The organism is Streptomyces sp. NBC_00358, from assembly GCF_036099295.1.
Lineage (GTDB): Bacteria > Actinomycetota > Actinomycetes > Streptomycetales > Streptomycetaceae > Streptomyces.
In genome coordinates, this window is the sequence record NZ_CP107976.1 from 2,990,731 (window position 1) to 3,047,829 (window position 57,099).

Here is a 57,099-nt window from a genome sequence, read left to right on the forward strand (position 1 = left end):
GTCGCGCAGTCCGCCGCGCGCTTCCTTGAGGTCCGGTTCGAGGAGGTACTGGAGTTCGCCCTGACGTTCGGCGCGCTCCGCGCACAGCTCCTGCAGTTCGGGCAGCCGCTTCGGGGCCTGGTTGCGCCAGTCGGCGAGGACGGCCGTGCGCAGTCCGGCGGTGAGGCCGAGATCGCCCGCGAGGTGGCGGGCGTCGAGGAGGCCGAGCTGGACCTTGAGGTCGTCGGCGGCGGTCTTGCGGGCCTCGGCCGGCGTACGGACCGAATGGTCGAGGTCGAGGCCCAGGTCCCAGACGGGGTACCAGATGCGGTCGGCGAGGGAGGCGACGGCGCCGGAGTCCCCGCCGTCGTGCAGGAGGAGCAGGTCGAGGTCGCTGCGGGGGGAGAGCTCGCCGCGGCCGTAGCCGCCGACGGCGACGAGGGAGACCCCGCGCATGCCCCCGGATCCGGCGGTGAACAGGCCGGTCAGCCAGTCGTCCGTCAGTTCGGCGAGGGCGGCACGGCGCGGCGGCCCGGACCGCGCCCCCTCCTGGAGGAGGCGCAGCCGGGCCGCCGCATAGCCGCTGGGTCCCGAGTCCTCTGCTTCCACTCGTGTGTCCGTACTCGTCACCCAGCGACTCCTGTCTTCCTTCTTGCGGGCCGGTCCGGTCAGAGCGCGTCCGGGCCGCGCTCGCCGGTCCGGACCCGGACGGCCGTATCGACCGGGATGGACCACACCTTGCCGTCACCGATCTTGCCGGTACGGGCCGCCTTCACGACGACGTCGATGAGCTGTTCGGCGTCGTCGTCCTCGACCAGCACCTCGATGCGGATCTTGGGGACCAGGTCGACGGTGTACTCGGCACCGCGGTAGACCTCGGTGTGTCCCCGCTGCCGACCGTAGCCGCTCGCTTCGGTGACCGTCAGTCCGTGAACCCCGAAGGCCTGCAGGGCCTCCTTGATCTCGTCGAGCCGGTGAGGCTTCACGACGGCGGTGATGAGCTTCATGCGTCCACCTTCTTGGCATCCGTGTCGGCCGGGGCGGGCGCGGCGGTCCGGGCGGTGCCGCCGCCGGCACCGCTGAAGTCGTATGCGGTCTCGGCGTGCTCGGCCTGGTCGATGCCGGCGATCTCCTCGTCCTCGGTGACCCGCATACCCATGGTCTTGTCGATGAGGAAGGCGAGGATGGCGGAGACGACCAGGGAGTAGCCGAGGACGGCGAAGACGCCGGCGCACTGCTTCCAGAACTGGGTCATGCCGCCGCCGTAGAAGAGACCCTCGACGGTGGACTGGCCCTTGCCGCTGGCGAAGAGGCCGATCAGCAGGGAGCCGATGACACCGCCCACGAGGTGGACCCCGACGACGTCCAGGGAGTCGTCGTAGCCGAACCGGTACTTCAGGCCCACGGCCATGGCGCACAGGACACCGGCGATGGCGCCGACCGCGATGGCGCCGAGCGGCGACACCGCGCCGCCGGACGGGGTGATGGCGACCAGACCGGCGACCGCGCCGGAGGCGGCGCCCAGCGTGGTGAACGCGCCGTGCCGGATCTTCTCGTAGAGGAGCCAGGCCAGCATGGCGGCCGCGGTGGCGACCTGCGTGTTGACGAACATCAGGCCGCCGACGCCGTCGTCGTTGCCGAGCCACGAGCCGGCGTTGAATCCGAACCAGCCGAACCACAGCAGACCGGAGCCGAGCATCACCAGCGGAAGGCTGTGCGGGCGCATCGGGTCCTTCTTGAACCCGACGCGCTTGCCGATGACCAGGATCACGCCGAGCGCCGCGGCACCCGCGTTGATGTGGACCGCCGTACCACCGGCGAAGTCGATCACGCCCAGGTCGAAGGCCCAGCCGCCCGTGCCCCACACCCAGTGGGCGACGGGGAAGTAGACGAGCGTGGCCCACAGCGTGATGAACAGCGACCAGGCCGTGAACTTCACGCGGTCCGCGAGCGCACCGCTTATGAGGGCGGGCGTGATGATCGCGAACATCATCTGGAAGACCATGAAGACGAACACCGGGATGGTGTAGCCGGGCCAGAGCTGCGTCAGGCCGATGTTGCTGAGGCCGACCCAGTCCGAGGTCCAGCCGATGAACGATCCCCTGTCGGTGCCGAAGGCAAGGGAGAAGCCGTAGAGCACCCACAGGATGGTGATGATCCCCATGCTGATGAAGCTCATCATCAGCATGTTGAGGGTGCTCTTGACGCGGACCATGCCTCCGTAGAAGAAGGCGAGGCCGGGCGTCATGATGAGCACCAGGGCGGAACAGATGAGCATGAACCCTGTGTTGGCAGAAGACAGTTTGGGTGCCTCTGCGGCAAGGGTGATGGCTGGTGCCATCGGCGTCTCCTCGTCGTTGGTACGGCCCCGTGCGGGCGAAGCCTGAGTGGTCGTGAGGGGTGGGCCGGTTATGCGCCATGAGATTGACGCAGCGCCGTTTCCGTGGAAGCCCCTCGATGTTTCGCACCAGTGACGAAGGCGCTCTGCGTGTTACGCATTCATGAACTGCCGGATTGCGGTCGAACCGATCGTTATCGTGACGCAATCTCCGGCAAGGGTCCTCGTGCCGTCCTCGGCGTGAGGGGCTGTGACCGGCGGGCGGGTCGTCCCCGCGGTGACCAGCCATGTCCGCGGGAGCGGGGCCGGCCGGGGCGGCACACAGCGGAACCGGCCACGGTCGGCCGTCCGATGACCTGGCATGGGGGAGCCGAGTCGGGCAGTTCGGGACGGCCGGCCGCGGCCGGGGTACTGGGCGGGGCCGCCTGCGCGGCCAGGGGTCAGACCGCCTCCGCGGTCTCGGGCAGGTCGACTGCCAGCTGGTCGGTGAGGTCGATGACCTCGGCGAGGTCTCCGAACTCGCGGACCGCCGTGTCGACCGTCTTTCGGATACGAGTGTTGACGCGCTCCGAGCGCACCTTCTTGCCGATCCTCAGGGCTTCCTTGGCCAGGACCGCACTCTGCTCGGGCTCGCGCTGCAGAAGGTGCACGGTGGCCATGCCGATGAGGTTGAGTGCGTACGAACGCTGGTGCTCGGAGTCCTTGCCGAAACGGTCGACGGCCTGCTGCATCAGGGGTTCGGCCATGGAGGCGTACGTGGGGCTGCGTCCGGCGACATAGGCGAGGTCGCGATAGGAGTGCGAGTTCTCGCCGTACAGCTCGGCCTTGGAGAAGAAGCGGATCCAGTCGGGGTCCGGGTCGTCCCACTCGTGCACGTCGGCGAAGGTGTCCTCGGCCATCCGGACGGCCCGCTTGCACTTTCCGGGCTGGCCCATGTTGGCGTAGGCGCGGGCCTCCATCGCATACAGCATCGACTGGGTGCGCGGGCTCGCGCAGTCGCGGCTGCCGTACTGCGCGAGATGGATCAGTTCCAGCGCGTCCTCGGGCCGCCCGAGGTGAATCATCTGGCGGCTCATGCTGGAGAGGATGTACGAGCCGAGCGGTTTGTCGCCCGCCTCCTTCGAGGCGTGCAGGGCGAGCACGAAGTACTTCTGGGCGGTGGGCTGGAGGCCCACGTCGTAGCTCATCCAGCCCGCGAGCTCGGCCAGTTCGGCGGCGACCTTGAAGAGACGCCTGCCGGTGGCGGCGGGCTGCGGCTCCTGAAGAAGGTCCGTCACCTCGTGCAACTGGCCGACGACCGCCTTGCGGCGCAGTCCGCCGCCGCACTGGGCGTCCCACTGACGGAACATCACGGTGGTGGACTCCAGGAGGTCCAGCTCCGGTTGGGAGAGCCGGCCGCCGCGGCGGGTCGAGGCCGGCGGTTCGGCTTCCTCGTACGACGCCATGGGCGTGGGGACGAGCCAGCGCTGCATGGGCTCGATGAGGGCCGGGCCCGCGGAGAGCGCCAGCGAGCTGCCGAGGAAGCCGCGCCGCGCCAGCATCAGGTCGCTGCGCGAGTACTCGCTGATCAGCGCGACCGTCTGGGGGCCCGTCCACGGCAGGTCGATGCCCGACACGGAGGGTGCCTGGTGGGCCGCGCGCAGACCCAGGTCCTCCACCGCGACGACACAGCCGAAACGCTCGGAGAACAGCTCGGAGAGGATCCGCGGGATCGGCTCGCGCGGGTTCTCGCCGTCCAGCCAGCGGCGTACCCGCGAGGTGTCCGTGGAGATGTGGTTGGCCCCCAACTGGCGGGCCCGGCGGTTCACTTGGCGCGCGAGCTCGCCCTTCGACCAGCCGCTGCGCACGAACCACGAGCCGAGCATGTCGTTGGGGCGCTTGTCAGCGTTCGTCCCGCCTCCGCCGTTGCCGCCCACTGGAACGCCCCCACTCCCCGAGACCACTTGTCGCCGCTCTGCGCCAAGCCCTATCAGAATGCCCGTAATACGGCCGCGCGTCCGGCAGTTCTCACCCTTCGAACGGGAAGCCGGCTTGCCTTTGGCATACCCACGAGTACACAGAACCCCAGGGCTCGTGCACACAAAGTAATCCTACGATCACGCGTCCAGCCATGGCGATCCGCGAAACGCCACCATTCGCCACCCCTTCGAATGAACTCCCGCCGCCCTGCTCGCGATTCACTTGACACAGAACGACCAAGGGTGGGCAGAGAGGTGCACGCCAGGGCGCACAGAGCGGCGCGCACCACCCCGCACACCACAAGGCGCCGCCTGGATCGCGCGATATCGGGCAGCCAGGAACAGAGGGTGACAATCCGGTTCCGTCACGTAACCACCTGCGCATCGGACCCGTTGGAGGGGGCATGGGCTTCACGATCGGCAGTAGTCGGGCGATGCGCGACATCCGGACCGGCGCTCGACGCCGCGGCCGCTCGTCGGAGGGCACCGCCGTCGCCGCGTTCACCGGACTGTGGGGATGGGACGTGGTCCCGGGCGCCCGGGCCGCCGCGGGAGTGTGCTCGTGCGGCAGGGCCGACTGCGCGGCGCCGGGTGCGCATCCCCTGAGCTTCGCCCCGACCATCCCGGCGGGCGCGACGCTGAGCGAGGCGACCGGCATCTGGTCCGAGTTCCCCGGTGCGGCGGTGATGCTGCCGGTCGGCCGGGCGTTCGACGTGATCGAGGTGGCCGAGCCGGCGGGGCGCCGCGCGCTCGTCCGCCTGGAGCGGATGGGCCTCCCCCTCGGCCCGGTCACGGCCACCGCGGACGGCCGCGCGCAGTTCTTCGTCTCCCCCGGCTCCGCCGCCGAACTCCCCGAGCTGCTCTACCGGATGGGCTGGGACGACGCCGCCCTCGACCTGCACGGCCTGGGTCCGGGTACGTACATCACCGCCCCGCCCTCCGACCGCGCGGGGCTCGGCCCGGTCCGCTGGCTGCGCTCCCCCGCCCTCGACTCGGCCACGAAGCCGCCCCCGGCCCGCCTGCTGCTGGGCACGCTCGCCTACGTGGCACACCGTTCGCGGGCCTGAGCCTGCCGGACGGGCCGTCCCCGTCCCGCCCGGCCGGGCGGGGAGCAGGCACCCCCGGGGCCGCCGACCGCGAGAGCCGCACAGGACGAAGCGCCCGCCCCCGACAGTGTCGTGGGACGGGCGCTTCATCGGGCACCTACGCGTCGGCGTGGGTGGTCACTCTCCGATAAGGGCGTCGACGAACGCCTCCGGCTCGAACGGCGCCAGGTCGTCCGCGCCCTCGCCGAGCCCCACCAGCTTGACCGGGACACCCAGCTCGCGCTGCACCGCGATGACGATGCCGCCCTTCGCCGTGCCGTCGAGCTTGGTCAGCACGATGCCGGTGACCTCCACGACCTCGGCGAACACGCGCGCCTGGACCAGACCGTTCTGGCCGGTGGTCGCGTCGAGGACGAGCAGCACCTCGTCGAGCGGCGCGTGCTTCTCGACGACGCGCTTGACCTTGCCGAGCTCGTCCATGAGACCGGTCTTGGTGTGGAGCCGGCCGGCGGTGTCGATGAGGACGACGTCCGCGCCCTCCGCGATGCCCTCCTTGACCGCGTCGAAGGCGATCGAGGCGGGGTCGCCGCCCTCGGGGCCGCGGACGGTACGGGCGCCCACACGCTCGCCCCAGGTCTGGAGCTGGTCGGCGGCGGCGGCGCGGAAGGTGTCGGCCGCACCCAGCACGACGTTCTTGCCGTCGGCGACGAGCACGCGCGCGAGCTTGCCGGTGGTGGTGGTCTTACCGGTGCCGTTGACGCCGACGACCATCACGATGCCCGGGGTGTCGAGGTTCGAGTCGGTCTTGACCGTGCGGTCGAACTCCGGGACGAGGAGCGTGAGCAACTCCTCGCGCAGCAGGCCGCGCAGCTCGTCCGGCGTCCGGGTGCCGAGCACCTTCACCCGCTCGCGCAGCCGCTCGACCAGCTCCTGGGTCGGCTGCACACCGACGTCGGCGACGAGCAGCGTGTCCTCGATCTCCTCCCAGGTCTCCTCGTCGAGGTGCTCGCGCGAGAGCAGCGTGAGCAGCCCCTTGCCGAGCGCGTTCTGCGAGCGGGAGAGCCGGGTGCGCAGGCGCACCAGGCGGCCGGCGGTCGGTTCCGGGATCTCGATCTCGGGGACGACCGGGGGTTCCTCGACGACGACCGGCGGGGCGGCCGACCGGTCGGGGAGATCCACCTCCTCGATCGTGCGGCGTGGTTCGTCGCGCGGCGTCTCGGCCTCGTCGCCGACGTGCGGTTCGGCCGGAGGGGCGGTGATGTCGGGGGCGGCGGGGGGCGGCGGGGGCAGCTGCTTCCGCTTGCGACTGCCGACGACGAGCCCACCGAGCGCGCCGATCACCACCACGGCGATGACTACAGCAAGGATGATGGTTTCCATAACAAGCCCAGTATCAGTCATCCCTCGCGTGGGAGGGTTTTTCCCCCGCGCAGGGGATCTCTTGTCGTTTTGTACGAACACCTGGGGCGCTGAAACAGGTCCTCGCGCCGCTCCGAGGGACGCCCGGTCCGCGCCGGTGGCACGGGCCGCACCCACCGTCCTCCCGGGGCCGCCGATCCCGCCGCCACCCCGGCTCGGCTCCGGCCCGACTCCGGCGTCCGCCGCTATGGCAACCTGACGTACCGTCAGCTACCGTCCCCCTCCACACACGAAGGGGGGCTCCCCATGCCCGTGACGGTCGTGCGCTTCAACCTCGTCGAACCCGGCGCCACCCCCGCCTCGCTCAGCGCCCGCTACCGGGCGGCCGTCGAGATGGCCACGTACGCCGACGACCGCGGGATCACCACGGTGCAGACCGAGGAGCACCACGGCGTCGCCAACAACTGGCTGCCCTCGCCGTTCGCGTTCGCGGGCGCGGTCTTCGGGGCGACCCGGAACCTCGCGGTCACCGTCTCGGCGGTCATCGGCCCGCTGCACGACCCGCTGCGTCTCGCCGAGGACATCGCCGTGCTCGACCTGCTCAGCGGCGGACGCCTGGTGACCGTGGCCGGCATCGGCTACCGGCCCGAGGAGTACGCGCTGTTCGACGTCGACTGGAAACGGCGCGGAAAGCTCCAGGACGAGCTCCTGGAGACGGTGCTGAAGGCGTGGACCGGCGAGGAGTTCACCTATCGGGGCCGCACGGTACGGGTCACCCCCCGTCCGTTCTCCGATCCGCACCCGCTGCTGCTGGTGGGCGGTTCCTCCCGGGCCGCGGCCCGGCGCGCCGCCCGGCTGGGGCTGCCGTTCTTCCCGAGCGCGCACCTGCCCGAGCTGGAGGCCTACTACAAGGAGCGGCTCATCGAGTACGGCACCGAGGGCTGGACCATGATGCCCGGCGCCGAGACACCGCTGCTGCACATCGCCGAGGACCCGGACCGGGCCTGGGCCGAGTACGGCTCCCACTTCCTGCACGAGGCACGGACGTACGCCTCCTGGCAGTCCGGTGACATCCGCTCGGCGGTGAAATCGGCGGCCACGACGGTCGAGGAGCTGCGCGCCGAGGGCGTGTACCGCATCCTGACGCCCGACCAGTGCGTGGCTCTGGGCCTCGACAGCCTGGTCCTGCATCCGCTGTCCGGCGGGATGCCCGTGGACGAGGGCTGGCGGAGTCTGCAGCTGTTCTGCGAAAGCGTGCTGCCCCGGCTCGGTTGACCTGACGGTCCGAGCCGGGGCAGCACGCCCTCTTCACGAGTACGAGGAGAGGGGCAGCGGGGACTTGGCCCTTCTCCTCGAGTTCGGGGGTGCCACCGGGGCTCGCGAGGAGCCGCCGGTGGCGTGGGCGGCTAGCCCATCTCCTCCAGGGTCTTGCCCTTCGTCTCCTTGACGAACTTGAGCACGAAGGGAATGGAGAGCACGGCGAAGCACGTGTAGATCACGTACGTGCCGGACAGGTTCCAGTCGGCCAGCGACGGGAAGCTCGCGGTGATGGCCCAGTTGGCGATCCACTGCGCGGAGGCGGCGACACCGAGCGCCGCGGCGCGGATGTGGTTCGGGAACATCTCGCCCAGGAAGACCCAGACCACGACGCCCCAGGAGAGGGCGAAGAAGAGGACGAAGACGTGGGCGGCGATCAGGGCGACCCAGCCCTGGGTGGCCGGCAGCTTGCCGTCGACCAGGTCGTAGGAGAAGGCCCACGCCTCCAGGCCGAGACCGATGGCCATACCCACCGAGCCGATGAGGGCGAGCGGCTTACGCCCGATGCGGTCCACGAAGATCATGGCGATCACGGTGCCGATGATGTTGATGATCGACGTGGTGAACGAGTAGAAGAACGAGTCCGTCGGGTCGACGCCGACCGACTGCCACAGCGTCGCGGAGTAGTAGAACGCGATGTTGATGCCGACGAACTGCTGGAAGACGGAGAGGCCGATACCGACCCAGACGATGGGCAGGAAGAGGAAGCCTCCGCCGCCGAGCAGGTCCTTGAAGGTCGACTTGTGCTCGCGCTTCATGGCGAGCTCGATCTCGGCGACACGGGCGTCCAGGTCGATCTTGTCGCCCTCGACCTCCTTGAGCACCTCACGGGCACGGTCCCGGCGGCCGACCTCTAGCAGGAAGCGCGGCGACTCGGGGATGACGAAGGAGAGCAGACCGTAGAGGACGGCCGGGATGACCATGACGCCGAGCATGACCTGCCAGGCTTCCAGGCCCATGACCTCGCCCCGCTGCTCGCCGCCGGCGGCGTTCAGGATGGCGTAGTTGACGAGCTGCGAGATGGCGATGCCGACGACGATCGCGGCCTGCTGGAACGAGCCGAGCCGCCCGCGGTACGCGGCCGGGGAGACCTCGGCGATGTAGGCCGGGCCGATGACGGAGGCCATGCCGATGGCGAATCCCCCGACGATGCGCCAGAAGGCGAGGTCCCACAGCGCGAAGGGCAGCGCCGAGCCGATGGCGCTGATGGTGAAGAGCGACGCGGAGATCTGCATGCAGCGGATGCGTCCGATGCGGTCGGCCATGCGGCCGGCGGTCGCGGCACCGATGGCACAGCCGATCAGCGCGATGGCGATGACCTGGGCCAGGGCCGCGGAGCCGATGTCGTAGCGGCTGCGGATGGCCTCGACGGCGCCGTTGATCACGGCACTGTCGTAACCGAACAGGAAGCCGCCCATCGCGGCCGCCGCCGCGATGAAGATGACATGCCCGAGATGTTCGGGGTGAGCCGACCTGGCTTCTGACATAGGTGCCTGCGATGCGCTGGTCACGTACAACTCCTCGGGCCACCGGCCTCGCTGCCGGGGGTGGGGGGCGAAACCCTTCGCTGGTGGTACCAGTGGCGCACAGGATCACGCGGGCCACCACCTGAAGGTAAAAGCAACGTCGGAGAGACTATGCCTTCAAGTTTCGAAGTCAAACTTGATGAGATGTGAACTTCTGCGGTTGATGTGAGGTATCAGTGTTCAATACTTGAACATCACGTGCCCGAACAGCTCAACCAACCTCACGCTGCGCACCCGGGCGCGCCCTCGTTCGGCCGCGTCGAAACGGTGGAATCCGCAGGGTGTTGGTCTGCTCGTGGCCGACCGTGCCGACGATCGGACCCGTGCGAAAGTCCGGCTCGGGCGCCGGCCGCGCGAGCCGTCGCGACCCGCGGGTCCTGAGCGGAGCGCCCGCGTGTGACACGCGGAACACGGCGGACGCCGCCGGGACACGGCCACCGGTGCAGTCCGGCCGGGGGCAACGCCCGCCCCCGCCTCGTCCCGCCGTGTTCGCGTTGCCGGTACCGGCCCCGGGAGCGAGGATCCGGTCATGCCGCCCACGACGGTCGTCAACCTCAAGGGTCACCGCGACGATCCCGCGTACGCCGATGTGGTGTACGTCGGCCGCGCCATGCACCGGGGCGGCTGGCACCTGGCCGGCTCCCCGCTGGCGAGCCCGTTCCGTCCGGGCCGCGACGGCACCCGGGACGAGGTCGTCGAGATGTACCGCGCCCATCTGCTGGCGCGTCCGGAGCTGCTGGCCCGGCTCCCCGCCCTGCGCGGCCACCGGCTCGGCTGCTGGTGCGTCCCCGAGCGCTGCCACGCCGAGGTGCTCGCCGAACTGGCCGACGAGGGTGTGGGCGAGGACCTCCCCGAGCCGGACGGGCCGTAGTCGGACCCGCGGCGTCGGCCCGGCGCGGGGCACGGACCCGGGAGGCGGGCCCTCGGGCGTCAGCGCAGTCGCTGGCTGATGACCTTCGAGACGCCGTCGCCCTGCATGGAGACGCCGTACAGCGCGTCGGCGACCTCCATCGTGCGCTTCTGGTGCGTGATCACGATCAGCTGGGAAGCCTCCTGAAGCTCCTGCATGATCCTGATCAGCCGCTGGAGGTTGGTGTCGTCGAGCGCCGCCTCGACCTCGTCCATCACGTAGAACGGGCTGGGGCGCGCCTTGAAGATCGACACGAGCAGCGCGACGGCGGTCAGCGACCGCTCGCCGCCCGAGAGGAGGCTGAGCCGCTTGACCTTCTTGCCGGGCGGCCTGGCCTCCACGTCGACCCCCGTGGTGAGCATGTTGTCCGGGTCGGTCAGGATGAGCCGCCCGTCCCCGCCCGGGAACAGCCGGCTGAAGACGCCCTCGAACTCCCGGGCGGTGTCCCGGTACGCCTCGGTGAAGACCTGCTCGACCCGCTCGTCGACCTCCTTGATCACCTGGAGGAGATCGGCGCGCGTCTTCTTGAGGTCCTCCAGCTGCTCACTGAGGAACTTGTGGCGCTCCTCCAGCGCGGCGAACTCCTCCAGGGCGAGCGGATTGACCTTGCCGAGCTGCTGGTACGCCCGTTCCGCCGACTTGAGCCGCTTCTCCTGCTCGGCACGGTGGAACTGCCGCGGCCGGTTGCGCGGATGCTCCGGGTCCTCGGGCAGTTCCTCGCCCTCGGCGGGCAGCGACGGCGGTACAAGTTGATCGGGGCCGTAGTCCGCGACGAGCCCCTCCGGCTCGACGCCGAGCTCGTCCAGCGCCTTCGCCTCCAACTGCTCCATGCGCATCCGCTTCTCCGCGCCGAGCACCTCGCCCCGGTGCACCGAGTCGGTGAGCTTGTCGAGCTCCGCCTTGAGGTCGCGGCCCTGGCTCCGCGCGGAGACGAGCTCGCGCTCACGGTGGGCCTTGGCGCTGTCGGCGGCGGTGCGCTCCTCCTCGGCCCGGCCCAGCGAGACCTCGACGTGCGCGAGCAGTTGTCGCGCACCGGAGGCGACGGCCCCCGCCACGGCCGCCTCGTGACGCAGCCGCGCCCGGCGCTGTTCGGCACGCGTGCGTGCCTCACGTTCGGCGCGGGCCGCCCGGTCGAGCGAGTCGGCCCGCCCGGCGAGTCCCTTGACCCGCTCCTCGTGCGTACGCACCTGGAGCCGGGCCTCCATCTCGGTCTGCCGCGCGTTGGCGCCGTCGGCGGCGAGCCGGTCGCGTACCGAGGTGTCGGGTTCCTCCTCGACGGGCATCTCCTCGGCCACGGCGAGCCGTTCGGCCAGTTCCTCGGCCTCCTCCACGGCCCGGTCGAGCGACTCCTGCGCGCGGGCGGCGGCCGCGGTGCTGCGCTCCGCCTCGCCCGCGGCGCCGCGGGCCTGCCCGGCCAGCCGTCCGAGCTGCTGCGCGACCGACGACTTCTCCCGCTCGGCGGCCCGTCGCCGCTCCCCCAACTCCTCGACGAGCGCGGCCCGTTCCCCTCGCAGCTCGGTCGCCAGACCCTGTGCCTCGGCCAACTCATCGCAGTGGACGGCCAGTTCCTCCAGCTCGGCGGCCGCCTCGTCAACGGAGGCCTGCACTTCGAGGAGGCTGGGCGCCCCGGCGGACCCGCCGTGCGCGAAGTGCGCCGCGAGCAGGTCGCCCTCGGCGGTCACGGCGGTGAGTCCGGGCCGCGCGTAGACCAGGTCCTCGGCCTCTTCGAGGGTTCCGACGACGACGATCCCGCGCAGCAACCGTCGTACGGCGGGCATCAGTTCGGCAGGTCCCCGGACGAGCTCGGCGGCGTACGGCGGCCCGTCGCCCCGCTCCCCGTCCTCCTGGTCCTGGTCCTGGTCCTGGTCCTGGTTCCCGCCCCTGCCCCCGTCCCGGTCCCGGTCGTGAAGGGGTACGTCCGTGGAGGCGCCGCCCGCCCGTCCGGCGTCGGCGCGGGAGTCCTCGGGTGCTCCGGCGAGCAGCAGTGCCGCGCGGCCCGCGTCCTGCTTGCGCAGCAGACGGATGGCCTCGGCCGCCGAGGCGGGTGTGGTGACCGCGACGGCGTCCGCGGCCGCGCCGAACGCGGCGGCCAGCGCAACCTCGAAGCCGGGGGTGACCGACAGCAGTCCGGCGGCGGGACCGAGGACACCGGTGAGCCGGTCGGTGGCGCCGAGCAGCGCTCCCGTGCCGTCCTTGCGCCGCAGGCCGAGGGCCAGCGCCTCGCGGCGGGCCTGGGTGGCGGCCCGCTTGCGTTCGGCCGCGGTGGTCGCCTCGCGGGCCGCGCTCAGCGCGGCCTCCGCGTCGGCCAGGGCGCGCCTGGCCGCCTCGTGCTGTCCCGTGAGGTCGGCGTCGCCCGCGTCGAGGCTGTCGACCTCGGCCTTCAGCTCCTCGTACTCCTCCTGAGCGGTGACCGCGCGTTCCTGGGCCTCGTCGCGGGCGGCGGCGAGCCGGTCGATCTCGGCCTGCGCGGAGGCGGCGCGTGAACGGGCGGCGTTGACCTGGCCGCCCAGGCGGGCGAGGCCCTCGCGACGGTCGGCGATGGCGCGGGCCACGTCCTTGAGGCGGCGCTCCTCGACGGTGAGTTCGCGCTCCAGTTCGGCGCGGTGCGCGACGGTGTCCTCCAGGGCCCGCTCGGCCGCCTCCAGGGCGGCTTCGAGTTCGGCCTCCTGCTCACGGACGCGGGCGGCCTCGCGCTCCATGTCCTCGGGGTCGCGTCCGCGCCGTTCCTCGGCGGGCACGGAGGTGGCGCTCTTGACGCGCGCGTCGGCCAGCGAGATGGTGCCGCGCACCCGCTCGGCGAGCTGGGAGAGTTCGTACCAGGTCTGCTGGGCGCGCTGGAGGCGCGGTGTCAGCTGCCGTACCTCGTCCTCCAGCAGGGCCTCCCGCTGGAGCGCCTTCTTCAGCTCGGCCTCGGCGGAGTCCTTGCGCTGCTTGAGCGCGGCCTCGTCGGCGATCTCGGACTGGAGCGCGCCCCGCAGCCGTACGAGGTCGTCGGCGAGGAGACGCAGCCGGGCGTCGCGCAGGTCGGCCTGGATGACGGCGGCGCGGCGTGCCACGGCGGCCTGCCGGCCGAGGGGCTTCAACTGGCGCCGCAGCTCGTCCGTGAGGTCCTGGACACGGGCCATGTTCGCCTTCATGGCGTCCAGTTTCCGCAGCGCCTTCTCCTTGCGCTTGCGGTGCTTGAGGACGCCCGCCGCCTCCTCGATGAAGGCCCGGCGGCCCATGGGGTCGGCGTGCAGGACGGAGTCGAGCTGGCCCTGTCCGACGATGACGTGCATCTCGCGGCCGATACCGGAGTCGGACAACAGCTCCTGGATGTCGAGCAGTCGGCAGGTGTCGCCGTTGATCTGGTACTCGCTGCCGCCGTTGCGGAACATGATCCGCGTGATGGTGACCTCGGCGTACTCGATGGGCAGCGCACCGTCGGAGTTGTCGATGGTGAGCGAGACCTCGGCACGGCCGAGCGGCGGGCGCCCGGTGGTGCCGGCGAAGATGACGTCCTCCATCTTGCCGCCGCGCAGCGACTTGGCCCCCTGCTCACCCATGACCCAGCTGAGCGCGTCCACGACGTTGGACTTGCCCGAGCCGTTGGGGCCCACGACACAGGTGATGCCCGGCTCGAACCGCAGGGTGGTCGCGGAGGCGAACGACTTGAACCCGCGCAGGGTCAGGGCCTTGAGGTGCACGCCGCTGGACTCTACCTTTCGGGCGGGTCTCACTCCATGAACGCGCGGTTTCACCCATGAACGCGCAGGGCACACCAGACGTTGAAGAGGGGGAAGAGTGTCCGGGGGAAAGAAAGAAGGGACGCCTGAGGGCGTCCCTTGCAAATCTGACAACTTAGCGGTTGATCAGGGCTGCCCAACCACTGCTGTCGTGGTGCGGTGCAGTGATCAGGTGAGCGCAGGCTCCGCCTGGGGTACGTCGATGCTCTCGAGAAGCGAGTCGTGAGAAGCGGCAGCCGCGAGCGCGTCGTTCTCGGCCTGAATCCGTACAAGCTCGGATTCGAGGTCCTGGACGCGCTGCTGGAGCCGTCGCATCTCGGCAATGAGTCGCGGATCGGAACCGCCGACGTAACCGAGAAGCGCCTTTGCCATGATGGATGGTCCTCCACACTGAGTGACCGACCGAAGCGGTGTGGGTCGTGAGGGAATCGCACCCGCGATGCTTGACACTGCTGATGTCCTGCTGCCGTTCCACATGCCAAACAGCTAGGGTGCGCGGGGCTTTCAGCGTCTCACCAAAAAGTTTGACGGTCAACACGATCACGCCCCGTATCGGCGGGCAACCCACTGTCGCGCGGCTTTTGAAACGGCGGCGCGGCGACTCCTGCGGGGCCCTCGGGGCGTCGAGATCATCGTTACCTCGGGAGCCTGCCACTTCGAGCCGTTCTTGGCAACCACCAGGCCCTTTCCGCTACTGAGGGGTGCCGGAGGCATACGCCGTGGCGTCGTCGCGGGGCATCGCGGCCGTCATCGTCAGCGGATGGCGAAGCCGTCGTAGATCCCCCGGGGCGTGTCCCAGATCTCAGTGACTCCGTCCACCCGGCCGGGCGTGTCGTCGCCCTGGAGCCAGTCGAGCAGGCTCTGGCAGCCGGCCCGGGGACCCTCCGCGACCACCTGGACGCGTCCGTCGTCGAGATTGAGAGCAAAACCACTCAGCGCGCCGATCTCCAGCGCCCTGGCCCGTGTAAACCAGCGGAAACCCACACCTTGGACCCGTCCGCGCACCCAGACGACGAGCCGTACGACCTCGTTCATGGCTGCACGCTAACCGGACAATGTCTCGTGGAGCACATCCTCCCCTCGCGCCATGGGGTACCGTCCCGACCCAATGAGTCTCATTAGAAACTCACTCTTTCGGGTGAGGTTCAGGTGAGGATCGCTGACTCAAGATCGAGGAAGGCCCAAGAGATGGGACGCCACCGACGCTCCGACGCCGGCCGCGCCGCCACAGGGCGCGCCACCGGAGTCACAGATACGAGCGGTACCCACGCGGACAGCTACGGCCCGGAGAACCTGTACGGCTACGCGGCCGTCGCCGATCTCCCGTCCGCCGCCGCCAACCGCTCGCACCGCAAGCGGAAGGGTCCGAGCCCGGTCAAGACGGGGCTGCTCGGCGTCTCGGCGGCCGTGGCCCTCGGCACCGTGGCTGTCGCCGCCGGTGTCGTGCCCGGCGCCGACAACTACGCGCTCGGCGGTGGCAGCAACAACTCCGACAGCGTCCAGGCCGCGAGCTCCCCGTCCAGCATCGACACCCAGCAGGGCGGCACCTCGGGCAGCGCGGACTCCCGTGACGCCGGTTCGTCGACGAGCCGCGGCGCCCAGCGCGCCGCGACGCCCTCGGCCGCTCCGACCACCACGGCGCCGTCGGCCGCTCCGACCACGAAGCAGCCTTCGAAGCCGAAGAAGCCGACCGCCGAGCCCACGGAGCAGCCGACGGCGCCCGCGGCTCCGGAGCCGTCCCAGACCGCCACGAAGGCGCCGATCACCACGTCCCCGGTCGACGTGTCGGCGAACACGGCCGCCGAGGCCGAGGTGCTCAAGCTCGTCAACGACGAGCGGGCGAAGGTCGGTTGCAGCCCGGTGGCCGCGAACAGCGCCCTGTCGGACCTGGCCCAGACCTTCAGCGAGGACATGGCGGCGCGGGACTTCTTCGACCACACCGACCCGAGCGGACTCACCCCCTGGGACCGTGCGGCGAAGGCCGGGATAACCAGCCTCGGCGGCGAGAACATAGCCCGCGGCCAGGCCGACGCCGCCGCCGTCATGGACGCCTGGATGAACAGCCCCGGCCACAAGGCCAACATACTGAACTGCGACTTCAAGACCCTCGGTGTCGGAGTCCACTTCGGCACGGGCGGCCCTTGGTGGACGCAGGACTTCGGCTACTGAGCCAACCGCAGAACGCGTGGCCGGCCCGCTCGGGGGGTCGGCCATGACAGTACGTACCTCCCGTCCGTCCGGCCTACCGTGGCTCCCGGGGCCGGACGTCGCGCGCTAGTGACCTGCGGCGAGGGAGTGGAACTTGAGCGCTCCGATCCCCAGGACCATGAGCTGTACGGCGCCGGGGATGCGCCATCCGGAGGCGAGCAGACCGGCGCCCGTGACCACGGCGCCGGTGGCCAGGCACCAGGTTGTCCGCCACGCGAAGACCGACGCCGCGGGTGCGACACCGCCTCCCTCGGACCATCCCGTGATCCCGTGGACGAACAGCAGTCCCCAGACGACCACCACGCCGCCGACGAGCAGCGCCACGCCCATCACGGCCTGCCGTCCGGTCGACGGCTCCCTCCCGCGCGCCATACCCACCACATTCCGTCCGCGGCCGCCGGTCCGTCGACCGCTCACGGCCCAGCATGGCGATCCGGCGGCCGCCGCACATGAGCACCCGTACTCATGGAGCCGAGCCGCCGAGCGCGGCGGACGGGGGCTATCCAGAAGTTAGCGCCGCCCCCTGGACGGCGCTGTGGCTGCGTATGCTGTGGGTATGGAATCGTCCGCGAGGGCCATGGCGTGTGCCGAGAGTGACGTGCGCTCCGAGTGCGCCGACGGCGGGGACCTCGCGTACAACGTGTTCGCTCGCGGCTGCCCCTCCCGGGGCACGCTGGAGCACGTCACCGGACGCTGGGGCTCGCTCACGCTGGGAGCGCTGCACGACGGCACGTTCCGGTTCAACGAACTGCGCCGCCGGGTCGACGGCGTCAGCGAGAAGATGCTCTCCCAGACCCTGCACGCGCTGGAGCGCGACGGTCTGGTGCACCGCGACGCGCGGCCCACGAACCCGCCGCGCGTCGACTACACCCTCACGCCGCTGGGCCGCGAGGTCGCCGAGCGGCTGCTGACCCTCATCACCTTCGTCGAGGGCCGCATGGACGACGTCCTTGAGGCCCGGGGACGCTACGACGAGAGCCGCGGGGCGTAAGAGCGCCGGACCCCCGGGAGGCCCGGACCACCCGGGAGGCCCGGAGCGTCAGACTCCCGGGCGCGGGGCCCGCTGGCAGCGCGGGCAGAAGTAGCTGGAGCGGTTCATCCAGGCCCGCCGGCGCATCGGCGTCCCGCAGCGATGACAGGGTTCCCCCTCACGCCCGTACGCGTCGAGCGAGCGGTCGAAATAGCCCGACTCGCCGTTGACGTTGACGTACAGGCTGTCGAAGCTGGTGCCGCCGACGGCGAGGGCGTCGTTCATGACGTCGCGGACGTGGCCGAGGAGTTCGGCCGTGCGCGGCCGGGTCATGGTCGCCGTCGGGCGTTCGTAGTGCAGCTTGGAGCGCCAGAGCGCTTCGTCCGCGTAGATGTTCCCGACGCCGCTGATCAGCGACTGGTCGAGCAGGGCGCGTTTGATCGTCGTACGACGGGCCCGCAGCACCGTGGGGAACGCGGCGTCGTCGAAGAGCGGGTCGAGCGGGTCACGGGCGATGTGCGCGATGACGTCGGGAAGGCCGTCCGGGGTGTTCTCGTGCAGCGACAGCCCGCCGAACGTGCGCTGGTCGACGAAGCGGAGCTCGGTGCCCCTCTCGTCCTCGAAGCGGATGCGGATGCGCAGGTGCTTCTCCTCGGCGGCGTCCTCCGGCTGCACCAGGAGCTGACCGCTCATCCCGAGGTGCGCGAGCACGGAGTACGGGGAGTCGTCGAGCGGGAGCCACAGATACTTGCCGCGGCGCATCGCCGCACCGATCCGGTGTCCGGCGAGCGCCTTCGCGAAGCCGTCGGGCCCCGCCAGATGGCGCCGCACGGCCCGCGGATGCCGGACCTCGACCGATCTCACGACCCGCCCGGTGACCCAGCGCTCCAGGCCCCGCCGCACGACTTCGACCTCGGGCAACTCGGGCACGGGACTCCTCCGGAGGGCGGGCTGAGCGGATGATGCCGGAAGCGTACATCGCACTCGACGACCGCCGTCGGCGAGCGGTCCGGCCCCGTCCCCGGGCACCCCGCCCGCCCCGCCCCCGGGCACCCAGGTCGCTCCGTCCCGGCCCAGCGACCCTCCACCGCCCGGGAGTTGGGCCTGCGTGGCGAGAGTCCCGCGGAGTCGGCCGCGGGGGCAACGCGCGGACCCCGCCGCGGCGCGAGTGCGCTGCGGCGGGGTCCGGTACTGCGAGGTACTGCGGGTGCTGCGGTGCTTCAGCTGTCGAAGGATTCAGGCGGTGGCCGTGTCGGTCGTCGGCGTCGAGGAGGCGTCGGCGGTCTCCTCGATGTCCTGAGCCGCCTGCTGGGCGGCACGAGCCGCCTGTTCGGCGGCCTGGGCCGACTTCGCGCGTTCGGCCGCGGCGGAGTGGATGGCATTCCACGCGGACTCCGCGGCCTGCTGCTCCGCCTCCTTCTTGCTGCGGCCGGTGCCGGTGCCGTACGAGACGCCTCCGACGCGGGCGGCAGCAGTGAAGACCTTCTCGTGGTCCGGGCCGGTCTCGGAGACCAGGTACTCGGGAACTCCGAGCCCCTCGGTCGCCGTGAGTTCCTGGAGACTGGTCTTCCAGTCCAGGCCGGCACCAAGATTCGAGGACTTCTCGATCAGCGGATCGAAGAGCCGGTGGACGAGTTCGCCCGCGGCCTCCAGCCCCTGGTCGAGATAGACGGCGCCGATCACCGCTTCAAGGGTGTCGGCGAGAATGGACGCCTTGTCCCGGCCTCCCGTGCCTTCCTCGCCCCGGCCGAGCCGGATGAAGGAGCCGAGTTCGAGGCCGCGGCCCACTTCCGCCAGCGCACGAGAATTGACCACCGCGGCCCGCAACTTGGCCAGTTGGCCCTCGGGCAGGTCGGGGTGGGTGCGGTACAGCGTGTCCGTGACCACGAGGCCCAGTACGGAGTCCCCGAGGAACTCCAGACGCTCGTTGGTCGGCAGACCGCCGTTCTCGTACGCGTAGGAACGGTGGGTCAGCGCACGCACCAGAAGGGCGGACTCGAGCTTGTAGCCGAGCCGCCCTTCCAGAAGCGTGTGGGACGAGGCTGTGTTGTCCGCCTTTTTCTTGGCGTTTGTATCCGCCTTGGCGTCAGACATCAGACCTCTCACCGGCCGCTCAGACCTCGAGGACCTGGCGCTTGTTATAGGTGCCGCAAGCCGGGCACGCGATGTGCTGCAGCTTGGGCTCGTGGCAGCGCTCGCACGCAACCAGGGTGGGGACCGCAGCCTTCCACTGCGACCGGCGGTGGCGCGTGTTGCTGCGCGACATCTTCCGCTTCGGAACAGCCACGGCTACTTCTCCTGCTTCTCGTCGACGCCAGCTTCGGCGCCGCTCAACTCGTCCTTCTCGCCATCTTCGAGTGAACCGGCGAGTCCCTGCAGTGCCGCCCAACGGATGTCGACGGCGTCATGTTGGTGCTCCGGGTCGTCCGCGAGCCGCGCTCCACACTCGGAGCACAGGCCGGGGCAGTCGTCCTGGCACACCGGCTGCATCGGCAGTGCGAGCACCACCGCATCACGCAGCACGGGTTCGAGGTCGAACAGGCCGTCCTCGAGGAAGAGCGTGTCCTCGTCGTCCTCGGCGTCGTCGACCGGCTCCGCTTTGGGGCGGCCCCGGTCATCGGCGTCAGGGTACGAGAACATCTCCTGGAAATCCGCTCTGAGCGCCTGCTCGAGCGGCTCCAGACACCTTACGCACTCCCCCTTGGCCGATGCACGGGCGGTGCCTGTGACAAGCACCCCGTCCATGACCGACTCCAGACGGAGTCCGAGCTCCACCGGCGCGCCTTCCGGCACTCCGATGACACCCTGGATCCCCAGATCCGTGGGAGCGTCGATCGTGCGGGTCAGGCGCTGGAGCGCGCCAGGACGCCGCCCCAGCTCGTGCGTGTCGAACACGAGAGGATTGCGGTGGTCGAGGCGGGCGTTCAGAGCCATTCCTGCTTTCGATCTTCGAACTCAAGGGAACGCCGCCCTTGGTCTCCCGCGGGCAGCGTGGATCGCGGACGTACACGCGACCGAAGAGCCAGGATACTGGACCTTTCGCTTTCGGCCCAATCCGGTCCGTACCCGCGGTCCCGGCCGCCGGTACGCGCCCCTCCTGACCCGGTGGTCAGTGGCCGCCGCGCCCCTGCTCGTACGCCCTGAGCTGCTCGGCGCTGATCATGCTGGTGTCGAAGAGGCTGGCCTCGTCGAGGGCGTGGTTCTGCTGGTCCATGGCGTGGGCCTGCTGCTGGGCGTAGACCTGCTGCTGGTTCTGGTCGTACGTCTGCTGCTGGTCGTAGCCCTGCTGCTGGTAGGCGGCGTAGGGGTCGGCCTGCTGGTAGCCGTACGCGTCCTGCTGCGGGGCGTAGCCCTGCTGATAGCCGTACGGGTCGGCCTGCTGCTGGTAGGCGTACGCCTCCTGCTGCTGCCCGTAGGAGGGCTGCGCGGCCGGCTCCGGGGTCTGCACGGGCTGCTCGGGCACGTCGGCGAGCTCCGCGAGGCCGGCCAGGTAGTCGGCGTCGCTGGTGTGCGCGCCGGGCGTCCCGTCCTCCCCGAAGGCGCTCAGGTCGCCGAGGTCGTCGCTGGCGATCCGGCCGTGCAGCTTCCGCCGGCCGTGGCCGACGGCCTCCAGGGTCTTGGCGAGGACGGCCTCGAAGGCGCCGAGCTTGATGTCGACGTATTCGTCGGCGTTGCGGCGCAGGGTCTCCGGGTCGTGACTGCGCTCCGGCGCGTCCTCGTCCTCGTACCCCTGCTCGTCGAGGCCCGGACCGGCGCCGAGGAGCTTCTCGCGGCCGCGGCCGACGGAGCCGAGGGTCTTGGTGAGGACGACCTCGAAGTTGGCGAGCTTGGAGTCGACGTAGTCGTCGGCCTCGGCGCGGACCTCCTCGGCCTCCTTGCGGGCCTCCGCGAGGATCCGGTCCGCCTCGTTCTGCGAGCGGCGGGCGACCTCGGTGTCGGAGATCAGGGAGCCCCGTTCGGCGTGCGCGGTCTCGATGATCCGCTCGGCCTCCTGACGGGCCCGCTCGACCATCTCCTCGCGGCCGCCGATCAGCTCCTGCGCCTGGGCGAGGGAGCCGGGCAGCGCCTGGCGCACCTCTTCCAGCATCGACAGCAGGTCGGCGCGGTTGACCACGCACGAGGCCGACATGGGCATGGAACGGGCACTGCCGACCGCCGCGACGATCTCATCGAGCTTCTTCTGCACGTCCACCGTGTGCTCGCCACTCTCTACAGCTGTGATGGAGACGGACGGGTCGACTGTACGACCACTCCTGCCCCGCCCGACACCGGGTGACGGACTGTCAGTCGCTCAGTCCTGGCCCAGCCGCCCCTTGAGCGCCTCCAGGACCACCGGCGGCACCAGATGGGAGATGTCACCGCCCCAGTTCGCGACTTCCTTGACCAGTGAGGAGGAGAGGAAGCTGTAGGTGGGGCTGGTCGGGATGAACAGGGTCTCGACACCCGAGAGCCCGTTGTTCATCTGGGCCATCTGGAGTTCGTAGTCGAAGTCGCTGACCGCGCGCAGACCCTTGACGATGGCCGGGATGTCCCGCTGCTTGCAGTAGTCGACGAGGAGGCCGTGGTAGGCCTCGACCTGGACGTTGCCGAACTCGGCCGTGACCTCGCGGATCAGCTCGATCCGCTCGTCGACCGTGAACAGGCCCTGCTTCGACTGATTGATCATCACCACGACGTGCACGACGTCGTACAGCGCGGAGGCACGGGCGATGATGTCGAGGTGTCCATTGGTGATGGGGTCGAATGACCCCGGACAGACGGCGCGGCGCAACAGTGGTCCCTCGCTCTCCGGTCCGGTCATCGTGCGTCTTCGCACGTAGAGGCGGCGCGACCGTACCAAAACGTTCCCTCGCCGTACCGACGGGCCCTGACGGCTTCGAAACCGTCCGGCCAGCCGAATTCACCGCCTCTGGTGCTGCGCTCCACGGTGACGAGCGCATCGTCGGCGAGCCAGCCCCCGGTCCGGAGTGTGAGCAGAATCTCCCGAAGATCGTCGTCCGAGACGGCGTACGGAGGGTCGAGGAAGACCAGGTCGTAGGGGTCCTCCGGTGCCGCCGTCCGGATGATCTGTTCCGCTTTGCCCGCTCTGACCTCGGCGCCGGGCAGGCCCAGGGACTTCACGTTCTCGCGGACGACCCTGGCCGCGCGGGCGTCCGCCTCGACGAGCAGGGTGTGTCCGGCGCCGCGGCTGAGCGCCTCCAGGCCCACGGCGCCCGAGCCGGCGTACAGGTCGAGCACGCGCTCGCCCTCCAGCGGGCCGCCGAGCAGGGACTGCCACGTGGAGAAGAGTCCCTCGCGCGCCCGGTCGGAGGTGGGGCGGGTGCCGGTGCCCGGCGGGACGGCCAGACGGCGTCCGCCGGCCCGGCCGGCGATCACGCGGGTCATGAGGGTCCTTTGCGCTGGGGGTGTGTCGGTTCCTCCCAGTCTCTCAGCCGTGGGCCCCTCGCCGCTGCTCAGCCCTTGTCCAGGTACTGCTCCCGTTCCTCGTCCAGGAGGGCGTCCAGGGCGGTGCGCAGGCCGGGGAGGCCCGTGAGCTCCGGGTCCGCCGCGACGACGGCGGTGGCCTCCTCGCGGGCCTCCGCGATGATCTCCTCGTCGTCGATGACGGCGAGCATGCGCAGCGAGGAGCGGACACCGGACTGGGCCTGGCCGAGGACATCGCCCTCGCGGCGCTGTTCGAGGTCGATGCGGGAGAGCTCGAAGCCGTCCAGGGTCGAGGCCACCGCGTTCAGCCGCTGACGGGCCGGGCTCGCCTCCGGCATCTCGGAGACCAGCAGGCAGAGCCCGGCGGCCGAGCCGCGGCCGACGCGGCCGCGCAACTGGTGGAGCTGGGAGACGCCGAAGCGGTCGGCGTCCATGATCACCATGGCGGTGGCGTTCGGCACGTTCACGCCGACCTCGATCACGGTCGTCGCCACCAGGACGCCCGTCTCGCCCGCGGCGAAGCGGCGCATGACGGCGTCCTTGTCGTCGGGGTGCATCCGGCCGTGCAGGACTTCGATCTTGAGGCCCTGGAGGGGGCCCTCGGCGAGCTGGGCGGCGACGTCGAGGACGGCCAGCGGCGGACGCTTCTCCGCCTCGTCCTCGGGGGACTTCTTCTTGGCGCCCTTCTTCGGGTCGTCGTCCCCGTCGCCGATGCGGGGGCAGACGACGTACGCCTGATGGCCGTTCTCCACTTCCTCGCGCACGCGCTCCCACGCGCGTGCGAGGAAGTGCGGCTTGTCCGCGGCGGGGACGACATGGCTGGCGATCGGGGAGCGCCCGGCGGGGAGCTGGTCGAGGACGGAGGTCTCCAGATCGCCGAAGACCGTCATCGCGACCGTGCGCGGGATGGGCGTGGCGGTCATGACCAGGAGGTGCGGGGGCTGCTTGCCCTTGCCGCGCAGGGCGTCGCGCTGCTCGACACCGAAGCGGTGCTGCTCGTCGACCACGACCAGGCCCAGGTCGTGGAACTGGACCTTGTCCTCGATCAGGGCGTGGGTGCCGATCACGATCCCGGCCTCGCCGGTGACCAGGTCGAGCAGCGCCTGGCGCCGGCCCGCCGCCCCCATGGAGCCGGTGAGCAGCACGACCTTCGTCGCGTGCTCGGCCCCGCCGAGCATGCCGCCCTGCGCCAGCTCGCCCATCATCTCGGTGATCGACCGGTGGTGCTGCTGGGCGAGCACCTCGGTGGGCGCGAGCATCGCGGCCTGCCCACCCGCGTCGACGACGGCGAGCATGGCGCGCAGGGCGACCATCGTCTTCCCGCTGCCCACCTCCCCCTGCAGCAGTCGGTGCATCGGGTGTTCGGTGGCGAGGCCGTCGAAGATCTCCTTGGAGACCTTCCGCTGGCCCTCGGTGAGGGTGAAGGGGAGCTTGGCGTCGAAGGCGGTGAGCATGCCGTCCGGTGCGGGGACGCGGGCGACGGCGGGGAGCTGGGCGTCGGCGTGGCGGCGGCGGGCCAGGGCGACCTGGAGGACGAAGGCCTCGTCCCACTTGAGGCGGGCGCGGGCGTCGTGGATGTCCGCCTTGGTGTGCGGGCGGTGGACCTTGAGAAGTGCCTCGGGGAGGGTGACCAGGCCGCGGCCGTCGCGCAGCGAGTCCGGGAGGGGGTCGACCGCTTCCTGGACGCTCGGCAGCACCGTCTGCACCGACTTGGCGATCTTCCAGGACTCCAGCTTGGCGGTGGCCGGGTAGATCGGGATGAGGGCGCCCGCCCAGCTGTCGACGCTCTCCACGGCCTCCTCGCCGTCGCCGCGCAGCAGTTCGTACGCCGGATGGGCGAGCTGGAGGCGGCGGTTGAAGACGGACACCTTGCCGGAGAACATCGCGCGGGTGCCGGGGAGCAGGTCCTTGTGGGGCTTGTGCACGCCGTGCCCGAAGAAGACGAGCTGGAGGCGGCCGCTGCCGTCCGTGATGGTGACTTCGAGGCGCTGCCCCTTGCCGCGGGGCGCCTTGGACGAGGCGAAGGTGGCCAGGCGCGCGTCGGCGACCTGGGCGACCACCGTCACATGCTCGTCCAGCGGCAGGTCGGCGAGGTGGGTGAGCTGCCCGCGCTCCTCGTATCTGCGCGGGTAGTGGTGCAGCAGGTCGCCGACGGTGTGCAGGCCGAGGTGCTCGGCCATCACCTTCGCGGTGGCGGGACCGAGCGCCTTCTTCAGTGGTTCTTCGAGCACGGGCACGAGATCCATTGCACACCACGGCACTGACATTGCCGTATACGTCCCGGAAATCCGCTGGTCAGACGGCTCGTTCCGGGCCTAGGATGACGCGCTCCGGCCCTCTTCGCGGTCACCGTCCCCCGGGACCGCCCGACCCCGCGCCGTCGCACGTCCCCCACCCACCGGCGCAGCGACGATGGACTCCCAGACCTCACAGCCCTCCCCGGCCTCCCCGTCACCTCATACGTTCCAGGTCGACCTGCGCGGTCTGGTCGACCTCCTCTCCCATCACCTCTACTCCAGCCCCAAGGTCTATCTGCGCGAACTGCTGCAGAACGCGGTCGACGCGATCACCGCGCGGCGCGCCGGGGAGCCGGACGCCCCGGCCACGGTGCGTCTGTACGCCGAGGGCGGCACCCTGCGGGTGGAGGACTCCGGCGTCGGGCTCACCGAGTCCGACGTGCACAGCCTGCTGGCGACGATCGGCCGCAGTTCCAAGCGGAACGACGGCCTGGAGTCGGCGCGTTCGGACTTCCTCGGCCAGTTCGGCATCGGGCTGCTGGCGTGTTTCGTCGTCGCCGAGCGCATCCGGGTGGTCAGCCGCAGCGCCCGGACGCCCGACGCGGCGCCGGTCGAGTGGACGGCCGCCGACGACGGCTCGTACACGGTGCGCACCCTGCCGCACGAGGCGCGCACCGAACCGGGCACCACCGTGCATCTGGTGGCGCGCGCCGGGGCGGGCGAGTGGCTGAGCGAGGAGCGGGTCCGTTCGCTGGCGCGCGACTTCGGGGCGCTGCTGCCCTACGACGTGCGCGTCGGCGACGAGCCGATCGCGGACCTTCCCGCGCCCTGGGACCGGCCCTATCCGAGTCCGGCCGGCCGAAGGGTGGCGCTGGCCCGGCACTGTCACGAGCTGTTCGGGTTCGTTCCGCTGGACTCGATCGACCTGGACGTGCCGGTCGCCGGGATCCGCGGCGTGGCCTACGTCCTGCCGTCGGCGGTCAGCCCCGCCCAGCGCGCTGGCCACCGCGTGCACCTGAAGGGCATGCTGCTCACCGAGCGGGCCGAACAGCTTTTGCCCGACTGGGCGTTCTTCGTGCGCTGCGTCCTCGACACGGACAGTCTGCGGCCCACCGCGTCCCGTGAGTCGCTGTACGAGGACGAGACCCTCGCCGCCGTACGGGAGGCGCTCGGCGAGCGCATCCGGTCCTGGCTGACGGGGCTCGCGGCGGGCGATCCGGAACGACTGGCCGCCTTCCTGTCCGTGCACCACCTGGGTGTGAAGTCGCTGGCGCGGCACGACGCGGAGATGCTGCGCACGATGCTGCCGTGGCTGCCCTTCGAGACGACCGACGGACGGCTGTCCCTGGAGGAGTTCGCGCAGCGCCACCCGGTGGTGCACTTCACGCGGACCGTCGAGGAGTACCGGCAGGTCGCGCCGATCGCCTCCGCGCAGGGCGTCGGGGTCGTCAACGGCGGCTACACGTACGACAGCGAGCTGATCGAGGCGCTGCCCGCCGTGCGCCCCGGGACGGTCGTCTCGGAGCTGGACGCGGACACCGTGACGGCTCATCTGGACGCCGTGGACCCGGCCGAGGAACTGGCCCTGTCGGCGTTCCTGGGGGCCGCGCGGGCCCGGCTCGACCCGCTGAACTGCGATGTGGTCCTGCGTGCCTTCCACCCCATGTCGGTGCCCGCCCTGCATCTGGACGACCGGGCGGCCCGCCACGAACAGGCCCGCGCGGAGGCAGAGGAGCAGGCCGACGATCTGTGGGCGGGCATCCTCGGCTCGCTGCGCGGCAGCGCACCGCGCGCGCGTCTGGTCCTCAACCACCTCAACCCGCTGATCCGCAGGATCAGTTCGCTCGGTGATCCGGACCTGATGGGCACCGCGACGGAGTCGCTCTACGGACAGGCCCTGCTGATGGCCCAGCGCCCGCTCCGGCCCGCGGACTCGGCGCTCCTCAACCGCGCCTTCCTCGGCCTCCTGGAGTGGGCCACCCACACCGACCCCGGAAAGGACGACCGCCGATGAGCCCGGCCATGGACTTCGACACGCTGCGCCGGGCGATGGCGGACAACTACGAGCAGCCGGAGGGGCCCGGCCGCAACGCGCGCGCGGAGCAACTGCTCGTGGAGGCCGAGCGGCTGAACATCCCGCTCGCCGTCGTCGAGGCGCTCGGACACCAGCTGAAGGTCTACAACTACAGCTCCGAGAAGGGCAAGATGTTCGTCCCCTTCGCGCGCCTGCTGCGCATGTGGGACGAACACCCCGAGGACTTCGACGAGTTCGAGATCCACTCGCTGCACTGGGTCTTCAAGTGGATGTCGGCGGGCATGCTCGACCAGCCGCACGTCCCGCTCGCCTCCATAGAGAAGTGGCTCGGCGAGATGGAGCGGCGCTACCGACTCGCCGGTCACTCCGAACGGGCCGTGCGCAGCGCCGAGTTCAGCGTCGCCGCGCACCTGGGCGACCTGGAGCGCGCCGAGCGGGCGTACACCGCGTGGATGGCCGCGGACCGCGACTCGATGGCCGACTGCCACGCGTGCGAGCTGCACGGGCAGGGGTGGTGGCGGTCGGTGCGCGGCGCGGACCCGGAGGCGCTGGAGCTGTGGGCGCCGGTCCTGGAGGGCGAGTACACGTGCGCCCACCAGCCGCACACCGTCCTCGCGTCCTCCCTGCTGCCGCTGCTGCGCCTCGGACGCGTCGAGGAGGCGCGCGCCCATCATCTGCGCGGATTCCGGCTGGTACGGGCCATGGAGAGCATGCGGGGCGCGTACGCGGACCATGTGGAGTTCTGCGCCCTCACCGGCAACGAGGCACGCGCCCTGGAACTGCTCGCGGAGCGCCCGGCCTACTTCACGGACTCCGGGGACCCGCGCAGCAAGCTGGACTTCATGGCGGTGGTGGCGCTCACCATGGACCGTCTGACCTTCCTCGGGCTCGGCGGACAGCCGGTTCCGGGGCCTGCCGGGAGCGCGTGGACGGCGGCGGGACTCGCCGTGCACGCGCGCGGGGAGGCGCTCGCGCTGGCCGCGCGGTTCGACGCCCGCAACGGCACGTCGTACGTCAGCGAGCGCGCCCGTGCGCGGATGGACCGTCCGGCGCTCGTCGACCGGCTGCCGCTGGGGGTGCGCTCCACGCGCCCCGCACGCACCGGACCGCGGGTGTCGGCGCCGGTGGCCGCGCCCCCGCCGCAGACCGTGGCCGAGGCCGCCGGACCCGATCTGGACGCGCTGCTCACCGAGGCCCGGCGGCTCTCGGCGCGGCGGGACCCGGACGCGGTGGCGGCGTGGGCGGCGGTCTCGCGCGCCTCCGAGGGCCGCGAACTGGACGTACGCGACCGCGCGGAGATCGCCGACCACGAGGCGATGGGCCGCGGGCCGCAGGGCGCCGCTCTCTTCCACCGGGCCGCCGAGCTGTACGCCGAGGCGGGTGACCCCGGCGAGGCGCTGGCGGCCCGTTCCCGCGCCGCGTACGTCCGGGCGCTGTCCGGCGGGGCCGCGGAGGTCCTGGACACCGTCGCGGAGCTGCGCGAAGAGGTGCTGGCCCTCTTCGAGGAGGGCGGGACCGAGGTGTCCCAGACGGCGTCCGTGCTGGTGGGGCGGGCACGGACGTTGATGCAGCGGGTGGACGAGCTGGAGGCCGGTCCGGAGAGCGGGCAGCCTCTCACCGGCACCGAGGGTGATGTCCTGGTGGCCGCCGAGGAGGCCGCGCGGGAGTTGCTGGCCCTCGCGGAGCCGTATGCCGGGGACGATGTGGCACTGGCGTCGCGGGCCGCCGAGGCGTACGCGATGCTCGGGGAGCTCGCGGCCCGCGCCGATGACGCCGAGGCCGCCGCCGCGCTTCTCACGCGGGCGGTCGAGGGGTTCGTGGCGGCGGGGCTGCCGTGGTTCGCCGTCGAGTACGACTCCCGGCTCGCCGGGATCGCGATGCACCTCGGCGACTCGGAGGCGGCGGAGCGGGCGACGCGGGCGGCGCTGGACCACGGGGGTTCCCATCTGGAGCCGGCCGGCCATGCCCAACTGCACCTCCGGCTGGCCGAGATACTCGCCGCCACCGGGCAGTTCGGCCCCGCCTCCGAGCACGCCCTGGAGGCCGCGCACTGGGCCGACGAAGCCGGCGAGGCCGTCACGCTCGGGGCCTGGGCGCGCCACCAGCTCGGGGGGTTCCTGCTCCGCCGGGGCCGGTGGGCGGAGGCCGCCGAGATCCTGGAGTCGGCGCTGCCGGACCTGACCGGCGAGATGCACGGCGACGGCGCGATCGTGCAGACGCGCTGGTGGCTGGGCGACTGCCTCACCGAGCTCGGTGAGCACCGCGAGGCCGCCGAACACTGGCTGCGCGCCGCGGACATCGCCCGGCACTGGCCCGAGCAGCGCGACCACGCGATGCTCGCGCACCTCGCGGCCGAGGCCCTGGGGCATGCGGGGCTGACCGCCCAGGCGGATCAGGCGTACGCCCGCGCGGGCGACCTCTGGCGCGAGCTGGGCGACGTCCACGGGCTGGTCCGGGCGCTCCGGGCCCGTGCGTGGGCCGCGGCCCGGCTGGACGGAGGGCTCGACGCGGCGCGGGAGTTGATGGGCGCGGCGGTCCAGGAGTGCGAGTCGGCGGTCCAGGCCTGGGGCACGGCACCGAAGTCACCGGGGGCACAGCCCCCGGGCACGCCGGGCGGCTCCCGCTCCGAAGGCGGTGACGGGTTCGGGGACGAGGGGGCGCGGCGCCGCGCCGTCGCCGAACTCGGGCACAGCCACTGCCAGTTCGGGGACCTGGTGGCCCGTTCCGTACCGGAGGGCGCGGAGGAGGCCGTCATGCGGGTCGCGTTCGAGGAGGCCCTCGGGTACATCGCCCTGGCGATCCCCGTGTTCGCCTCCCTCGGGGACGACCTGCTCGGCGCCCGGACGAGGGCGGAGCTGGCGGCCTGCCGGCTGGAGGCCGACCTGGGACGGCGCGAGGCCGCCACGGCACGCGCGCGCGGTGTCCTGGCCGCGTGCGCGCGGCTGGACGGCGAGGTCGCCGGGGCCCGGCGTGCCGACGCCGAGGAGATGCTCGCGCTCCTGGAGAAGGCCGACAAGCCCTGACCGATGCCGTGCGGTGCCGTGGCATGCCAGGGCACCGGGCTGGTCCTCACACTCCGGTGTCGTGATCCGGGGCGTCGTCGCCGCGGATCGTCCGGGCCGCACGGCGCAGTTCGTCGAGCACCGTTCGTACGGCCCTGCGTGCCACGCGTTCGGGGCGGTGGAGCACGTCGATGCGCCGTACGGCGTGGACCCCGCTGAGCGGTCGCAGAACCAGCGCGGGATGCGGGCGCGTGGTCCAGCGGGGCATCAGGGCGAGCCCGCCCCCCGCGGCGACCGTCTCCGCGACGACCGAGAACTCGTTGATGCGGTGGACGATGTCGAGCCGCCGGTTCGCGGCGGTCGCGATGGCGTCGATGGTGGCCATCAGCGGGAACCCGTCGTGCACGGTGATCCAGGGCCGGTCGGCGACATCACCCGGGGTCAGTCGCTCCCGGCGGGCCAGCGGATGGTCGGCCGGCATGGCGACGTCGAGGGGTTCGCGCAGCAGGGTGGTCGCGGTGACGGTGCGCGGCCAGGGCGGCGCGTGCGCGAGGTGATGGGCGAGGACGAGGTCGTAGTCCCGTGTCAGCCGGGGGAACTGGTCCTGCGCCACGTCCTCGTCGGCGAACGAGAGCCGTGGGGCCGCCGGGGTCCGGCCGCGCAGCAGGACCGGGAAGAAGGTGGCGCCCGCGCTGTGGAAGGCGGCCACCGACACGTCTCCGGCCGGCTCCTCGACGAACTCGTCCACGCAGTGCCGTGCCCGGGCGAGCGCGCTCTCCACCTCGATCGCCGCACCGGCCAGGGCCCGCCCGGCGTCCGTCAGCACCAGCCGCCGTCCGTCGCGTTCGGTGAGCGGGACGGGGATCGAGCGCTGCAGCAGGCGCAGGTGCTGCGAGATCGCCGAGGGGGTCATCAGCAGCGCCTCCGCGACGGCTGTGACGCTTCCCAGCTCACCGAGTTCCCGCAAGATCCGCAGTTGCCGCTCGTTCACCCGTTCATTGTAGTGATGCTTAAAAGGCGGTGAAGAACTTCGCTCTGTGCTTCAGGGTCGGGGTGCGGGAGCGTGTGGGCGTGTCCCGAGTCCGCAGCACCGACGCGGTGCTTCTCCTTGTCGCCGCCGTCTGGGGTTCCAGTTATCTGGCCGCCAAGACCGCCACTTCGACGCTCCCCGTCCTCCTCGTCCTGTTCGTGCGGTACGGCATCGCGGCCGTCGCCTGTGTCGCCCTCGTCGCCGCCCGGCGCCGGACAGGGCGCTGCACGCGCGACGAGCTCCGCCTCGGGGCGGTGCTGGGGGTCACCCAGGCCGCGGTCCTGGTCCTGGAGACGTACGGTGTCGCGCACACCAGCGCGGCCAACGCGGGCCTGCTCATCAGCCTCACCGTCGTCCTCACCCCGTTGCTGGACCGTACGGCCGGCACGGCCGGGCTGCCGGCGCGCTACTTCGCCGCCACCGGTCTGTGCCTCCTGGCCGTCGGGCTCCTGGTGTCCGGCAGCGGTTTCCACTCGCCCCGGAGCGGCGATCTGCTGATCCTCGCCGCCGCGCTGGTCCGCGCCGCCCATGTGGCGCTCGTGGGGCGGCTCACCGCCCGTCGCTCCGTACGGCCCCTGCACCTGACGGCCGTCCAGACGGTCGTCGGCACCGTCCTGTTCGCGGTGCCGGCCGCCAACGCACTGCCGGCGCTCGGCAGGGTCGATGCCTCGGGCTGGGCGCAGCTTCTCTATCTCGCCCTGTTCTGCAGCGTGTTCGCCTTCCTCGCCCAGACCTGGGCGGTGCAGCGGGGTTCCGCCAGCCGGGCCAGTCTGCTGCTGGGCACCGAGCCGGTCTGGGCCGTCGCGGTCGGCATCGGCATGGGCGGCGAGCACCTCACGGTGCTCACCGCCCTCGGTGCCGTGCTCATGGTCGCCGGAACGTACTGGGGGCAGGCCGTCGAACGCGCCCACCGGACGGTCGTACGCACAGAGGAGCCCCGGCGGGACACGGTCCCCGCGACCGCCTGACCGCCGCTTCAACGCTCACCGCTGCCGCTCCGCTCGGCTCCGCTACTCGACGCCGATCAGCAGCAGCGCGCCCTGGCGCCCGCCCCGGTACACCACGGTGTCCACCGCGAGATACGACTCCCGTACCCGGGACTCCAGGTGCGCGGCGATGGTCTCGGGGGCCTCGTCGCCCAGGACGAGGGTGACCATCTCGCCGCCCGCCGCCAGCATGCGGTCGAGGACGGTCTCCGCCGTGGTGGTGAGGTCGGCGCCGATGATCGCGACGTCGCCGTCGATGAGGCCGAGGACGTCCCCGGCCTGGCAGATCCCGGCCATGGTCCAGGACTGCCGTTCGGCGACGGCGACCTCGGCGTAGCGGGTGGCGCCCGCCGCCGAGGTCATCGCGACGACGTCCTCGTCGAAGCGGCGCTCGGGTTCGTGCACGGCGAGCGCGGCGATGCCCTGCACCGCGGACCTGGTCGGGATCAGCGCGACCCGGACGCCCTCGGCGCGGGCCTGTTCGGCGGCCGCCGCCGCGGTGTGCCGCAGGTCGGCGTCGTTGGGCAGCAGCACCACCTCGCGCGCGTGGGCCCGTCGTACGGCCTCCACGAGCTCCCCGCTGGCGGGCGGCTCCCCCGGCCGCGCCAGCACGGTGGTCGCCCCCGCCTCCGTGTACAGCCCGGCCAGGCCCTCGCCCGGCACGACGGCCACGACGGCGCGCTGCGCCCGCTCGCGGGGCGGACGCCCGGCCCCGGCGCCGGTGTGCACGTCGCCGAGACCGAAGTGGGTGATCCGGATGCGGTGCGGCCGGCCCGCCTCGACGCCCGCCTCGACGGCCGCGCCCGCGTCGTCCACATGCACATGGACGTTCCACAGTCCGTCGCCGCCGACCACGACCAGGGAGTCGCCGAGCCCGTCGAGCCGGTCCCGCAGACGGTCCACGGCGGCGTCCTCGGCCTCCAGGAGGTAGATCACCTCGAAGGCGGGGTTGCCGTCCCCCGCGGCCCCGTCCGCGCAGACGTCCGTCGCGTCGGTCCCGCCGGACCCGTTGGACCCGTCGGCCCGGTACGCGGCCGGACCAGGGCGCTCGCCCGCACCGGCTCGGCCGGCTGGGCCGGCTCCCGGTCGGGTGTCCCGGGAGCCGGGGGTTCCGGCCTCGGGGACACCGGACGCCCCGGACGCGGCCGTGGCATCGGGAACGGGCTCCGCACCGCGCCCGGTGAGGCCCGCGCAGGCCCCGGGTGTCCTCGGCGCCTCCCCCGTGAACGTCTGGACCAGCGCCGCCAGTACCGCCACCAGCCCCCGGCCGCCCGCGTCGACCACACCGGCGTGCTCCAGGACGGCCAGTTGCCCGGTGGTCTCGGCGAGCGCGGCGCAGGCTCCCTCGTAGGCCTCGTTCGCGACCGCGGCGCAGTCCCCCTCGACGCCGAAGGCGGCTTCGGCGGCGGCCGAGGCGACGGTGAGGACCGTTCCCTCGACGGGGTGCGCGACGGCCTTGCGCGCGGAATCGGCGGCGTTGCGCAGGGCGAGGCGCATGCCCGCGCCGTCGGTGTGAGCCGTCTCACTGTCGGCGGCGAGCACCTGCGCCATGCCCCGCAGCAGTTGCGCGAGGATGGTTCCGGAGTTGCCCCGGGCTCCGATCAGGGCGCCGTGCGCCATCGCCCGCGCCGCGTCGGCGAGGGGAACACCGCTCCCGTCCGCGGCCCCGACGCCTGAGGCCGCCACGACGTCTTCGGCCGGCCCGTGCCCCGCGGCGGGCTCGTCCCGCCCCGGGGCCCCGGGGGCCATCGCCTCGTGACCCGCGAACACCGCCTCGACCGCGGCCGCGGCCGATTCCATCGTCAGATACAGGTTCGTCCCGGTGTCCCCGTCGGCGACCGGGTAGACATTGATCGCGTCGATCTCCTCGCGCGCGCGGCCCAGGGCCTCCAGCGCGAGGCCGCACCAGGTGCGCACCGCGAGAGCATCGAATGTCTGCGGCACCTGCGGCACCTGCGCCTCCTTGGGCTGCTGGACGTGGGACGCAGCGTAGACCCAGAAAGGGTTACTGCCGGTAGAGGGCCCCGAGGAGGGCGGAGTCGCGGACCGGCAGGTCATGGTAGTTTCGTTCTCCGGACGCAGTCGTTGTATGCTGCTCCAGTTGCCCGATCCGATCGGGCCATCCCCCTGGCACCGCCACTCAGATCCTAGATCTTGATTCTCGGCATGCCGGGATCAACCGTAAGTGCATCTGAAGTCTTTGGAGTGACCCGTGGCTGCCAACTGCGACGTCTGCGGCAAGGGGCCGGGCTTCGGCAACAACATCTCGCACTCGCACCGCCGTACACCGCGTCGCTGGAACCCCAACATCCAGCGCGTTCGTACCGTGGTGGGCGGGACGCCGAAGCGCGTGAACGCTTGCACCTCGTGCATCAAGGCCGGCAAGGTCACGCGCTGACAACCGCTAGCGCGCGGCCACTGCTGGTACGTCTGCACTGAGCCCGTCCACCTCACGGTGGGCGGGTTTTTTGCTGCCTTCTTTTACTGTCTTCCTTTGCTGCCTCCGTCCTTCCCGCCTCCGTGCGTGCGTGTGGGGCGCCGGGACGCCGCGCGTCCCGGCGCCCCACACGTGCGTCTCAGGACTCGATGTCCCCGAAGTGGTCCCAGCCGCCCTTGCTCGTCCAGGGGGCGCCGTCCACGGTGACCTGGGGCAGGGCCGACGGGTTGAGGACCTCACCGATCACCTTCCAGCGCGCGGGCAGCTTCACGTCCGGCGGGAAGGTGGCGACGATCGCGTGGTCCTCGCCACCGGTGAGCACCCACTGGATGGGGTCGACGCCGACGGCCTGGCCGATGTCGTTCATCTGGGACGGGACGTCGATGTCCCCGGAGCGGATGTCGATGCGCACCTTGCTCGCCTCGGCGATGTGCCCGAGGTCGGCGATCAGCCCGTCGCTGACGTCCGTCATCGAGGTCGCGCCGAGCCCGGCGGCCGCCGGACCCGCGTGGTACGGCGGTTCGGGCCGGCGGTGCGCCTCGACGAAGGCGCGCGGCGAGCGGAAGCCCCGCGAGAGCACCGCGAACCCCGCGGCGGACCAGCCCAGCCAGCCGGTCACGGCGACGACGTCACCGGGCTGCGCGCCACCCCGGGTGACCGGCTCGTGGTTGCGCAGATCGCCGAGCGCGGTGATCGCGATGGTGATGGTCTCGCCCCGTACGACATCCCCTCCGACCACGGCCGCGCCCGCGACCTGGCACTCGTCGCGCAGCCCGTCCATCAGCTCGGAGGGCCAGGTGGCCGGGAGTTCGGCGGGCACGACCAGGCCGAGCAGCAGCGCGGTCGGGACGGCGCCCATCGCGGCGATGTCCGCGAGGTTCTGCGCGGCCGCCTTGCGGCCGACGTCGTACGCCGTGGACCAGTCGCGGCGGAAGTGCCGTCCTTCGAGGAGGATGTCGGTGCTCGCCACGACCCTGCGGTCCGGCGCGGCGACCACCGCGGCGTCGTCGCCGGGTCCGACCCGGACGGCCGGGGTGGTGGTGAGACGCGAGGTGAGCTCTCGGATGAGCCCGAACTCCCCCAACTCGCCCACGGTGCCCTTCATGATCGTCGTGCTCCCTCTGTCGCTGCTCGTGCCCGGTCGCGAGCCGTCTGAGTACTCGGTACGGTCGAGTTGACCGTCAACTTGCGCAGTCCCTCCACCCCGGCGCGCGAGCCCCAGTCACCGCGGGTCTCCCCGTGGCGCGCGGCAACGCGATACCGTGGCGTTCCTTTTCCCCACATGATCCTCGTGGCCGCCCTGGAGGTTCCGTGGTACAGGCGTACATCCTGATCCAGACGGAGGTCGGCAAAGCGTCGACCGTCGCCGAGACGATCAGCAAGATCCCGGGGGTGATCACGGCCGAGGACGTGACAGGACCGTACGACGTCATCGTGCGCGCCCAGGCCGACACCGTCGATGACCTCGGTCGCATGGTGGTCGCCAAGGTCCAGCAAGTGGACGGCATCACCCGCACCCTGACCTGCCCGGTCGTGCACCTGTAGCCCCCGTCTACCCTTGGCCGGTGAACTTCTTCCGTCACCGGCGCACCGCTCTCCTCGGGCCGCCCGCTCTCGCGGCGCTGATCGCGATCGCGGGCTGCTCCTCAGCAGACGACAACGCGTCCGTCGCGGTTCCGACTCCGGACGCGAAGGTCACCGAGCTGTGCCAGAACCTGGACAGGGCGCTGCCGAGGACGGTGGACGGCCACGGCCGTGAGGACCCGCAGCCCCGGTCCGCGCTGACCGCGGGCTGGGGAAGCCCGGCGATCATACTGCGCTGCGGTGTCGAGCGGCCTCCGAAGATGGTCGATCCGAAGGTGGCGACCGGCGACGACCCGAAGGCGGTCGGCGGGGGTGTGAACGGCGTCGACTGGCTGATGGAGAAGCAGGACGACGGGACGACCCGCCTCACCACCGCTTCGCGTCTGGCGTACGTCCAGGTCACGGTGCCCGGGAGCGTCGATGTCTCCGGAGTGCTCGTCGACCTGGCCGCATCCGTCAAGAAGGCGATCCCCAAGGGGATCGCCGACTGACACCGTGGTTCCGCGGGTTGCTCAGCGCAGTCCCGTGGACCGCCGCAGCGCCGCCTGGATCAGGCGGTCGACGAGCTCCGAGTAACCGACGCCCGTCTCCTGCCACATGCGCGGGTACATGGAGATCGGCGTGAAGCCCGGCATCGTGTTGATCTCGTTGATCACGAACTCGCCGTCCTCGGTGAGGAAGAAGTCCGCGCGGACCAGGCCCTCGCAGGAGGCCGCTTCGAAGGCCTCGACGGCGAGCCGGCGTACCTCCGCGGTCTGCTCACCGGTCAGCGGCGCGGGCACGATCCCGTCGGCCGAGTCGATGTACTTGGCCTCGAAGTCGTAGAAGGCGTGCGACTGCACGGGCGGGATCTCCGCGGGGACCGAGGCGCGCGGCCCGTCCTCGAACTCCAGGACCCCGCACTCGATCTCGCGGCCGCGCAGCAGCGCCTCCACGATGATCTTCGGGTCGTGCCGCTGGGCCTCCGCGATGGCCTCGTCGAGGCCCGAGAGGTCGTCGACCTTGGTGATGCCGAACGACGAACCCGCGCGCGCGGGCTTCACGAAGAGCGGCCAGCCGTGCTCGCCCGCGAAGTCGACGATCTTCTTGCGGGCGGCGGACTCGTCCTGCTGCCACTCACGCGGCCGGATCACCACGTACGGGCCCACCTTGAGGCCGAACGAGGTGAACACCCGCTTCATGTAGTCCTTGTCCTGACCGACGGCCGAGGCGAGGACGCCCGAGCCGACGTAGGGGACCCCGGACAGCTCCAGGAGGCCCTGGAGGGTGCCGTCCTCGCCGTACGGGCCGTGCAGCATCGGGAAGACGACGTCGACCTCGCCGAGCGCCTTGGGGACCGAACCGGGCTCGTTGTAGACGACTTCGCGGTTGGCCGGGTCGACGGGGAGCACCACGCCGCCCTCGCCGGACTCGGCGAGCTGCTCGACGCTGGGCTGCCTGCGGTCGATGATCGCCATGCGTTCCGGCTCGTCCGCGGTGAGCGCCCAACGGCCGTCCTGTGTGATGCCGATCGGCAGTACGTCGTACTTCGTACGGTCGATGGCGCTGAGGACGGCGCCGGCCGTGACCACGGAGATCCCGTGTTCGGAGCTGCGGCCGCCGAAGACGACGGCCACACGCGGCTTGCGAGGCGGCTGCTCAGGGTTCTGGGAGAGGTTCTCGGTGCTCATATCGGGTTGAGAGTACCCGGTGGTACGGCGGTGAGTCAGCGCCCCACGACGGCCGTTGCTCAGCGTCGTACCCACCGTTGCGGAGCGTCGCCCACCTGGCGGTTCGCCGGGCGCCTCAGCGGCGTTCGGACTTCGCGCTGCGCGACATCAGCTCCTTGAGGGCGACCACCGGGGGCTTGCCCTCGTGGACGATGCTGACGACGGTCTCCGTGATCGGCATGTCGACACCGTGCCTGCGGGCCAGATCCAGCACGGACTCACAGGACTTGACGCCCTCGGCGGTCTGCCGGGTGACCGCGATGGTCTCCTGGAGGGTCATGCCCCTGCCGAGGTTGATGCCGAAGGTGTGGTTGCGGGAGAGCGGCGAGGAGCAGGTCGCGGCCAGGTCCCCGAGTCCGGCGAGGCCCGAGAACGTCATCGGGTCGGCGCCCATGACGAGTCCGAGCCGGGTGGTCTCGGCCAGACCGCGGGTGATCAGCGAGCCCTTGGCGTTGTCGCCCAGGCCCATGCCGTCGGCGATGCCGACGGCGAGACCGATCACGTTCTTGACCGCGCCGCCGAGTTCACAGCCCACCACGTCGGTGTTCGTGTACGGGCGGAAGTACGGGGTGTGGCAGGCGGTCTGGATGCGCCGGGCCACCTCCTCGTCGCGGCAGGCGACGACGCCCGCCGCGGGCATCCGCTGGGCGACCTCCTTGGCGAGGTTGGGCCCGGTGACGACGGCGACACGGTCCGCGGAGACCTTGGCGACCTCCTCGATGACCTCGCTCATCCGCTTCACGGTGCCGAGTTCGACGCCCTTCATGAGGGAGACGAGCACGGTGTCCGGGGCGAGCAGCGGCACCCACTCCGCGAGGTTCCCGCGCAGTGTCTGGGAGGGCACGGCGAGCACGGTGAAGTCGGCGTCGCGCGCGGCCTCGGCCGGGTCCGCGGTGGCCCGCAGGTTCTCCGGTAGCTCGATCCCGGGGAGGTAGTCCGGGTTCATCCGCGTGGAGTTGACCGCGTCGGCGAGTTCGGGACGGCGCGCCCACAGGGTGACGTCGCACCCCGCGTCGGCGAGCACCATGCCGAAGGCCGTGCCCCACGATCCGGTCCCGAAGACGGCCGCCCTGACCGGCTTGCTCACGTGCCCTGCCCTTCTTCCTGCTGTGCTCGGGCCTTGGCCGCGGCCTTGCGGCGCTGCGCGACACGCACCTCGCGCGGGTCGTACACCTTCTCGGGCGCCTTCTCGCCGCGGACCAGCTCCAGCTGCGCGGTGATGGCGGCCATGATGACCTCCGTGACCTCCTTCAGGAGGTCCGGGTTCATCTCCCGGTCGTAGAAGCGCGAGAGGTCCACCGGCGGGCCCGCGAGCACGCGGTGGGTCTTGCGCGGAAGGATGTTGGGCTTCTTGGCGTACGGGGGCAGCAGTTCGTTGGCGCCCCACTGGGCGACCGGGATCACCGGGCACCTGGTCTGCAGGGCCACCCTCGCCGCACCGGTCTTGCCGGTCATCGGCCAGCCGTCGGGGTCACGGGTGAGCGTGCCCTCGGGGTAGAACGCCACGCACTCACCGCGTTCCACGGCGTCGATCGCGGCCCGGAAGGCACTCAGCGCGTCGGTGCTCTCGCGGTAGACGGGAATCTGTCCGGTGCCGCGCATCGCGGCGCCGACGAATCCCTTCTTGAAAAGGCCGGCCTTCGCCAGGAAGCGCGGAACACGCCCGGTGTTGTACTGGTAGTGCGCATACGCGAACGGGTCCACGTGGGAATTGTGGTTCACCGCGGTGATAAATCCGCCCTCGGCCGGAATGTTCTCCATTCCACGCCAGTCCCGCTTGATCAGAACCACCAGCGGCGGTTTGCAGAGAACCGCAGCGAAGCGGTACCAGAAGCCGATTCTGCGGCGGGGCACGCGGACACCTTCCTCTAGAGCCTGGGGGGCCGCACAAGTGTCGCTCCAGGCCGCCTGTCTGTCGAGAACACCGTACGCCCCGACGTCCTGACCGCCAGGGTGACCGGGTCACAATAGGGCGTGACTGGAGAGGGCGGAGCGCTCGTGCGGTGGACCTTGGTCATACCCCTCAAACCCTTGGCCCGCGCCAAGAGCAGGCTGGCGGACACGGCCTCCGACCTACTGCGCCCTGGCCTGGCCCTCGCGTTCGCGCAGGACACCGTGGCGGCGGCGCTGGCCTGCGGCGCGGTCCGGGATGTGGCGGTCGTCACGGGCGACGCCCTGGCCGGGCGGGAGCTGTCCGCCCTCGGCGCGCGCATCGTCGCGGACGAACCGGGAGGGGGCCTCAACGCGGCGCTGGCGCACGGAGCGGGGGTCGTACGGTCCCATGATCCCGAAAGTGCCGTTGCGGCCCTGAACGCCGATCTGCCCGCTCTGCGGCCTTTGGAATTGGCCCGGGTGCTGGGTGCCGCCGCCGAATTCCCCCGCGCTTTTCTGGCCGATGCGGCTGCAATCGGCACCACTCTCCTGGCCGCTTCCCCGGGCATGGAATTGCTCCCCGCTTTCGGCGGCGATTCCCGGGCCCGCCATCGCACCTCCGGAGCCGCGGAACTCCGGCTCGACGCGGTGGATTCGGTGCGCCAGGACGTGGACACCCGGGACGATCTGCGGGCGGCGCTGAGGCTCGGCGTGGGGCCGCGCACGGCCGCCGCGGCGGCGCGCCTGCTGATTCCCGGGCAGTAGGCGGCGGTCCCGGCCCGGCCCCGGCGGCCCGCGTCCCGCCCGTTCTCACCGGCCCCGGGTTCACGGCCGCCGGAAGGCTCCGGCCGGACGGCACGGAGCCCGCACGGGCCGGAAGGCGGCCCGGCGGGCCCTCGCGGACGGGAATCCCCTCGCACGGCGCTCCGCGCGGTGAGGTCAGTAGGCTGCCCCCATGCAGGCGACCTCGTACACGTACGACCCCGAGACCCGCAGCGGACAGGTGCTGCTCGACGACGGCACCCCGGTGCCCTTCGACGGGCCGGCGTTCGACGCCGGCGGGCTGCGGCTGCTGCGGCCGGGGCAGCGCGTACGGATCGAGACCGAGGGCGAGGGCGCGCAGCGCCGGATCACCCTGATCACGCTGCAGACGTTCTGAACACGCCGCGGGCCGGGCTCCCCTGGGGAGCCCGGCCCGGCGCGTGAGATGCCCCTGCGCCCGGCTTCTAGCGGGCGGTGGCCTTCTTGGCAGTGGTCTTGCGAGCCGCCGACTTCTTGGCGGGGGCCTTCTTGGCCGTGGCCTTCTTCGCCGGAGCCTTCTTGGCCGCGGTCTTCTTGGCGGCGGTCGTCTTGGCCGTCGTCTTCTTGGCGGCGGCGGTCTTGGCCGTCGTCTTCTTCGCCGCGGTCTTCTTCACGGCGGCGGTGGTCTTCTTCGCGACCGCCTTCTTCGCCACGGTCTTCCTGACCGCCGCCTTCTTGGCGGTGGTGGCCTTCTTGGCCGCCGCCTTCTTCACCGTCGCGGAAGCTCCGCCGGAGAGGCTGCCCTTCGGGGCCTTCTTGACCGCGACATCGTTCTTCGGGAGCTTCTTCGAGCCGCTCACCAGGTCCTTGAACCCCTGACCGGCACGGAAGCGCGGCACGGAGGTCTTCTTGACCCGAACACGCTCACCCGTCTGCGGGTTGCGGGCGTAACGAGCAGGACGGTCAACCTTCTCGAAGGAACCGAAGCCGGTGACCGAGACCCGGTCTCCGCCGACAACCGCACGGACGATGGCGTCCAGTACCGCGTCGACCGCGTCGGCGGCCTGCTGACGCCCGCCGACCTTGTCGGCAATCGCTTCTACGAGCTGCGCCTTGTTCACGTCTTCCCCTTCGGAGACATTGCCCGAACGAATGCGTTCAAGCTTTTTCGCACGTTAGGCAGATATATACCGCAAATCAAACACGAAACGGGCTAATCACCCTTGTGCCGCAACGAACTCGGGCCGCAGCGCAGTTCGTCAGCGTTCCTCTTCGAGGAATCGACCCTCGTCGAGGTCGGTGGTGAACCGCTCCAGACGCCTTGTCGCATCGGCGAGATCGTGCTTGGCCGCGGCCGTAATGACCAGCAGCTTCCGGGTCAGCGCCATCCGTACGCCCTCCGGGACTTGCAGTGCGCGCACTCTTGTGTGCGCTTCCTTGAGTTGGGCCGCGACTGCCGTGTAGAGCTCGAGTTGGCCGTCACGTTCCATGCACAGATTGTGCCATCTGGGGCGAGTTGTCGCCTGCGCAGGGGGTAACTGCCGCCCCCCGGAGGCCTCCTGACCACCCTGGCCGGAAGTCGCCCCTGTGTGCGCGTACCCAAGCAACCTCCTTTGTAACTAAGGGAGTTGACAGGGTTCTCAAGGGCACGCGGGAGCCGTCCGGGAGCGGAAACAGCTGTACCCCCAACCGTCCACGATTGGGGGTACAGAGGGGTGTTGCGGTGGCTGAAATCAGTCTTGCCGGGGCCGCGACCGGGCCCGGCGGTCAGACCTGCAGCGTCTTCGGCTTGTGCGACGGCCGCTTGGCCTCGTACGCCGCGATGTCGGCCTCGTTCTGGAGGGTGATGGAGATGTCGTCCAGCCCGTTCAGCAGCCGCCAGCGGGCGTTCTCGTCGAGCTCGAAGGCGGCGGTGATGCCCTCGGCGCGCACCTCACGGGACTCCAGGTCGACCGTGATCTCGGCCTCGGGGTCCTTCTCCGACAGTTCCTGGAGCGCGTCCACGATCTTCTGCTCCAGAACCACCGTGAGCAGGCCGTTCTTGAGCGAGTTGCCGCGGAAGATGTCGGCGAAACGGGACGAGACGACGGCCTTGAAGCCGTAGTTCTGGAGCGCCCAGACGGCGTGCTCGCGGGAGGAGCCCGTACCGAAGTCGGGCCCCGCCACCAGAACCGTGGCGCCCCTGCGCTCGGGCTGGTTGAGGATGAAGGACGGGTCCTTGCGCCAGGCCTCGAAGAGGCCGTCCTCGAAGCCGTCCCTGGTCACCTTCTTGAGCCAGTGGGCGGGGATGATCTGGTCGGTGTCGACGTTGCTGCGGCGCAGCGGGACGGCCCGGCCGGTGTGCGTGGTGAATGCTTCCATGGCTCTCAGACTCCAGCGGGCACAGGGGCGTCGGACAGGTCGGCCGGGGAGGCCAGGCGGCCGGCGACCGCCGAGGCCGCGGCGACCTCGGGCGACACCAGGTGCGTACGGCCGCCCTTGCCCTGCCTGCCCTCGAAGTTGCGGTTGGAGGTGGAGGCGGAGCGCTCACCGGGGGCAAGCTGGTCGGGGTTCATGCCCAGGCACATCGAGCAGCCCGCGTGCCGCCATTCGGCGCCGGCCTCCTTGAAGACCACGTCCAGGCCCTCGGAGACGGCCTGCAGACCGACCCGCGCGGAGCCGGGGACGACCAGCATCCGTACGCCGTCGGCGACTTTGCGGCCCTCGACGACCGCGGCGGCCGCCCGCAGGTCCTCGATACGGCCGTTGGTGCAGGAACCTACGAAGACGGTGTCGACCTTGATGTCGCGCAGCGGCTGTCCGGCGGTCAACCCCATGTATTCCAGGGCCTTTTCGGCGGAGTGGCGCTCCGAAGCGTCTTCGTACGAAGCCGGGTCGGGGACGTTCGCCGAAAGCGGCGCTCCCTGGCCGGGGTTGGTGCCCCAGGTGACGAACGGCGACAGCGAGGCGGCGTCGATGACGACCTCCGCGTCGAATTCGGCGTCGTCGTCGGACTTCAGGGTCTTCCAGTACGCGACCGCGGCGTCCCACTCCTCGCCCTCGGGGGCGTGCGCACGGCCCTTGAGGTAGGCGAAGGCGGTCTCGTCGGGGGCGATCATGCCCGCGCGGGCGCCGGCCTCGATCGACATGTTGCAGATGGTCATCCGGGCCTCCATCGAGAGCTTCTCGATGGCGGAGCCGCGGTATTCCAGGATGTAGCCCTGGCCGCCGCCGGTACCGATCTTGGCGATGATCGCCAGGATCAGGTCCTTGGCGCTGACGCCGTCGGGCAGCTCGCCGTCGACCGTGATGGCCATGGTCTTCGGGCGGGCCAGCGGCAGCGTCTGGGTGGCCAGCACATGCTCGACCTGCGAGGTGCCGATGCCGAACGCCAGGGCGCCGAAGGCACCGTGCGTGGAGGTGTGGGAGTCACCGCAGACCACGGTGGTGCCCGGCTGGGTCAGACCGAGCTGCGGTCCCACCACGTGCACCACGCCCTGCTCGACGTCGCCCAGCGAGTGCAGCCGCACGCCGAACTCGGCGGCGTTCTTGCGCAGCGTCTCCAACTGGACCCGGGAGACCGGGTCCGCGATGGGCTTGTCGATGTCGAGCGTCGGGGTGTTGTGATCCTCGGTGGCGATGGTGAGGTCGAGTCGGCGCACCGGGCGCCCCGCCTGACGCAGACCGTCGAAGGCCTGCGGGCTGGTCACCTCGTGCAGCAGGTGCAGATCGATGAAGAGGAGGTCGGGTTCGCCATCGGCGCGCCGGACGACATGGTCGTCCCAGACCTTCTCCGCGAGTGTCCTACCCATCGCTTTCCCTCCGGCCGGCTTGTGTGGCGCCGGCCCAACTAGAGATTTCCGGGGCGGTTGAACGTCCGTACCCCTCGTACCGGACGTCGTCCGCCGGACCCGTTGGTTCGCGGGCCGCTGTGTCTACAAGGGTGGCGCGTTCCACCGGAAATTGAACTTGCGTTTCACAGAGTGAGACGCGAGTATCGTTTCATGGACAACAGTAGCGGCGTCGGCGTTCTGGACAAGGCAGCCCTTGTCCTGAGCGCTCTGGAGTCCGGTCCGGCCACCCTCGCGGGCCTGGTCGCGGCGACCGGACTGGCACGACCCACGGCACATCGCCTCGCCGTGGCACTTGAACACCACCGCATGGTGGCGCGCGACATGCAGGGCCGTTTCATTCTCGGACCCCGGCTCGCCGAACTGGCCGCGGCGGCGGGTGAGGATCGTCTCCTCGCGACGGCGGGCCCGGTGCTCACTCACCTGAGGGACATCACGGGCGAGAGCGCGCAGCTCTACCGCCGCCAGGGCGACATGCGTATCTGCGTCGCCGCGGCCGAGCGGCTGTCCGGACTTCGGGACACCGTCCCGGTCGGCTCCACGCTCACGATGAAGGCCGGCTCCTCGGCCCAGATCCTGATGGCCTGGGAGGAGCCCGAGCGGCTGCACCGCGGTCTGCAGGGCGCCCGCTTCACCGCCACCGCCCTGTCGGGAGTACGACGCCGCGGCTGGGCCCAGTCGATCGGCGAGCGCGAGCCGGGCGTGGCGTCCGTCTCCGCGCCGGTCCGCGGCCCGTCGAACCGTGTCGTGGCCGCCGTCTCGGTCTCCGGGCCGATCGAGCGGCTGAGCCGTCACCCGGGCCGTATGCACGCCCAGGCGGTCATCGACGCGGCCGGCCGTCTCTCCGAGGCCCTGCGCCGCACGGGCTGACCTTCGCTCCACCGCTCCACTCCCGCGCGCGACGGGACGGGCCGGCCTCAACGCCGCGGCAGGCCCTCCCCGAAGCGCCCCGTCCCGTTCGCGGGGTGTACCGGCCGCAGCGGCCTCGGTGCACCCCGCTCCTCTTTTCCCGCGTGAGCGAACTCATGGCGCGGCAGGCCTGGTTGATCTCCGGCCGGCGTGTCGGCCGCCGTACCGGGATCGCGCCCGGGAACGCCGAAAGGGTCCCCACCGAAGTGGAGACCCTTGCGGACCGTGTACCCCCGACCGGATTCGAACCGGCGCTACTGCCGTGAGAGGGCAGCGTGCTAGGCCGCTACACAACGGGGGCCTGAATCATGCGTTTCCGCAGATCAGAAGCTGGGCTACCAGGACTCGAACCTAGAATGACGGTACCAGAAACCGTAGTGTTGCCAATTACACCATAGCCCATGGTGGTTAGACCGTACCCCCGACCGGATTCGAACCGGCGCTACTGCCGTGAGAGGGCAGCGTGCTAGGCCGCTACACAACGGGGGCCCTAGCGATCCTGCATGAGGGGCAGCGGGTGCGACCCGAACTGCCTCCCTGGGAAGGATCTGTACCCCCGACCGGATTCGAACCGGCGCTACTGCCGTGAGAGGGCAGCGTGCTAGGCCGCTACACAACGGGGGCGTTGCGGATACTGGATCTCCGCGTGCGCAGATGAGCTCTGCGAGCTGGCCTACCAGGACTCGAACCTAGAATGACGGTACCAGAAACCGTAGTGTTGCCAATTACACCATAGGCCACTGAAACGCAACCCCACAAGGGGATTTTGTTTTAGCTAGCTCCTCCGGGCTCCGGCCTTTCGGCCCGCTCCCGGCGGCGCAGAAGGAACATTACCCGAAGGTGGACCACGCTCCAAAACGGGTATCCGCGCCGAGGACCGCGGGCAACTCGGCGAGCGAGGCGATGCGATGCGGAGCCGTCGGCCCGGCGGTGCCGGCGGAGTGGACGCCGTCGCGGTCGATCCAGACCGAGAGCAGACCCGCGTCCGCGGCCCCCCGTCCGTCGATCTCCGGATGGTCCCCGACGTAGGCGACCCGGTGCGGCGGCAGCCCCAGGGCCTCGCAGGCCGCGTGGAACGCGGCCGCGGCGGGCTTGGAGACGCCGAGCTCGGCGGCGCACAGGATCGCCTCGAAGCGGTCGTGCACACCGAGGACGCGCAGCTTGCGGTCCTGCACGAGGAGGCTGGAGTTGGACAGGACCGCGTGCCGGTGGCTGGCGCCGAGGGCGTCCAGGGCGGGCAGGACGTCCGGGAAGAGGCTCCAGGCGCGTTCGTAGTGCGTGATGTACCGGTCGAACCACGCGTCGGCCTCGGTGTCGCTCAGCGGCTCCCCCAGGAACACCCTGACGCGCTCCCGGCGCTGGCCCGGCCAGTCCGTCTCACCCGCCGAGAACCTCGCCCACTGCGCGTCGGTGACCTCCCGCCAGCGCGCGAGGGCCTGCTCGACGGTCGTCCGGCCGTCGAGCAGGCCCTCGGCCGCGAGATGGTCGCGCATGCCGGCCCGGTCCGCGGCCGTGTAGTCGAAGAGCGTGTCGTCGATGTCCCAGACCACGGCGTCGATCCCCATGGACCGACCGTATCGCCGGGCGCGGCCCGCTGTCCCCCGGCCGGTCGCGGTCGTACGCGTTCGACCGCGACCGCTACGGGTCGAGGTCCGCCTCACAGGCAAGGGGGGTGGTGCCCGGACCGGGCACCACCCCCCCTCACCTAAGTCCTGCACCTACGCCGCGAGCCGCTCCAGCGCGGCGTCGACACGGGCCAGCGTCTTCTCCTTGCCCAGGACCTCCAGGGACTCGAAGAGCGGCAGGCCGACCGTGCGGCCGGTGACGGCGACCCGGACCGGGGCCTGCGCCTTGCCGAGCTTGAGGCCGTGCTCCTCACCGGCGGCCAGGACGGCCTCCTTGAGGGACTCCGGGGAGGACCAGTCGGCCGCGTCCAGCTTCTCGCGGGCCGTGCGGAGCAGGGCGTCGCTGCCCTCCTTCATGGCCTTCGTCCAGGAGGCCTCGTCGACGGCCGGCTCCGGCAGGAACAGGAAGTCGACGTTGTCCGTGATCTCGGAGAGGACCTTCATGCGCGACTGGGCGTGCGGGGCGATCGCCTGCCACTTCGCCTCGTCGAAGTCCTCCGGCGCCCAGGGTGCGAAGGGGGCGCGCAGCCAGGGGGCGCAGCGCTCGGTGAAGTCCTTCACATCGAGCAGGCGGATGTGGTCGGCGTTGATCGCCTCGCACTTCTTCAGGTCGAAGCGGGCCGGGTTCGGGTTCACGTCCGTGACGTCGAACGCGGCGACCATCTCGTCGATGGAGAAGATGTCGCGGTCCGCAGCGAGCGACCAGCCGAGCAGGGAGAGGTAGTTCAGCAGGCCCTCGGGAAGGAACCCGCGCTCCCGGTAGAGGTTGAGCGAGGACTCCGGGTCGCGCTTGGAGAGCTTCTTGTTGCCCTCGCCCATCACGTACGGGAGGTGGCCGAAGGCGGGGGTCTCCTTGGCGATGCCCAGCTCGGTCAGCGCCTTGTAGAGGGCGATCTGCCGGGGGGTGGAGGAGAGCAGGTCCTCGCCGCGCAGGACGTGGGTGATCTCCATCAGCGCGTCGTCGACGGGGTTGACCAGCGTGTACAGCGGGGCGCCGTTCGCCCGGACGATGCCGTAGTCCGGGACGTTCTCCGGGAGGTACGTGATCTCGCCGCGGACCAGGTCGTCGAAGGTGATCGCCTCGTCGGGCATCCGGAAGCGGACGATGGGCTTGCGGCCCTCGGCCTCGTAGGCGGCCTTCTGCTCGGCGGAGAGGTCGCGGCAGTGGCCGTCGTAGCCGGAGGGCCTGCCGGCGGCACGGGCCGCGTCGCGGCGGGTGTCCAGCTCCTCGGTCGAGCAGTAGCAGTGGTACGCGTGGCCCGCGTCCTGGAGCTTGCGGGCGACATCCTGGTAGATGTCCATGCGCTGCGACTGGCGGTACGGCGCGTGCGGGCCGCCGATCTCGGGGCCCTCGTCCCAGTCGAAGCCCAGCCAGCGCATCGAGTCGAGCAGTTGGTCGTAGGACTCCTCGGAGTCACGGGCCGCGTCGGTGTCCTCGATGCGGAAGACCAGGGTGCCTTCGTTGTGCCGGGCGAACGCCCAGTTGAACAGGGCGGTGCGGACCAGGCCCACGTGGGGGTTGCCGGTCGGGGACGGACAGAAACGTACGCGGGGGGTCGCGTTAGCCACGCTTGATCACCTTGTTGGTGAGAGTGCCGATGCCTTCGATGGTGACGGCGACCTCGTCGCCGACGTTCAGGGGGCCGACCCCAGCCGGGGTGCCGGTGAGGATCACGTCGCCGGGGAGCAGCGTCATGGCCTCGGTGATGTTGACGATCAGATCCTCGATGGAGTGGATCATCTCGCTGGTGCGGCCGAGCTGCCGCTGCTGCCCGTTGACCGTGCACTGGATCGTGAGGTCGGCGGGGTCCAGGTCCGTCTCCACCCAGGGGCCGAGCGGGCAGGAGCTGTCGAAGCCCTTGGCGCGGGCCCACTGCTTCTCGCGCTTCTGCACATCGCGGGCGGTGACGTCGTTGGCGCAGGTGTAACCGAGGATGACGTCCTTGACGCGCTCGCGCGGGACCTCGCGGCACATGCGGCCGATGACGACGGCGAGCTCGGCCTCGTGGTGCAGCTCGCTGGAGAACGAGGGGTACTGGATCGGGTCGCCGGAACCGATCACCGAGGTCGACGGCTTGAAGAAGGCGAACGGGGCGTCGGGCACCTCGTTGCCGAGCTCCTTGGCGTGCTCCGCGTAGTTGCGGCCGAAGGCCACGACCTTGTTCGGGAGCACCGGCGGCAGCAGCCGGACCTTGCTCAGCGGGACCTTCGTACCGGAGAGCTCGAAGTCCGCGAACGGGATGCCCTTGATGATGTCGAGGACGAGCTCGTCCGGCTTGTCGCCCTCGACCGCGCCGAAAGCGACGTTGCCGTCGATGGAGAATCTGGCGATGCGCACGGGATCCTTGCGCCCCTCACTGAGCTGGCTGGAGTCTGACGCTCCAGGCTAACGCGGCAAGGGGTGCGGGCTTCGCGTATATCCGCCGGCCCGGTGAACGACGGGCCGTCCGTCCGGGCGGCGAGTGACCCGAGGGGGCCGCGCGCCGGGCGCGGGCCCCCTCGGTCACACCGTGCCCACCGCGCTCACTCCGCGGCGGAGGCCGCCACGGGGACGTCCATGAGGACCGTGCGGCGGGGGTTGGCGGTCTGGAGGGGAAGGGTCACCGAGTGCTCCGGCCGCTCCGGCGTCCGCAGGGCGTCGGCGTCCTCGAGGTGCGCCAGCGTCGTGCGTCGCGGATTGGCTATGTTGCGGAACATCATCGTCGTCTTCACCGTTTTGCTCGACCTTGTCGTCCTGGGCGCCGGTCGGGGCCAAAGGGCCCCACCTAGGCGCGGGTTGTCGGATTCGCCATCCCTGTAAAGCGTCAGGCTAAACATTCAATTCCCGGGCGATGCCGTGAAGACGCCATGATCGACGTGTGAGTTTCCTCACTCGCCGAGGGACAAACCGGTCAATCGCCACCCTCAACCCAGGCCGACCAAACGGACATTACTCCACTGAACCAATCATTCCGCTCCTGATCATCTCGACTGGGACACGGTATGAGGGCCCTTGGCTCGTAGGCATACGCCCGGTATGTACGAGATCCCCTTACACACCTCGTGACGTGGCCCTCACATGCTGTCACGGAGGTCACAGCCTGGTACTCGGCCCTTGTTGGAGATCCTGCACTGTGCTGGAATTCCTCGGACCGCCGCAGAATCACGAAATGGCGCGCAGGGGCGCAGCACAGCGCCGAGTGGCGGCGGGAAGGGGGAACCTGCGCCGGTCACTCAGACCACATACAAGAGGCGCATCTGCGCCTCTGTACAACGCCGACACCGTCCCGCCGTTCCAGCGGAGGGGCGCCTGGTCCAGAGGTTGCGACGCTAGTGCAGGGACGTTTCAAGAGGGATGGCAGCGCTTCGGCGGAGCCGGAGCCGCGCGGCGGGACCGACCGCGGTTCCTCGCCCCAGCACGCCCAGAACCCGGGACCGGCAGAGGTCGGTGGCAGCGGTGAACACTCCGCTCGCCCCGGCGCGAAGCCCAAGGCTCCCGCCACCACGACGGCCGCCACGCCGCCGAGCACACCGGGCCCCGGCTCGCGCGTAGCTCTGCGGAACTGGCGCATCTCGACACGACTGGTCTCGCTGCTGGCGCTCCCCGTGGTCGCCGCGACCTCGCTGGGCGCGCTGCGCATCAACGAGTCGATGGACAACATCAAGCAGCTCGACAACATGCGACTGCTGACCGAGATGACCAAGCAGGCCACCGAGCTCGCCAACGCGCTCCAGAAGGAGCGCGACGAGTCGGCCGGCCCGCTGGCGCACGGTGCGCTGGCCAACGACTACACGGTCAAGCAGGACCGCGACGACACCGATGTCGCGAAGAAGCACTTCCTCGAAGGCACGCAGCAGGTCGACGACGCCACGTCCCAGGGCCAGTTGTCCGGCGTGCACGACAGCCTCGTCGGCGTCGTCAGTGAGCTGTACAAGCTCAACCAGATCCGCAGCGACGCCTACAACGACCCCCAGAACTCGACCCAGACGGTGGACGCGTACCACCGCCTGGTGACCGAGCTCCTCGCGCTCTCGCAGGACATGGCCGAGGCGACCAGCAACCCGGAGATGATCCAGCGCACCCGCGCGCTGGCCGCCTTCTCCGCGGCCAAGGAGTACGCCTCCGTCCAGCGAGCCATCATCGCGTCCGCGCTTCCCGAGCAGCCGAAGACCTTCGGTGTGCTCTCGAAGAACGACCAGCAGTACGCGCTCTCCGCCCAGGAGAGCCAGCTGTCGGAGACCGAGAGCTTCAAGAACATCTACGGCGTGGGCAGCGCGAACCTGCTCCAGCCGATCGAGGGCGACAACCCGACGATCAAGGCCGCCGACAAGTACTCGCAGCGCGTGCTGAGCAACCAGGACGGTCTGAGGTCGCAGAACAAGCGTTCTTACAAGGACTGGATCGACGACGACTCCGCCAAGATCGAACTGATGGGGAAGGTCGAGACCACCCTCCTCGGTGAGATGGAGCAGAAGGCCCGAGAGCTGCGCAACCAGGCCCAGAGTGAAGCGATCATCTCCGGTGTCCTGATCCTGCTCGTCCTCGGTGTCTCGCTCGTCGGCGCCTTCGTGGTGGCCCGCTCCATGATCCGCTCGCTGCGGCGTCTGCAGGACACCGCGACCCGCGTCGCCCAGAACCGTCTGCCCGAGCTGGTCAAGCAGCTCTCGGAGTCGGACCCGCAGGACGTCGACACCTCCGTCGAGTCGGTCGGTGTCCACTCCCGGGACGAGATCGGCCAGGTGGCCGCGGCATTCGACGACGTGCACCGCGAGGCCGTCCGACTCGCCGCCGAGCAGGCCCTTCTGCGAGGCAACGTCAACGCGATGTTCACCAACCTCTCGCGCCGTTCCCAGGGTCTTATCCAGCGTCAGCTCTCGCTCATATCCGAGCTGGAGTCCCGTGAGGCCGACCCCGACCAGCTCTCCTCGCTGTTCAAGCTCGACCACCTCGCGACCCGTATGCGCCGTAACGGCGAAAACCTTCTCGTTCTCGCCGGTGAAGAGCCCGGTCGCCGCTGGACCCGCCCGGTCCCGCTGGTCGACGTCCTCCGCGCCGCCGCCTCCGAGGTGGAGCAGTACGAGCGCATCGAACTCTCCTCGGTCCCGACCACCGAGGTCGCCGGCCGGGTCGTCAACGACCTCGTCCACCTGCTCGCGGAGCTGCTGGAGAACGCCACGTCGTTCTCCTCCCCGCAGACCAAGGTCAAGGTCACCGGTCACGCCCTGCCCGACGGCCGGGTGCTGATCGAGATCCACGACACCGGTATCGGTCTGTCCCCCGAGGACCTGGCCGCGATCAACGAGCGGCTCGCCGCTCCGCCCACGGTGGACGTCTCCGTCTCCCGCCGCATGGGTCTGTTCGTGGTCGGTCGTCTGTCGCAGCGTCACGGCATCCGCATCCAGCTCCGCCCGTCCGACTCCGGTGGTACGACCGCGCTGGTCATGCTGCCGGTGGACGTCGCGCAGGGCGGCAAGAAGCCCATGCCGAACAAGCCGGGCCAGGGTGTCTCCGGCGGCGGTCCCGCGGCGGCGCAGGCCTCGGCCGGTCTGGCCGCGGCCCGTCAGTCGAACGGCTCGCTCGGCGCCGGAGCCCCCACCGCTCCCGGTGGACCCCTCGGGGCCCCGCCGCAGCGCGGACAGGTCGGCGCCGGCCAGGGTCCGCGGGCCGCACTGCCCGGCAGCAACCAGGGCGGTCGCCCGGGTGCTCCCGGCCAAGCGCGTGGTCCGCAGGGCCAGGGTGGCGGCCAGCAGGGCAGGCAGGCTCCGGCCGGTGCGAACGCCTTCGGGCAGAGCCCGCAGGGCTACCAGGCCGGGAACGGCATGCCGCAGCAGGGCTTCGGCGACGGATCCCCGAACGCGTTCGGTGACACCTCCGGTGGCCGCCAGAACACGTTCGGCAACGGATCCGGCGCCGGTCAGAACGGCTTCGCCGACAGCGCCCCCGCTCCCGCGGCTCCCGCGGCACCCGCCGCGCCCGCGAAGTCGGGTGGCAAGGGCAGCCGTCGCCGGCCGCAGCTTCCGGGACGCGGTGGCGCGCGCGCCGAGCTGCCCGGTGGCAACACGGGTTCCCGCTCGCCGAGTTGGAGCGACGACAACGCGCAGCCGCCGGTTCCGCGTACGTCCCTCGACACCCCGCGCGGTCACGAGGACCCCGACTCCACGTCGCGGATGCCCCGGATCGACGACCGCCAGAACCCCGCCTCCACCGCGGAGTTCGCCCGTCCCGACTTCGACGCCCCGCGCCCCGGCGCGAGCGCGCCGCAGAACAACGGCCAGAACAACGGCCAGTACGGCTACGGTTCCGGCAACCAGTCCGCCGGCCAGAACCCGGCCGGCACAGGGCAGTACGCCGCCCAGGGCTACGGAGCCACCCAGAGTCCGTCGTCCACCGGCCAGTTCGCCCAGCCGGGCTACGGAGCGACCCAGGACCCCGCGTCCACCGGGCAGTTCGCGTCGCCCGGGTACGGCAACCGGCAGGACTCGTCGTCCACCGGGCAGTACGAGCGGCCGGCCACCCCGCCGCCCGCCCGTCCGCAGCAGCAGCCCGAGGCGCTTCCGCCGGCCTCGAACCCCGGTGACGGCCGTACGCCGCTGTACGACACGCTGGAGACCAACTGGTTCCACGGTCAGGCGAACGGCTCGGACGGCGCGCCGGTCAACGGCATCCCCCAGAGCAACGGTTCCCAGGGATCCACGCAGGCTGTCCCCCAGCAGCCGCAGAATCCCCCGGCTCCGCAGCAGCGGCAGGCCGCCGCACCGGCCGCTACTTCGTGGCGCAGTTCTCCGAACGACGATCTCGTCAAGCAGGCGGAGCGCGCCCGTAAACCGTCGGCAGGCGGGGTCACCACCTCAGGCCTGCCGCGCCGAGTCCCGCGAGCCAACCTCGTCGCGGGCACGGCACAGCAGCAAACGCACCAAAGCGGTCCGCAGGTCTCACGTGCGCCTGATGACGTACGCGGCCGGCTGACCAATCTCCGTAGGGGCATTCAGCAAGGTCGACAGGCCGCTCCCAACGGCCAGACCGGCACCTTCCCCAGCCCCACTCACCAGCAGGAGCGTTAGTTGAGCCCGATGAGCCAGGCGGCACAGAACCTGAACTGGTTGATCACCAACTTTGTGGACAACACCCCCGGGGTGTCCCACACCGTCGTCGTGTCCGCCGACGGACTCCTTCTGGCGATGTCTGAAGGCTTCCCCCGCGACCGCGCGGACCAACTGGCGGCCGTCGCCTCCGGACTCACCTCGCTGACTGCCGGGGCTTCCCGGATCTTCGAAGGTGGAGCGGTGGCCCAGACGGTCGTGGAGATGGAGCGCGGTTTCCTCTTCCTGATGTCGGTTTCGGACGGATCGTCCCTCGCGGTCCTCTCCCACCCGGAGTGCGACATCGGTCTCGTCGGCTACGAGATGGCACTGCTCGTCGATCGTGCGGGCGCTGTCCTCACGCCGGACCTGCGTGCCGAACTACAAGGCAGTCTGCTTCACTGACCGCCGCCGGATCCAGACACCGCACGAAATCACCGTCCGGCCGCCACAATCCCCCCACCGGCCCCAACAGACGGCACGACTGACCGACTTGCTGTCCCGCCCGGAGGATTCATGACCCCGCCCACCGCCTCTCATGACCCGTACGCTGAGCCGTACGGGGACGAGGGCGACCAGCCGCTGGTACGTCCGTACGCGATGACCGGCGGCCGGACCCGGCCGCGGTACCAACTCGCTATAGAGGCCCTGATCAGCACCACGGCCGATCCGGCCCAGCTGATGGGGCTGCTCCCCGAACACCAGCGCATCTGCCACCTGTGCCGGGAAGTGAAGTCGGTGGCCGAGGTGTCGGCCCTCCTGTCCATGCCTCTCGGTGTGGCCAGGATCCTCGTCGCGGACCTCGCGGAGGCCGGACTCGTCGCCATTCACCAGCCTGGCGGCGATGAGAACAACGGCGGCGCGCCGGCCGTGACACTGCTCGAAAGGGTGCTCAGTGGACTTCGCAAGCTCTGACGGAGGCCGGGCGACCACCTCCGCGAAGATCGTCGTAGCGGGTGGCTTCGGTGTCGGCAAGACCACGTTCGTGGGCGCCGTCTCCGAGATCAACCCGCTGCGCACCGAGGCCGTCATGACCTCCGCCTCGGCGGGCATCGACGACCTCACCCACACCGGGGACAAGACCACCACCACGGTGGCCATGGACTTCGGCCGTATCACCCTCGACCAGGACCTGATCCTGTACCTCTTCGGTACGCCGGGCCAGGACCGCTTCTGGTTCATGTGGGACGACCTGGTCCGCGGCGCCATCGGCGCCGTGGTCCTGGTGGACACCAGGCGCCTCGCCGACTGCTTCCCGGCGGTCGACTACTTCGAGAACAGCGGCCTGCCGTTCGTCATCGCCCTCAACGGCTTCGACGGACACCAGCCGTACAACCCGGAGGAAGTGCGCGAGGCACTTCAGATCGGTCCGGACGCTCCGATCATCACGACGGACGCCCGACACCGTGCGGATGCGAAGAGCGCTCTGATCACCCTGGTCGAGCACGCCCTCATGGCCCGGCTGCGGTAGCAGCCAAGTAGACGACTCCATATGGAAGTTGTCGTAGACGCATTGGAGCCGACTGTGTCATTTGACACGGTCGGCATCAGTGTTCATAACGTTTCGACAGAGAATTTCACTGGCCCCGACACGCATCGCGGTCGACTGGTGCCACTGCGCTCATAAAAGCCCTGCCTTTTGGCGGGGCTCGCTCTTTATGACCGTTTTATCTGTGGCGAGTGCCACTCGGAATCATCGATTCCGAGTGTTTGGAAGGGCGCCGCTTGACGTGCTGGAATGCGCTGAACTGCCCAGTAGTCAAGGGCGCTGGTAGATACCGCGGCACAACGTAGGTGCCGACGCCGAGAGGTTGTTGGTCGAGTGAGGCGAAGCATGAACGGTCCCGAGCCGTCGGCACGGGGCAACTTCACCCCGCCGCCGCGCGGAGCGGCGCCCGCACAAGTGCCCGGCCCGGAGCCCATGCCGGCGCCCGCGCCGAGCGGGAGCCGATTCTCCCCGCGCAACTGGCGAGTGCCGACCAGACTGAACGCGATCCTGCTCATACCCGTGGTGGTCGGCCTGGTCATGGGCGGCTTCCAGGTGAAGAGCTCGATCGACACCTGGCAGGAGGCGCAGGACGCCGAGAAGACGGCCCGCCTGGTGCAGGCCGCGCTGAACTACGGCGACAAGCTGTTCGTCGAGCGTGACCTCAGCGCCTACCCGCTGCTGGCCGGCAAGGGCCAGAAGGACCCCACGGTCGTCAAGCTCCGCAAGCAGACGGACCTGGCCGCCGACGCCTTCGACCAGGCCGCCCAGGACATGCCGAAGACGCCGGGCCTGGAGCGACGCCTCGCCGTCTTCCGCAACGTCGAGCCCGGCCTCACGCTCCTGCGGCAGGCCGCGTACACCACCAAGCTTCCCGGTGTGAAGACCGAAGAGGGCTACCTCCAGATCCAGCACCCGCTGATGGAGTTCGCCAACGAGCTCGGTCTGGGCACCGGAAACATCACCAGCTACGGCCGTACGGTCTACGCGATCTCGCTGTCCAAGGCCGCGCTGTCGCTGGAGCGATCCATCGGCATGCACATGCTGATCAAGCCGGGTCCCGATCTGCCCAGTCAGCGCGTCGCCCTCTCCTCGTACGCCTATCTCGAAGGCATCGCTGTCGAGGAGTACATCGGTGGTGGCACCGAGGCCGACGCGGCCAAGCTCAACGACGCCCAGGCGCAGATCAAGACCGATCTGACGAAGCAGGCGCAGGACGCCGCGTCCGCCGACCCGAACTACGTGAAGCCGCCGTCGAACCCGACCGAGATGGTCACGGATCTGGCGAAGCTCGCGTCCCCCCTGGAGAGCGACCGCGCCGCGCTGGCCGCGAAGGGTGTCACCGCGCAGAACTGGATGGCGGTCAACACCGCCAAGTACAACGCGTACCGCCAGATCGAGTCGGACCTCGCCGACAAGGCGGTGGCCGAGGCCGCGGACATCTCCGACACGGCCAAGACCGACGCCTTCATCACCGGCGCCATCGTCGTGATCGCCCTGCTCGCCGCGTTCATCCTGGCCGGCATGGTGGCCCGCCAGATGAGCCGCGCGATGCGCCAGCTCCGCAACGCCGCCTTCAACGTGGCCGAGCAGCGCCTGCCGATGCTGGTCGACCAGCTCTCGCGCACCGACCCCGGCCGGGTCGACACCCGCGTGCAGCCGATCCCGATCACCACCACGGACGAGATCGGCGAAGTCGCCCGCGCCTTCGACCAGGTCCACCGCGAGGCCGTACGACTGGCCGCCGAGCAGGCCCTCCTGCGAGGCAACATCAACGCGATCTTCACCAACCTCTCG

At 70.7% G+C, this 57,099-nt stretch carries 51 protein-coding genes and 5 tRNA genes (2 of these 56 cut by a window edge); 19 read left to right on the plus strand and 37 right to left on the minus strand.

Going from position 1 to position 57,099, the window contains the following annotated elements:
* From OHT01_RS12285 to nsdA, 4 genes are all read right to left on the minus strand, one after another.
* Positions 1-609: the 5' portion of a [protein-PII] uridylyltransferase gene (locus tag OHT01_RS12285; RefSeq protein ID WP_328553182.1), read on the minus strand. Its footprint begins 1,857 nt before the window's first position; only the first 609 of its 2,466 coding nucleotides appear in the window; its start codon is at positions 607-609; the stop codon falls past the left edge of the window.
* Between the two features lie 38 nt (positions 610-647).
* Complete coding sequence (locus tag OHT01_RS12290; RefSeq protein ID WP_003993253.1) at positions 648-986, minus strand: P-II family nitrogen regulator; 339 nt, start codon at positions 984-986, stop codon at positions 648-650.
* The gene (locus OHT01_RS12295; protein ID WP_328553183.1) at positions 983-2,320 is read right to left on the minus strand and encodes an ammonium transporter; all 1,338 of its coding nucleotides are present in this window, start codon (positions 2,318-2,320) and stop codon (positions 983-985) included. The genes OHT01_RS12290 and OHT01_RS12295 overlap by 4 nt, the downstream gene beginning before the upstream one ends.
* 437 nt (positions 2,321-2,757) lie before the next feature.
* Entirely contained in the window at positions 2,758-4,233 is a 1,476-nt protein-coding gene (nsdA, locus tag OHT01_RS12300; protein ID WP_328553184.1) for a transcriptional repressor NsdA, read from the minus strand.
* Positions 4,234-4,679: 446 nt separating this feature from the next.
* Between nsdA and OHT01_RS12305 the strand changes: the two genes are divergently transcribed.
* Complete coding sequence (locus OHT01_RS12305; protein WP_328553185.1) at positions 4,680-5,342, plus strand: bifunctional DNA primase/polymerase; 663 nt, start codon at positions 4,680-4,682, stop codon at positions 5,340-5,342.
* 156 nt (positions 5,343-5,498) lie between these two features.
* Here the strand turns inward: OHT01_RS12305 and ftsY are convergent, their stop codons facing one another.
* Positions 5,499-6,701, minus strand: coding sequence for a signal recognition particle-docking protein FtsY (ftsY, locus tag OHT01_RS12310; protein ID WP_328553186.1), 1,203 nt, complete (start codon positions 6,699-6,701; stop codon positions 5,499-5,501).
* Between the two features lie 285 nt (positions 6,702-6,986).
* Between ftsY and OHT01_RS12315 the strand changes: the two genes are divergently transcribed.
* Entirely contained in the window at positions 6,987-7,955 is a 969-nt protein-coding gene (locus tag OHT01_RS12315; RefSeq protein WP_328553187.1) for an LLM class flavin-dependent oxidoreductase, read from the plus strand.
* 131 nt (positions 7,956-8,086) lie between these two features.
* Here the strand turns inward: OHT01_RS12315 and OHT01_RS12320 are convergent, their stop codons facing one another.
* Positions 8,087-9,508: a sugar porter family MFS transporter gene (locus OHT01_RS12320; RefSeq protein ID WP_328553188.1), complete on the minus strand. Its 1,422-nt coding sequence runs from the start codon at positions 9,506-9,508 to the stop codon at positions 8,087-8,089.
* A 544-nt stretch (positions 9,509-10,052) separates the two neighbouring features.
* Here OHT01_RS12320 and OHT01_RS12325 point away from each other — a divergent pair.
* Positions 10,053-10,394, plus strand: a complete 342-nt coding sequence (locus OHT01_RS12325) for a DUF4326 domain-containing protein (protein ID WP_328553189.1) — start codon at positions 10,053-10,055, stop codon at positions 10,392-10,394.
* A gap of 59 nt (positions 10,395-10,453) precedes the next feature.
* Here the strand turns inward: OHT01_RS12325 and OHT01_RS12330 are convergent, their stop codons facing one another.
* The 3 genes from OHT01_RS12330 to OHT01_RS12340 all read right to left on the minus strand — a co-directional run bounded on the left by OHT01_RS12330 (position 10,454) and on the right by OHT01_RS12340 (position 15,193).
* Positions 10,454-14,119 carry an AAA family ATPase gene (locus OHT01_RS12330; protein ID WP_328553190.1) on the minus strand — a complete coding sequence of 1,222 codons (3,666 nt, stop codon included), beginning with the start codon at positions 14,117-14,119 and terminating at the stop codon, positions 10,454-10,456.
* Positions 14,120-14,326: 207 nt separating this feature from the next.
* The gene (locus OHT01_RS12335) at positions 14,327-14,530 is read right to left on the minus strand and encodes a hypothetical protein (protein WP_028802434.1); all 204 of its coding nucleotides are present in this window, start codon (positions 14,528-14,530) and stop codon (positions 14,327-14,329) included.
* A 381-nt stretch (positions 14,531-14,911) separates the two neighbouring features.
* Positions 14,912-15,193: an acylphosphatase gene (locus OHT01_RS12340; RefSeq protein WP_328553191.1), complete on the minus strand. Its 282-nt coding sequence runs from the start codon at positions 15,191-15,193 to the stop codon at positions 14,912-14,914.
* Between the two features lie 153 nt (positions 15,194-15,346).
* Here OHT01_RS12340 and OHT01_RS12345 point away from each other — a divergent pair, with 153 nt between their 5' ends.
* On the plus strand, positions 15,347-16,327 hold the full coding sequence (locus tag OHT01_RS12345) for a CAP domain-containing protein (protein WP_328553192.1): 981 nt from the start codon (positions 15,347-15,349) through the stop codon (positions 16,325-16,327).
* 105 nt (positions 16,328-16,432) lie between these two features.
* Here the strand turns inward: OHT01_RS12345 and OHT01_RS12350 are convergent, their stop codons facing one another.
* On the minus strand, positions 16,433-16,738 hold the full coding sequence (locus OHT01_RS12350) for a hypothetical protein (RefSeq protein ID WP_328553193.1): 306 nt from the start codon (positions 16,736-16,738) through the stop codon (positions 16,433-16,435).
* 205 nt (positions 16,739-16,943) lie between these two features.
* Here OHT01_RS12350 and OHT01_RS12355 point away from each other — a divergent pair, with 205 nt between their 5' ends.
* The gene (locus OHT01_RS12355) at positions 16,944-17,357 is read left to right on the plus strand and encodes a winged helix-turn-helix transcriptional regulator (protein WP_328558096.1); all 414 of its coding nucleotides are present in this window, start codon (positions 16,944-16,946) and stop codon (positions 17,355-17,357) included.
* Between the two features lie 48 nt (positions 17,358-17,405).
* Here the strand turns inward: OHT01_RS12355 and mutM are convergent, their stop codons facing one another.
* The 8 genes from mutM to recG form a co-directional block, all read right to left on the minus strand.
* Positions 17,406-18,266, minus strand: coding sequence for a bifunctional DNA-formamidopyrimidine glycosylase/DNA-(apurinic or apyrimidinic site) lyase (gene mutM, locus OHT01_RS12360; RefSeq protein WP_328553194.1), 861 nt, complete (start codon positions 18,264-18,266; stop codon positions 17,406-17,408).
* A gap of 306 nt (positions 18,267-18,572) precedes the next feature.
* On the minus strand, positions 18,573-19,430 hold the full coding sequence (rnc, locus tag OHT01_RS12365) for a ribonuclease III (RefSeq protein ID WP_328553195.1): 858 nt from the start codon (positions 19,428-19,430) through the stop codon (positions 18,573-18,575).
* Positions 19,431-19,449: 19 nt separating this feature from the next.
* Positions 19,450-19,623, minus strand: a complete 174-nt coding sequence (gene rpmF / locus OHT01_RS12370) for a 50S ribosomal protein L32 (protein ID WP_006139588.1) — start codon at positions 19,621-19,623, stop codon at positions 19,450-19,452.
* A gap of 2 nt (positions 19,624-19,625) precedes the next feature.
* Complete coding sequence (locus OHT01_RS12375; RefSeq protein ID WP_328553196.1) at positions 19,626-20,270, minus strand: YceD family protein; 645 nt, start codon at positions 20,268-20,270, stop codon at positions 19,626-19,628.
* Positions 20,271-20,445: 175 nt separating this feature from the next.
* Positions 20,446-21,528 (minus strand): ATP synthase F0 subunit B, encoded by a 1,083-nt coding sequence (locus OHT01_RS12380; RefSeq protein ID WP_328553197.1) that lies wholly within the window; start codon positions 21,526-21,528, stop codon positions 20,446-20,448.
* 99 nt (positions 21,529-21,627) lie between these two features.
* Entirely contained in the window at positions 21,628-22,107 is a 480-nt protein-coding gene (coaD, locus tag OHT01_RS12385; protein ID WP_328558097.1) for a pantetheine-phosphate adenylyltransferase, read from the minus strand.
* Positions 22,108-22,133: 26 nt separating this feature from the next.
* Positions 22,134-22,760 carry a 16S rRNA (guanine(966)-N(2))-methyltransferase RsmD gene (rsmD, locus tag OHT01_RS12390; protein ID WP_328558098.1) on the minus strand — a complete coding sequence of 209 codons (627 nt, stop codon included), beginning with the start codon at positions 22,758-22,760 and terminating at the stop codon, positions 22,134-22,136.
* A 29-nt stretch (positions 22,761-22,789) separates the two neighbouring features.
* Positions 22,790-25,006, minus strand: a complete 2,217-nt coding sequence (recG, locus tag OHT01_RS12395) for an ATP-dependent DNA helicase RecG (RefSeq protein ID WP_328553198.1) — start codon at positions 25,004-25,006, stop codon at positions 22,790-22,792.
* 166 nt (positions 25,007-25,172) lie between these two features.
* Here recG and OHT01_RS12400 point away from each other — a divergent pair, with 166 nt between their 5' ends.
* Positions 25,173-27,011, plus strand: a complete 1,839-nt coding sequence (locus OHT01_RS12400) for an HSP90 family protein (RefSeq protein WP_328553199.1) — start codon at positions 25,173-25,175, stop codon at positions 27,009-27,011.
* Positions 27,008-30,055, plus strand: coding sequence for a tetratricopeptide repeat protein (locus OHT01_RS12405; protein ID WP_328553200.1), 3,048 nt, complete (start codon positions 27,008-27,010; stop codon positions 30,053-30,055). The genes OHT01_RS12400 and OHT01_RS12405 overlap by 4 nt, the downstream gene beginning before the upstream one ends.
* Before the next feature lie 46 nt (positions 30,056-30,101).
* On the opposite strand, the gene OHT01_RS12410 is transcribed toward OHT01_RS12405, so the two are convergent.
* Complete coding sequence (locus OHT01_RS12410; RefSeq protein ID WP_328553201.1) at positions 30,102-31,025, minus strand: LysR family transcriptional regulator; 924 nt, start codon at positions 31,023-31,025, stop codon at positions 30,102-30,104.
* 80 nt (positions 31,026-31,105) lie between these two features.
* Between OHT01_RS12410 and OHT01_RS12415 the strand changes: the two genes are divergently transcribed.
* Complete coding sequence (locus tag OHT01_RS12415; protein ID WP_328553202.1) at positions 31,106-32,032, plus strand: DMT family transporter; 927 nt, start codon at positions 31,106-31,108, stop codon at positions 32,030-32,032.
* Between the two features lie 42 nt (positions 32,033-32,074).
* Here the strand turns inward: OHT01_RS12415 and OHT01_RS12420 are convergent, their stop codons facing one another.
* Positions 32,075-34,003, minus strand: coding sequence for a DAK2 domain-containing protein (locus OHT01_RS12420; protein WP_328553203.1), 1,929 nt, complete (start codon positions 34,001-34,003; stop codon positions 32,075-32,077).
* 259 nt (positions 34,004-34,262) lie between these two features.
* Between OHT01_RS12420 and rpmB the strand changes: the two genes are divergently transcribed.
* A complete protein-coding gene (gene rpmB, locus OHT01_RS12425; RefSeq protein ID WP_037625034.1) occupies positions 34,263-34,448 on the plus strand; it encodes a 50S ribosomal protein L28 in 186 nt (61 codons plus the stop codon).
* 178 nt (positions 34,449-34,626) lie between these two features.
* Here rpmB and OHT01_RS12430 read toward each other — a convergent pair whose 3' ends face one another.
* Positions 34,627-35,592, minus strand: coding sequence for a thiamine-phosphate kinase (locus OHT01_RS12430; RefSeq protein ID WP_328553204.1), 966 nt, complete (start codon positions 35,590-35,592; stop codon positions 34,627-34,629).
* 206 nt (positions 35,593-35,798) lie between these two features.
* Between OHT01_RS12430 and OHT01_RS12435 the strand changes: the two genes are divergently transcribed.
* A complete protein-coding gene (locus OHT01_RS12435) occupies positions 35,799-36,032 on the plus strand; it encodes an Lrp/AsnC family transcriptional regulator (protein WP_328553205.1) in 234 nt (77 codons plus the stop codon).
* 20 nt (positions 36,033-36,052) lie between these two features.
* Entirely contained in the window at positions 36,053-36,562 is a 510-nt protein-coding gene (locus OHT01_RS12440) for a DUF3515 domain-containing protein (protein ID WP_328553206.1), read from the plus strand.
* 21 nt (positions 36,563-36,583) lie between these two features.
* On the opposite strand, the gene OHT01_RS12445 is transcribed toward OHT01_RS12440, so the two are convergent.
* From OHT01_RS12445 to OHT01_RS12455, 3 genes are all read right to left on the minus strand, one after another.
* A complete protein-coding gene (locus OHT01_RS12445; RefSeq protein ID WP_328553207.1) occupies positions 36,584-37,741 on the minus strand; it encodes a D-alanine--D-alanine ligase family protein in 1,158 nt (385 codons plus the stop codon).
* Positions 37,742-37,856: 115 nt separating this feature from the next.
* A complete protein-coding gene (locus OHT01_RS12450) occupies positions 37,857-38,867 on the minus strand; it encodes an NAD(P)H-dependent glycerol-3-phosphate dehydrogenase (RefSeq protein WP_328553208.1) in 1,011 nt (336 codons plus the stop codon).
* Entirely contained in the window at positions 38,864-39,634 is a 771-nt protein-coding gene (locus OHT01_RS12455; RefSeq protein ID WP_328553209.1) for a lysophospholipid acyltransferase family protein, read from the minus strand. Before OHT01_RS12455 ends, OHT01_RS12450 begins: the two co-directional genes overlap by 4 nt.
* Before the next feature lie 144 nt (positions 39,635-39,778).
* Between OHT01_RS12455 and cofC the strand changes: the two genes are divergently transcribed.
* Entirely contained in the window at positions 39,779-40,417 is a 639-nt protein-coding gene (cofC, locus tag OHT01_RS12460) for a 2-phospho-L-lactate guanylyltransferase (protein ID WP_328553210.1), read from the plus strand.
* A gap of 190 nt (positions 40,418-40,607) precedes the next feature.
* The gene (locus tag OHT01_RS12465) at positions 40,608-40,811 is read left to right on the plus strand and encodes a hypothetical protein (RefSeq protein WP_328553211.1); all 204 of its coding nucleotides are present in this window, start codon (positions 40,608-40,610) and stop codon (positions 40,809-40,811) included.
* Positions 40,812-40,878: 67 nt separating this feature from the next.
* On the opposite strand, the gene OHT01_RS12470 is transcribed toward OHT01_RS12465, so the two are convergent.
* The 4 genes from OHT01_RS12470 to leuC all read right to left on the minus strand — a co-directional run bounded on the left by OHT01_RS12470 (position 40,879) and on the right by leuC (position 44,184).
* Positions 40,879-41,514, minus strand: coding sequence for an HU family DNA-binding protein (locus OHT01_RS12470; protein WP_328553212.1), 636 nt, complete (start codon positions 41,512-41,514; stop codon positions 40,879-40,881).
* Positions 41,515-41,652: 138 nt separating this feature from the next.
* Positions 41,653-41,883, minus strand: a complete 231-nt coding sequence (locus tag OHT01_RS12475; protein ID WP_328553213.1) for a hypothetical protein — start codon at positions 41,881-41,883, stop codon at positions 41,653-41,655.
* A gap of 277 nt (positions 41,884-42,160) precedes the next feature.
* Positions 42,161-42,754, minus strand: a complete 594-nt coding sequence (gene leuD / locus OHT01_RS12480; RefSeq protein WP_328553214.1) for a 3-isopropylmalate dehydratase small subunit — start codon at positions 42,752-42,754, stop codon at positions 42,161-42,163.
* 5 nt (positions 42,755-42,759) lie between these two features.
* The gene (gene leuC, locus OHT01_RS12485) at positions 42,760-44,184 is read right to left on the minus strand and encodes a 3-isopropylmalate dehydratase large subunit (RefSeq protein ID WP_328553215.1); all 1,425 of its coding nucleotides are present in this window, start codon (positions 44,182-44,184) and stop codon (positions 42,760-42,762) included.
* A 192-nt stretch (positions 44,185-44,376) separates the two neighbouring features.
* On the opposite strand from leuC, the gene ndgR reads away from it, so the two are divergent.
* The gene (ndgR, locus tag OHT01_RS12490; RefSeq protein ID WP_081219617.1) at positions 44,377-45,093 is read left to right on the plus strand and encodes an IclR family transcriptional regulator NdgR; all 717 of its coding nucleotides are present in this window, start codon (positions 44,377-44,379) and stop codon (positions 45,091-45,093) included.
* 267 nt (positions 45,094-45,360) lie between these two features.
* Here the strand turns inward: ndgR and OHT01_RS12495 are convergent.
* The 9 genes from OHT01_RS12495 to OHT01_RS12535 all read right to left on the minus strand — a co-directional run bounded on the left by OHT01_RS12495 (position 45,361) and on the right by OHT01_RS12535 (position 49,469).
* Positions 45,361-45,433, minus strand: a tRNA-Glu gene (locus OHT01_RS12495).
* A gap of 29 nt (positions 45,434-45,462) precedes the next feature.
* A tRNA-Gln gene (locus OHT01_RS12500) sits at positions 45,463-45,534 on the minus strand.
* Positions 45,535-45,548: 14 nt separating this feature from the next.
* Positions 45,549-45,621 (minus strand) — tRNA-Glu (locus OHT01_RS12505).
* Between the two features lie 62 nt (positions 45,622-45,683).
* Positions 45,684-45,756, minus strand: a tRNA-Glu gene (locus OHT01_RS12510).
* Positions 45,757-45,800: 44 nt separating this feature from the next.
* Positions 45,801-45,872: transfer RNA gene (locus OHT01_RS12515), tRNA-Gln, on the minus strand.
* A gap of 90 nt (positions 45,873-45,962) precedes the next feature.
* Complete coding sequence (locus OHT01_RS12520) at positions 45,963-46,697, minus strand: HAD family hydrolase (protein ID WP_328553216.1); 735 nt, start codon at positions 46,695-46,697, stop codon at positions 45,963-45,965.
* 153 nt (positions 46,698-46,850) lie between these two features.
* Positions 46,851-48,326 carry a glutamate--tRNA ligase gene (gene gltX, locus OHT01_RS12525; RefSeq protein WP_328553217.1) on the minus strand — a complete coding sequence of 492 codons (1,476 nt, stop codon included), beginning with the start codon at positions 48,324-48,326 and terminating at the stop codon, positions 46,851-46,853.
* Entirely contained in the window at positions 48,319-49,095 is a 777-nt protein-coding gene (locus OHT01_RS12530) for a fumarylacetoacetate hydrolase family protein (RefSeq protein WP_328553218.1), read from the minus strand. Before OHT01_RS12530 ends, gltX begins: the two co-directional genes overlap by 8 nt.
* A gap of 185 nt (positions 49,096-49,280) precedes the next feature.
* Entirely contained in the window at positions 49,281-49,469 is a 189-nt protein-coding gene (locus OHT01_RS12535) for a hypothetical protein (RefSeq protein WP_328553219.1), read from the minus strand.
* A gap of 600 nt (positions 49,470-50,069) precedes the next feature.
* On the opposite strand from OHT01_RS12535, the gene OHT01_RS12540 reads away from it, so the two are divergent.
* The 5 genes from OHT01_RS12540 to OHT01_RS12560 all read left to right on the plus strand — a co-directional run.
* Positions 50,070-53,798 carry a sensor histidine kinase gene (locus OHT01_RS12540; protein WP_328553220.1) on the plus strand — a complete coding sequence of 1,243 codons (3,729 nt, stop codon included), beginning with the start codon at positions 50,070-50,072 and terminating at the stop codon, positions 53,796-53,798.
* Between the two features lie 9 nt (positions 53,799-53,807).
* Positions 53,808-54,221, plus strand: coding sequence for a roadblock/LC7 domain-containing protein (locus OHT01_RS12545; protein ID WP_266765867.1), 414 nt, complete (start codon positions 53,808-53,810; stop codon positions 54,219-54,221).
* 111 nt (positions 54,222-54,332) lie between these two features.
* Positions 54,333-54,731 (plus strand): DUF742 domain-containing protein, encoded by a 399-nt coding sequence (locus OHT01_RS12550; RefSeq protein ID WP_328553221.1) that lies wholly within the window; start codon positions 54,333-54,335, stop codon positions 54,729-54,731.
* Positions 54,712-55,287 (plus strand): GTP-binding protein, encoded by a 576-nt coding sequence (locus OHT01_RS12555; protein WP_028802395.1) that lies wholly within the window; start codon positions 54,712-54,714, stop codon positions 55,285-55,287. Before OHT01_RS12550 ends, OHT01_RS12555 begins: the two co-directional genes overlap by 20 nt.
* Before the next feature lie 351 nt (positions 55,288-55,638).
* A protein-coding gene (locus OHT01_RS12560) for a sensor histidine kinase (RefSeq protein ID WP_328553222.1) crosses the window boundary here: on the plus strand, positions 55,639-57,099 show its start. Its footprint extends 1,740 nt past the window's final position; the window shows 1,461 of its 3,201 coding nt (coding positions 1-1,461); the start codon lies at positions 55,639-55,641; the stop codon falls past the right edge of the window.

Coding starts and splice junctions, on each gene's coding strand:
- OHT01_RS12290 (WP_003993253.1), bottom strand. CDS start 986: ATGAAGCTCATCACCGCCGTCGTGAAGCCTCACCGGCTCGACGAGATC.
- OHT01_RS12295 (WP_328553183.1), bottom strand. CDS start 2,320: ATGGCACCAGCCATCACCCTTGCCGCAGAGGCACCCAAACTGTCTTCT.
- OHT01_RS12305 (WP_328553185.1), top strand. CDS start 4,680: ATGGGCTTCACGATCGGCAGTAGTCGGGCGATGCGCGACATCCGGACC.
- ftsY (WP_328553186.1), bottom strand. CDS start 6,701: ATGGAAACCATCATCCTTGCTGTAGTCATCGCCGTGGTGGTGATCGGC.
- OHT01_RS12315 (WP_328553187.1), top strand. CDS start 6,987: ATGCCCGTGACGGTCGTGCGCTTCAACCTCGTCGAACCCGGCGCCACC.
- OHT01_RS12325 (WP_328553189.1), top strand. CDS start 10,053: ATGCCGCCCACGACGGTCGTCAACCTCAAGGGTCACCGCGACGATCCC.
- OHT01_RS12335 (WP_028802434.1), bottom strand. CDS start 14,530: ATGGCAAAGGCGCTTCTCGGTTACGTCGGCGGTTCCGATCCGCGACTC.
- OHT01_RS12340 (WP_328553191.1), bottom strand. CDS start 15,193: ATGAACGAGGTCGTACGGCTCGTCGTCTGGGTGCGCGGACGGGTCCAA.
- OHT01_RS12345 (WP_328553192.1), top strand. CDS start 15,347: ATGGGACGCCACCGACGCTCCGACGCCGGCCGCGCCGCCACAGGGCGC.
- OHT01_RS12350 (WP_328553193.1), bottom strand. CDS start 16,738: ATGGCGCGCGGGAGGGAGCCGTCGACCGGACGGCAGGCCGTGATGGGC.
- OHT01_RS12355 (WP_328558096.1), top strand. CDS start 16,944: ATGGCGTGTGCCGAGAGTGACGTGCGCTCCGAGTGCGCCGACGGCGGG.
- rnc (WP_328553195.1), bottom strand. CDS start 19,430: ATGTCTGACGCCAAGGCGGATACAAACGCCAAGAAAAAGGCGGACAAC.
- OHT01_RS12375 (WP_328553196.1), bottom strand. CDS start 20,270: ATGGCTCTGAACGCCCGCCTCGACCACCGCAATCCTCTCGTGTTCGAC.
- recG (WP_328553198.1), bottom strand. CDS start 25,006: ATGGATCTCGTGCCCGTGCTCGAAGAACCACTGAAGAAGGCGCTCGGT.
- OHT01_RS12400 (WP_328553199.1), top strand. CDS start 25,173: ATGGACTCCCAGACCTCACAGCCCTCCCCGGCCTCCCCGTCACCTCAT.
- OHT01_RS12405 (WP_328553200.1), top strand. CDS start 27,008: ATGAGCCCGGCCATGGACTTCGACACGCTGCGCCGGGCGATGGCGGAC.
- OHT01_RS12430 (WP_328553204.1), bottom strand. CDS start 35,592: ATGAAGGGCACCGTGGGCGAGTTGGGGGAGTTCGGGCTCATCCGAGAG.
- OHT01_RS12445 (WP_328553207.1), bottom strand. CDS start 37,741: ATGAGCACCGAGAACCTCTCCCAGAACCCTGAGCAGCCGCCTCGCAAG.
- OHT01_RS12465 (WP_328553211.1), top strand. CDS start 40,608: ATGCAGGCGACCTCGTACACGTACGACCCCGAGACCCGCAGCGGACAG.
- OHT01_RS12475 (WP_328553213.1), bottom strand. CDS start 41,883: ATGGAACGTGACGGCCAACTCGAGCTCTACACGGCAGTCGCGGCCCAA.
- leuD (WP_328553214.1), bottom strand. CDS start 42,754: ATGGAAGCATTCACCACGCACACCGGCCGGGCCGTCCCGCTGCGCCGC.
- leuC (WP_328553215.1), bottom strand. CDS start 44,184: ATGGGTAGGACACTCGCGGAGAAGGTCTGGGACGACCATGTCGTCCGG.
- ndgR (WP_081219617.1), top strand. CDS start 44,377: ATGGACAACAGTAGCGGCGTCGGCGTTCTGGACAAGGCAGCCCTTGTC.
- OHT01_RS12520 (WP_328553216.1), bottom strand. CDS start 46,697: ATGGGGATCGACGCCGTGGTCTGGGACATCGACGACACGCTCTTCGAC.
- OHT01_RS12545 (WP_266765867.1), top strand. CDS start 53,808: ATGAGCCAGGCGGCACAGAACCTGAACTGGTTGATCACCAACTTTGTG.
- OHT01_RS12550 (WP_328553221.1), top strand. CDS start 54,333: ATGACCCCGCCCACCGCCTCTCATGACCCGTACGCTGAGCCGTACGGG.